Here is a 57,671-nt window from a genome sequence, read left to right as displayed (position 1 = left end):
CCGCCTTTTCCAATAAGGACAAGGAAAATGAGAATGGCACCCAAAATCAATGGCCATCTTTCCGTATAGGTACTGATAAAGTTTTGTAGGAAGATGAAAACACCTGCTCCAATGGCAGGTCCAAGCAATGTACCAACGCCTCCAACGATAACCATGATCATTACTTGACCAGAGAACAGCCAAGCAGATAACTCTGGAGAGACGAAAACGTTATAGAAGGAATAAAGTGAACCAGCAAACCCTGCTAATGCTCCGGAAAGGGTAAAGGCTAATAGTTTATAAACACGAACGTCATAGCCAAGTGCAGCCATACGACCTTCATTTTCCATGACGCCTTTCGTAATTTTTCCTGCTGGAGATTCCACGAATAATCTTAGTAAAATAAAGACAGCGACAAAAATAATTCCCATCACATAATACATGGTTTGCGGATCAAATATGTCTCCAAATCCAAGATTCATAATGGCGGAAACAGACATCCCATCAGCTCCACCTGTCAAATCCTTCATTTGCCATAATAGAGTAAATATCAATTGGCTAAAGGCAAGCGTAATCATAAGAAAGTAGAATTTAGAAGTACGGATAAATACTGCTCCAGTAATGAATGCAATCAATCCAGCGATCGCAACCGCTATAATAATGATTAAATACGTATTAGTCACAAACTTCCCGATTAATGCAACAGAATAGGCACCGATTCCAAAAAAGGCAGCATGCCCTAGCGAATCTAAACCAGCATAGCCCATAATTAAGCCCAAACTCATGGCGAACATGGCCATGATAAAAATTTCAGTTGTTAAATTCGTTCCGAAATCAGAAAGTATTTGCGGTACAGCGAAAACGACGAGGAGAAGTAAAACAGTATAAAGAATATTTTTTTTCAATTATGCCACCTCTCTTCCAAATAGACCTTGGGGGCGAATGATTAAAATAACCATCATGATTAAGAATACAATGAGCATGGATAAGGATGGGAACCACACTTTTCCAAATATTTCAAGCACTCCAATAATTAAAGCGCCAATAAACGATCCCTTCCATGAACCTAAACCACCTATTACAACAACTATTAAGGATGTGACAAGGATTTCAGAGTCCATTCCTGTATACATCCCTAAGAGTGGCCCACCTAATACTCCACTTAATCCAGCTAAAGCTGCTCCAAAGATAAATACGCCTGTAAACACAGCTCCTACATTAATACCAAGAGAACCAACCATTGCACGATCATCTACCCCTGCACGAATGATTGCCCCTATACGTGTCTTTGCTTCTAAATACCATAGTAAAACTGCTAATAAACAACCAACAAATACCACAAATAAGCGAAATACTGGGAATGTCATATCCCCAATTGGGATGGACATATCAAGCATTGCAGGTGCTGGAATCGTTTGCATTTCTGTTCCCCAAATCCATTTGACAGAGTCAGCAATAACCAGCATTAAACCAAACGTCAGCAACACTTGTTCTAGCACTTTTCCATAAACACGTTTGATTAATACTTTTTCAAGGATAATACCAAATATCCCTACTGAAATAGCGGATAATAGAAGTGCAAACCAAAAGTTAATCCCATTGCTAATAAAGGTAAAGGCCAAATAGGAACCTAGCATGAACAGTGCTCCATGAGATAGATTAACAACATTCATAACTCCTAAAATAATCGTAAGACCTGCTGCAATCATAAAGTACAGCATTCCATATGCAATGCCTGTTATAAGTTGAACTAGAATTATATCCAAGGTTTCTCGCCTCTCTTCCTTTTTAAAATGTAGTATTAGAAACAGCCTTAATTAATAAATGGGGTTGTCTCTTGGGACAGCCCCATTTATTTAGTTAATCAGAAATTTTTAGTAACCATTATTTATTCAAATGGGGATTTTTCTGGCATTGTTACTTTTGATTTTGTTTCAACGATTTCAGGTACAAGTTTGCCGTCCTTCATAACGTTTTTGGTGATATAGAAGTTTTGAATTGGATTATGTGTTTTTTCATCAATCGTAATTGGCCCACGTGGACTATCATAGGAAATTCCTTGTAATTCTTTGATTACTTTTTCGGCTTCCACGCCACCGGCTGCAGTTAGAGCTTTGTCAAGAACTGTTGCTGAGTCATATCCATTAACAGAGAACGTATTTGGAAGCTTTCCGTATTTCTTTTCATAGCCTTCAACAAATTTTTTGTTTAAATCATTCTCCAACCAAGGTGAGTATATAGTTCCAGCAAGAAATCCTTCCGAACCATCTCCAGTGGGCTCTGTCATTAGTAAATCACCAAACTCTAATGTTCCAGACATTGGAATTTTATCTTTTAAACCAAATTCCTTGTATTGTTGAATATAACGAATACCGTCACTACCAGCAAAGAAGGAATAGATTACATCTGGCTTTAAGCTGGATGCATCTTGTAAATAAGTAGAAAAGTCATTTGTTCCTAATTTCGGATAAAGTTCTTTTAATACTTTACCGCCTGCTGCTTCATAGGCAGCCTTAAAGGATCTTAACACTTCGATACCAGCTGGGAAATCAGAACCCATAATAACTGCATTTTTACCAATATTTTTCGCTACATACTCTGCAAGAGGATGTCCATTTTGCCAGTTAGACCAAGAAACACGGTATACATAATCACTCTTTTTACTCCAATTAAGATCGTCTGCTGCTGCGTTTGGTACAATCATAGGAATTTTATCTTTATTCACTTCATCGCGTAATGCAAGAGCGATAGAAGAGTTAGTAGGACCAACTAGAAGATCTACTTTTTCACTGTGAACTAATTGACGATATTTTCTTAGCCCTACTTGAGGATTACCTTCGTCATCTTCAAATTTAAGCTCTACATTTTTACCGCCTAATTTCCCATCATGTTCTTCTAAATAAAGTTCGAATCCTTGCTTAATACCTTCAGATAATGGAGCCAATGGACCTGTAAAGGATAGGACAAAACCTATTTTAATCGTTTCTCCTTCTGCTGATTGAGGTTTTTCCTTAGTTGTGGTAGATTGTTGTTTTGCTCCTTGGCACCCTGCAACAAAAATCATCATTGTTAAAAGAAGCAGGAACATTAATTTCCATTTTGATTTCGTTTTCATAGTCTCCATATTTTATTTCCCCCTATTGTAATTACAGATTGCCAACTATTTCAAAACTACCCTTTATTAAGCGCTTCCATTTTCGTTCAATGTAATATTACAATTCCCTCCTTTTTCGACACGTTTTCGATATTTATTCAAAATGTTCGGAGTTTTCCGTCTGACTAGATGTTAATATGAATTTGTTCCTACTACAACACCTTTGTTCTGCTATACGCAACGAATTAAATTTTTTTAATAAAAATATTAAAAACTATCTGTTCAAATATTTTTTCTTATATCTATTAACGAATCCCCAATAGAGAGGAAGATCCCTTAGAGAGAGAACTTTAATGGATCTTTTATTACTCTATTAAACCAAGAAGAGAATTAGTGAGTTTGATCAATAGGAACATACAAAAAATGTTCTTTATAAAGAAGTAAGTAGGTATTTGTCGAAGAATTAATAAAGGATATAAAAAGTTTTTACTTAATATATAGTGTAAAAGATTTGCAACTAAAGTACTAAATTTGGGTAATTTTTATTGGAGATAATTTCCATTAATAAGGTTAAAAAGGAAGGACGATCATCTAAATTTAGATGTTCGAATTCGATAATACTCGCTAGCTATTCCTTACTGGTCAATTACACGAATGTTGTAATTGATCTTTTTTTTGGTGAATTGGGCTTTCCAGATTTTCTTAATAGGTAACGATATCAAAAAACAATCGTCTAATCTATAAAGGGATCTGAAAGGGATTGAAGCCATGTTTTTCTTCATATTGTTTCTTATTGGGCTGGTCATTCCATTTTTATTAATAAAGATAAATCCAAACTGGATTGTTTGGATTCCATCGCTAATCTTATTTATAGCTGCTATCGTAATGTATGGAAAAGCAGAGTTTTTTCCAGGTGAGGGAATGGCTGATTTGGCGGAAAGACTTTACTTTATGATGTTTGGAATAGCAGCCATTGGCTCCATTTTCGGCGGAGTCATCATCCATTTTATCCGAAATAAATAATTTCGCGGCTAGGTCCTATATTCACAGGGATTCTGGCTTTTTTTTGCATGTAACCCAGAGTATGGTCATATGGTGTAGGGAGGGGGTATCAGATGATTAGTTTAAATGGCCGCATTGTTAAGCTGGAAGATTTAAGTAAAGAAATAACGAATAGCGAGCAAAGGACTATTCTCAAACAAATGGCAAGTTACTCTGTAATCTATTACTATGAATCATTGCAGCAGTTAAAATTTGAATTATTATTTAGAGAAAATACGATAAAAGCAGCAAACGCTTTAGATAAAAGCGGTGTAAAGTTTACAACTTTTACTTATTCTTTTCCCAATAGAAAGTATTGGTACCGACTGCCAAACGGTGGTTTTCTTTTGCGCGAAGGGATTAATCCTTCGGAAGGAATCGAAGATATAGTGAAAAATGGAAAGCTGTATGCCTTTGAATGCTCTACAGGCATTGCCATCGTCTTATATATTGCTGCCCTCTATACGATAGGTCCGAGGGCATTTAATACGTACTTTAGCCGGTTGTATTTAATGGATTGGCAGTTTGATGAAGATCTACCCGTTTACAACAAAGATGGTGAGGATTTTATCATCGGCGATGTCTTACATTTTAATAATCCAGAATTTGATCCGAAACAGCCGTGGTGGAGGGCAGAAAATGTTATCTTTCTTGGAGATGACAAGTTCTATGGACATGGTATTGGAATACGAGATTCAAAGACTATCATTAACTTTTTAAATGGTAAGCGAAAAGAGAACCCGGATGAATCTGCCTATCTCATGAGGATGATCACAAGGCCTAATTACAAAACAATCTCATTATTACGATAAAGAGTGCGTAGCTTCCTAGATTAGGAGCTCCGCTTACAATAATCACTTAAACCAGCAAAAGAAAGCCCATTGCATTAGAAGCAATGAGCTTTCTTGTTATGGAAAAACAAATGAACACCTTTTAATTCATCGATTTATCTAACATGAAATCGGCTTTTGGCAGCGTAATAATCTTTCCGCCAATTTGTACGTGTATGGTATCTTTGAAAATGGCTTTTACAATTCCCTTTAGTGACACGCTTGAGTTGATTGAAATATCTTTTTTATCAGATTGATTTGCCATAATAATCAACACCTTCCAAAGTTAATTATAGAATATTATATATGATTAAAAGCATAAAAAGCGAATAAAAAGTACTGAAAAAAGTAAAATAAATAATTTGTTCATGCTATTAAAAAAACAATGCCAAGGGGTGTCAACATTGATTGAAATAACATGAACGATAGTTCAAGTATTACATGTTAGAGCAGGTCTGTCAATGGAAACATGAACTAGGGTTCAATATTTTTGATGTATGGTATAATGGTAATGAGGTGAGATAATTGTCAGACCGAAAAGACCATCTGGTTGGCGAGTTCCCGCTACTTCCTAAGCAGGAACGAGCTCAACAAAAAAGAAAATCGTTACTTAAAAGTGGACATGCATTGTTTATTATGAAGGGATATGAGTATACAACTGCAAAAGAGATTGCTGCTCATGCAGGGGTAGCAACTGGTACCTTCTATCGGTACTTTTCGGATAAACGACAGCTATTGATGTCATTGTTAGAGGATCAGATCGAGATGTTAATGCCACCTGAACCAAAATGGGGTGTTCGAGACCCTGAAAGCACGTTAGCAGCACTTTTAGAAGCACATGATCGACGTATAAAAGAGATGGGACTACAGCGTTTGCTCCCTGAGTTGCTAGCCAAGGATTCGGAGTTTGCGGAGGTTTTGGCAGCAGCCAAGAGAAAAATATATGATAGAATTCTTTCAGGTGTTAAAAAGGCTTATGAGCATAATCTTGTTTGGAAAGATTTAGATTTAAATACAGTAACATGGGCAATGATGATTTTAGCTGAGAATGCACCGGAAAAAATGAAACAATACGGGAAACAAGCAGATTACCGTGAAGTAGCAAAGGTGATTTGCCGAATGATTTTTCCTCCAGATGTGATCATCCGATTACAAACTGAAGCAGAATGTAAAGTAGATGAGATCGAATAACGGTTTCGAGATGAAAGGATGTAATAGCTAGGAATGAAAAAAACTTTTGATATGAAAAATTTAAAAACGATAAAAATAGAACTAACTCGCTTTATGATGGCGTATAAATTTGCTATAGATGAAATGACGACAAAAATTAATATCCTTAGAGATGAATTTAATTATATTCATGATTATAACCCAATAGAACACGTAAATTCCCGTTTAAAATCTCCCGAGAGTATCTTTAAAAAGGTCCAAAGAAAAGGGATTGATTTTACATTAGACAGCATTAAGGAAAATATAAAAGACATTGCTGGAATGAGAATTACTTGTTCTTTTCTTTCCGATATTTATGAATTAAGCCGGATGATTGCATACCAAAAAGACATTCGCATCCTAGAATATAAGGATTATATTAAAAATCCAAAGCCTAATGGTTATCAAAGCTTGCATATGATTGTGGAAATCCCGATTTTCATGTCCGACCGGGAGGAATTAACGCTGGTTGAAGTTCAAATCCGAACGATTGCCATGGACTTTTGGGCTAGCTTAGAGCATAAAATCTATTATAAATACAACAAGGAAATCCCTCAAAAAATGCTCGATGAATTAAAATCAACTGCAGAAATGGCATCGCTTTTGGACCGGAAAATGGAGAATCTTCATAGAGATATGGATAAAATGAAGAAAGAAGATGAAGCGGGTGAGCTCCTTCTGCCATTTGGAGTCGGAAACAACAAGCTTAAATTCTTAGAGTCCTTTATTGAAGAAAAACTGGGGATTAAATAAGAAGGAAAAGCCTATTACTATTTTAGGTAAGGGGATTCGTTATTGATTGCCCAAGGAATCATCGCGTTACGATACGGGGGTATGATATAATGACAGAAAATGAGGTGATCAAATGGCTTTAGACCATGTGAATGAGGACGAATTGGTTATTGAAATAAATGATGAATCTTGCTGCGGAACACATGAGGGCAGCCACCGGAAAAGCCACCACTCGGATAAGGTCAAGAATAATCTTGTAACAAGGCTTAATCGAATTGAAGGGCAAATTCGTGGAATTAAAGGGATGATTGAAAAAGATACTTATTGTGATGATGTCATCACGCAAATATCAGCAACTCAATCTGCAATAAATAGTGTTGCAAAGATTTTGTTAGAAGGTCATTTGAAAACATGTGTGATTGAAAGGATTCAAGAAGGTGACCATGAAGTTCTAGATGAGGTTTTAGTTACTATCCATAAGTTAATGAAGAAATAAATATCGGCTTCAAATCGTACAATGGTTAAAATAGTGCTCCGGCTTTTGCTGGAGCACTATTTTTTACGATTGTAATAATGAGTGAGTAGACCATTGTTTTTTCTTTTTTAAACATTAAGTGCCCCTGGGGAATTGTGTAGACATAAGGAATGGGGAGTAAGCTAATTAATTGTAGAAATATTGCCAATATTTTTTCGAAATAATAGTGATTGCTGCATTATAATTAGAATAAGACAACAAAAGGTCGAACTGGACTAAATTCGAGATCTGGTAAAAAATTTTTCCATGGAGGGTAGGATGATTTATGAAGACATTGATTGTTTATTGCTCATCACATGGTACAACAGAAAAAGCTGTCCAACTACTAAGTGAGTGGATGGAAGGTGAAGTCTTAGCTGTAGATCTTAAAAGAGATAAAATTACTTTTGATGTAAGGAATTTTGATTTCGTAATCATCGGGGGATCCATCCATGCGGGGAGTATTCAAGGTAAAATAAAACATTTTATCGCTAAACATTATAATGAACTAGTAACTAAAAAACTGGGTCTTTTTCTCTGCTGCTGGCATGATGGACAAACAGCGATTGAACAATTTGATACTGCCTTTCCAGAAGAGTTGAGGAGGTTATCCATTGCGAATGGGATTTTTGGCGGTGAATTCCTCGTAAGTAAAATGAACTTCATTGAAAGGCAAATTGTGAAAAAAGTAAGTGATGTTACTGTGGATTCTTCAAATCTAGATACAACAGCCATCATGACGTTTGTGATGAAAATTAATTCAACATTTGCTCATGCATAAAAATGCCTGACCCACCGTGGGTCAGGCATTTCACTTTTTCAGCAGATCTTTTGAATCAAATCAATGGAATTATTTTTAGGTGAATTAACCAGGGGGCTGACTTCATATACTTCCATTAGATCATGCTCCAGTGGTTTAAGTAAATGGTTAAGTTTTGATGTATCTTTGATGGAAGGATCGAGCCAATATTTTTCATCCTCTGGTTTTAAGATTACAGGCATACGATCGTGAATATCTTGAACAAGCTCGTTTGGATTGGTAGTAATTACTGAGCACGAATAAATCGACTTTCCTTCGGGGGATTTCCAATGTTCCCAAAGCCCTGCCATGGCAAATAATGCATTCGATTTAAGTTTGATCCGCATCGGAATCTTGTTATTACTATCGATACGTTTCCATTCATAAAAACTATCAGCAATAATCAAACATCGTTTTTTCTGAAAGGCATTACGAAAGCTCGGTTTTTCCGATAATGTCTCAGCACGGGCATTAATCAACTTATACCCAATCGACATATCCTTCGCCCAAGGAGGAATTAATCCCCAACGTAAAAATCCCATCCGATTTTGGTGTCCATTATTTATTATAGCTAACACCGATTGTGAAGGAGCCACATTATAATTTGGGAAGTACTCCTCCTCCTGAAGAAAAAACTCAATATCAAACCGGTCAATAAGCTGATCAACCGTCGCCGTTAACGTAAAACGTCCGCACATACCCAACACCTCTTTATTGTTATTATACCATGTGGTGCCTGTCACCATTTATACATTCTAATACTATTTATGCAAAGAAAAATGTATAAAACTGAAATTATAGGCGAATAATATTTAAGGTTTTGAATTTGGTGTTTCAGCGAGAAGGAGGTTGCGTATGAGGATTTGGTTTAATAGGTGGTTTACGACGGTTTCGCATTTTATTGAGTTGATTCGTGCAAATGATGAGGGGCGGCAGTTTGAGATTTTTGGAACTCACTCAAATAAGGATGCTCTCTATTTACAATATTGTGATTATGCTTTTACGGAACCCACCGTTTCAGGAGAGGATTATATTGAGTTTTGTCTGGATTTTTGTCAGAAGCATAAAATAGACATTTTCATTCCAAGAAAAGAAAATGTGCGAATCTCGAAAAGGCTGGCTGATTTTGAAGCTATTGGTGTAAAAGTGTTGGTATGCTCAGATTCTGATTTAATGGAGACACTGGATAATAAGGCTGCTGCTTACCATTCGATTATGCAAAAGGAAGAGGCAGGGGCAGACCTGGTTCCTATTCCAGATTTCTTCGTGGTCAATAATATAAATGATTTCAAATTAGCATACCAAACGTTGCGAGATAAAGGACATACGGCTTGTTTTAAACCGGTAATAGGGGAAGGTGCCACCGGTTTTCGGGTAATTGAAGATAAGATAGAAAGCATTGACCAGTTGTTTAGAAGGGCCAGCAGTCGCAGGCTTCCGTTCCATCACGCATGTGAAATTCTTAGCCAGCAAGAGGTATTCCCTGATTTAATGGTTTTAGAATATTTAGAGGGTCCGGAATATAGCATTGACTGTGTTGCATCTAATCAAACGTTATATGCTGCGATACCAAGAATGAAAGGGGAAGGAAGAATAAGAGAAATTGTCAATCATCAAGAGCTCATTCAACTTGCCCATCGATTTCATCAGCATTATCAGCTGCCGTACATCTTTAATATTCAGGTTAAATATAATGATGGGGTCCCTAAGTTGCTTGAAGTTAATCCGCGCATGAGCGGTGGAATGCATTTTAGCTGTTTAACGGGTCTTAACCTTCCTTACTTGGCAATTAAAGTATTATTAGGTGAAGAAATCGGCCAGTTGAAACCTAGATTCGGAATTCGAGCAAGTCATCTCGAGAAAGAAATGATACTTGATAAGGATCACTTTGCTTAAAAAAGAAATGCCTTTGGTGCTGAGCCCAAGGCATACCTTTTTTAGATATTTACTTGTTTATTTGGATTTTTTCATTGGTTTCGGGGACCCGCAGTAAAATGGCTCCGCCAATGATAAATAAAATAACTAAACTAAAAACACCTGCGTTAGTATTGCCAGAAATTTGTGCCGTAAAACCGACTAAGGCTGGACCTAAAATCGAGGCGAATTTATAAAATATATTATAGAATCCAAAGAATTCATTTGCATTTTCCTTAGGTACCAGTTTCGCAAAGTAAGAGCGACTCAATGCCTGAATTCCACCTTGAGAGGAACCTACAAGCATAGCTAAAATCCAGAAATCCAAGGTTGTTTTCATGAAATAAGCATAGATACAAATAATAATATAGATAAAAATACCAACTAATAACATTCTTTTTCCTGAAAATTTATCTGCGAGTTTACCATATACAAGTGCAAATGGAGCGGCGATTATCTGCGTTGCGAATAAAATAATTAACAGGTTGTTCGATGAGATTCCAAGGTCAGTTCCATAGGCAGTAGACATGGTAATAATCGTATGAACCCCATCAATATAAAAGAAATAGGCAATAAGGAAAAGAAACAATGGTTTATAGGCTTTTATTCGTTTAAGGGTTTGAAACACTTTTTTAAAGCTAGTCGAAATGGGTTTTGCAACTCGATCGACGGAATAGACCTGTTCTACATTTTTTAACATCGGTATGGTGAAGATTCCCCACCAAATGGCTGTAATCGCAAAGGCGATTTGTGTGGCCACTGTAACAGACAAGGGTAAAATCTCTTGTTGAGATAATAGAATAAGAGCAATGCCAATGATGAAAGGGATGGTACTTCCGATATAGCCCATCGCAAATCCGCGTGAGGATATCTTATTCATTCGCTCTTCCGTTGTAACATCAACTAGAAAAGCATCGTAGAAGATATTGGCTCCCCCAAATCCTACTACGGTAACAATATAACAGATTAAGAGGATAAGCCATTGGTTACTTGGGACAACTGCCAGCAGTGCGGTAAAGGCAATACCAAGAATGACGAAAAAGGTAAATAACCGCTTTTTTAAACCCCTAAAATCACCTATAGTACCTAGGATGGGTGCAGAAATGGAAACAAGGAGTGTTCCAAAGGAATTCGCATACCCCAAATAGGCAGTGGAGGTAGATCCTGCAAGACCAGCGCCATTTGCTGCAGCTTTAAAATATAAGGGAAAGATGGCAGTTGTAATCAAAATCGAGTAAGCAGAATTTGCCCAATCGTAAAAAACCCAGCTTTTTTCTTGCTTCGTCAATCGACTCATAGCGATTTCCTCCAGTTTAGTGTCATCTACAAAGTTAAAAGTTCCTCGATAATTTTTCCATCTGTATTTCCTAAATCTAGACCTAAAAGCCGTGCCAATGTTGGCCCTTCATCAATAAGACGTGCAAAAGGAACGATTGTCTTTTGACGAATCCCTTTACCCGCCGCCATGAAAATTGTGGAATAATCAGATTTTTCAGGAGAATAACCATGGCAGGCTAGGGTGTATTTATGATCTGCTAGAACATCTTCACGGGTAATCCTTTTTACATACTCCCCCTGAAAATCTTCTAAAAAGTAATACCCTTTCTTTGCTTCTACCATAAATGTACAGGAACCGTCTGCCCCCATTAAGGCAGCTTCTTCAGCTGTTAGGATTTTTTCAATACCAGCTTCGGGATCTGCCATCAATGAATCTAATAATATTTTTACTTTAAGGCTAGTTTCAAAATCATTGTTGTCTTTTAGATAAATATATGCTGATCCATCACAACTTTTACAGTAGGCTTTCCAATTATTTATCTTTCCTTTGGCATTGGTGGTTATTAGCTTTTCTTTTTGAAAAAGCACATTAAGGCTTAACGCTTTGTTCTCATCTAGGGCACTATGGTCACCTAAGGCAACAATCGTAGAATTTTCATAGATACCGCTCTCTTTTAATGCAGAAAGAATCCGTCCTAACCGGTCATTATGGCGATGAATGGCTGCAATGGCCTCATTAGCTGAAAATCCAAAGACATGACGCTTCGTGTCCAGGTCAGTAAAATGTACCAGCAGTAAATTGGGCTTTTTGGTTTTAATGGTATGCACGGTAGATTCTAAGACAAAGTCATCCAACTCTGGTTGATTTAATCCGTTACGGAGGTGACCAAAGCGTTGATTTAGGTCCCATTGAAAACGGGGACTACCGCTTCTAAGCGAGACCATAATTTGATTTTGCCACGGCCGATTTGGAAAAATCTCTGGTAAATTGTAATCAATATTCGCCCTGCCTGTCACTGGCCACAGCAAAGCTGCAGTCGTTAAATTTGCCTTTTTCGCTTCATCATATAACGTAGTCCCTTTAATTAAGTTTCTAAACCAGTTCCAGTCAGGTGAACTCCTTCCCGGCTGGAGAAGGGTGTTATTAATGATTCCATGTCGATTAGGGTTATTCCCCGTTACAATGGTCGTATGACAAGGGTAGGTCACGGATGGATAAATGGTTTCTACCTTCTCAACATAAGATCCTTTTTCAATGATTGTCCTAAAGTGTGGTAATGTTTGCAAAAGCGGAAAATCTAATGCTGAAAGACAATCAAATGAAATGACGATTAAATGATTTGTAAGTCGGGCCATGATTGCCTCCTTGAAAGAGTGTAATTACCATCTCAATTGTACAATAAACCATCAGGGTTAATTGTTAATTTTTCAATAATTTTAACTTTATTGGGAAATAATGTACAAATAATTCGGTGACAGGCACCGCAAAAAGACAGTGTCCACCCCAGGTGGACACTGTGAACAGAAATAAAGCCGGTTTCATAAGAAACCGGCTTTTAATTTACTCTCGCCTATTTGCGATAAAATGTTTTTCTTGCTCATTTTTAAAGAGCCTTCTTCAACGCAGGGATTAATTCATTTTCTAGATTCAGGTACTCATCTAAAAGCAGGGCTGCACCCTGGTAGAATTCAAATGAGGTAGATTTGCTCAATAGTTCACAAAAAGCAGAGCACCATCTAAGAAGATGATTGGTTAAAAAGGAGTGCTGGTCTTCTAACAGCTTTTTCTTTGTTTCAACATCGTCACTTTCGATTGTCTTTTGGATAAGAAAGCTAAGAAACTCTAATTCAATAACAAGGTGATCGTCAGGCTCGTTCCCTTCGCGGATAAAAGATAAACCGTACTGTCGGTAACATTCTCTTACCTCCAAGGTTACTTCTTCAAACAGCAAGTGCTCTTTACCTAAATAGACCGATTCCCAAGGAGGAGCTGGCAGCGCATTAGGTCCGACAAACAGCCGCTTATATTCCTCCTGTAATAATTGGAGGGTTTCATTATCCTCTGCCTGAATTGAATGGGTTGCTTTTTCAATGAGACGGCATCCTTCACTAATTTCACAAAGTGAAACAAACTGGGGATCTTTCAAAATCGCCAAATTTTCTTTAGTAAGAGGCATGTCAAAAATTAACCGAATTAACTGGTTAAGATAGTACCTACTATGTAAAAGGTGAGATTCATTCATTTTCGTTTGCTCTTTTGTAAACATATAATCTCCTTTCATAAAACCAGATAAATTAATAGTATCTGAAGATAGTGTGATAAGAGGGGAATTTTAAAAATGTTAAATAAGTTTCACTTTTATTTTAACAATATGTGGATTTTGATAATCATTATCATCGTATATAGAGAGTAAGGACACGAGGGCTGGTTTCTTAATACATTTTTCTTATTATGGTCGGTAGCCTGTACGTTTTTCGAATTTTTGAATTTACTATAGTAGGCAGTGAAATATGAATAATTATTGTTGACAAACAAGTTCGAAAAGCTACTGCCAAGTTATGAAATAACCTAGCTGTCATCTTGTAAAGGAAGGAGGGAATTTATGTATAATCAAAAGAATTTAGAACAATGGATGAGAAAAATAAAAGTAACAAATTTAGTGAATGCTGACGTGGACGTGGTAAACAATACTCCATTAGTGATGATGGGAAAAGGGCGCCAAGGTGCTGTTTTCCAATTAACTGATGACATCTGTGTAAAGGTGTTTGGTAACACAGAGGATTGTGACCGCGAATATTATGCGCTGTCCCTTGGGCAGAACACTTCTCTAATGCCAAAGCTCTACGGAAAAGGTTCGCTATATATTGTAATGGAAATCATCAGGGGAGTTGAATTACGCGAGTATTTACAATCCCAGCCATTAACAACCGCACTTTCTGCAAAATTAATTATCATGTTAGTTACCTTTAAGAAAATTGGCTATGAGCGAATTGACCATCATAAGCGGCAAATATATTTGCAGCCAGACGGCAGTCTGAAGGTAATTGACGTAGCGAGAACGATTTGGCGTGATCGAGTCTATCCTTATCCACGAAAATTATTGACTTCTTTAGGAGAAGAAAATAAAGCAATCTTTATGGCGCATGTACAAGAAATGGCCCCAGAATTATATTCGGAGTGGCTCCACTATATCCGTATGGAGGAAATCTCCCGACAAATTACAGCGTTACTTCTTCCGGAGGAACCGGATAAAAAGACTATTAAAAATCTAAGTAATAGCCTGTTAACAACCGAGGATGAGAAAAATTATGTAAACTTGCTGCAAGGCCTCGTTCATAAGGTTTTCAAAGAAGAATGGATCAAAACCATGCTTGCAAGAGGTGCTGACACTGAAGCTGTTATGGCCAAAATTGATGAGCATTGGGACAAACTCGAAATGGGGTTTGAGGAAAGGCACCCAGAGGGTGAAAGAACCTCCAAAGGCGATCGTGGCTATAAAGGAGAGCCACAAAGAGGAAAACATTTTGAAGGGGAGAGAGGCCGTCACAGCAAAGGTGCAAAAGGCGGAAAACACTTCTCTGGTGAAAAATACAATGATCGCGACCGACATGATCATAAACGAGACAAGCATAAAAATAAAGGCAAGGGGAAAAGGTAACAGCGGTAATTAACATTTTTACTCCTAAAAAGGGTTGGTAAAGATACCCAGTATTTACCTGAGGATGGATCCTAATAAAAACGAGGAGAAAAGATGATGAAAGTTTTAGTAATCTGGCGTCTGCTGACAGTTGGCGGGGTGAATGCCGGCTGGCGCAATCGCTCGATTTATTTTAAAAAGCAAGGAATTGACACAGAGTTTTTGTATACGACAGACCATGGCGGGCTCCACATAATGGAGGACGTTGCTCCTGTTTATTTAACCAAGGATGAGCAAGAAATTATTAAAATTATTCGAGATAATCACTATGATGCTATTATTGTTGTTGACACTGGTGCTGCCTTTAAATGGATTAGAAAAGCAAAATATAAGGGTCCAGTTTTGGTAGAGGCTCGCACACCGGAGCTGATAAAGTTAGGTCCCCAACTAAAATCGTTTAGAGGAATTAAGCCAGAAACAATCATTGTTCCTTCGCACTATCAAAAACGTTTAGTTTCGATTCTAACAGATGGGATTCCGATTCAAGTTATCTACAATGGGATTGATACCTCTTTTTACAGAGCTTTATCCACTGAAGAAATTCATATTAATCATGAACCGATCCTTCCAAACGGCAAAAAAATTATCGGCTGGATTGGCAGATTGGACAAACGGAAAAACTGGCAAATGCTCATGGAAGTGGCCAAGCTTATCAAAAGTCAGCGGGATGATATAGAATTTTGGGTTATTGGCGGGGCTCAAAGTGTCCAGCGGGATGAGTTTGTAGCCAAGCGGCAGGAAGAGCAGCTCACCGACATTGTTAAATGGTTTCCGGTCATACCTTATCATCAAATGCCGCATGTGTATGCAAAAATTCGTCAATCAGGAGGATGTACGCTGGCAACAACAAAAACAGAATCGTTTGGGAATACCTTTATTGAGTCAATGGTGTGTGGTGTCCCAGTGGTTGCTTCAAACATGATGCCTGTCACAGAATTGGTTGTCCATGAAGAGCATGGGTTACTCTTTCGAGGTCAAAATGTTGAGGATGCGGCTAAACAGATTACTAGTATAGTAGATAATCCAGCTCTTCATCAACAACTGTCAAAGGCTGCCATTGCCCGGGTTCGTGAAAAGTTTGCTATTGAGATTGTCGCAAATCAATATGTTCATTTATTGAAGAAAATAGCAGGAATCGACTCGATTGATAGCAGTGAGGTGAGTAAAGGTTGATACAACCAGTTGCCTATAAAAAAACATTAACAGGAAAATCGAATGCTCATTTGATTACATTTAATGATGGCCGTGACTATGCGGTGAAATATTACCAGACTGGATTCGAAAAAACACTTGCGAATGAGTGGGTCGCCTATTGCCTAGCACGTTACCTCGGTCTGCCAATCCCCTTTGCACAACTAGTAGAAATTCCACCAGAGTTTTCTTCGACAATTCCTGAACTTGCACAAATGACCCAAACAAAGTCTCAATTTGCTAGTCTTTATGTACCCGATTGTTTCGATGGCCATCAAGTGACAGCTGTTCCTAGTATTTCTAACCGGAAGAATCTTGCTGGTATTATCTTATTCGATTACTGGATGTGTAATCGTGATCGAACTAGGAAAAACATCATCTTATGTGATGATGGAGCAAATTCCTACCATTTGTGGATCATTGATCATGCAGAGGTGTTTTCCTCTTACAATTGGGAATTTAAGGATTTAGAGTACCTTCCAATCACGATATTAAAAAGTGCGACACACCAAATCATGGCATGTTTTATCGAGAATGAACAGGATTTTCATGATCAATTAGAGATTATTCAAACGCTGCCTATTAATTTAATAGAAGAAATTGTCTCACTCATTCCAGATGATTGGCAGGTTACAAGTGAAGAGCGAAAAGCAATTGTCAGTACACTGGTTACACGACGTAAAAGAATTCTTAGAAAGTTGATGGAGAAATTTATTAAAAGAGTTTATCTGCCAATACATGAAAAACATGAATGACTCCCTTGTCTATTTTTTGTAGAGGGAGTTTTATTTTTTCGAAAATGTACGCCTTAACTCCGGAATAAGTGATATTACTAGGTTACTAACGTGACCGGTGGCTATCCATTCGCATATAAAGGATAAAGGAGATAAGGGAAGGAGGCAGCATATGAAAATCCGAAAGGCCATTATTCCAGCAGCTGGCCTCGGAACACGATTTTTGCCAGCAACGAAAGCACAGCCAAAAGAAATGCTGCCGATTGTTGATAAACCAACCATTCAATATATTGTTGAAGAAGCAGTCGCTTCTGGAATTGAGGAAATTATCATCATTATCGGCAGAGGAAAAAGATCGATTGAGGATCACTTTGATAAATCGTATGAGCTTGAAGATACTCTTTTTAGAAAAAACAAACTTGAAATTTTAGCAGAAGTTCAAAATATATCAAACTTGGCAAATATTGTTTATGTCCGCCAAAAAGAACCGTTAGGGCTGGGACATGCCATTCTTTGTGCGAAAAGTGTTATCGGCGATGAACCATTTGCAGTTTTACTAGGTGATGATATCGTAATGTCGGAAACCCCGTGCTTAAAGCAGATCATTGATGTGTTCGAATATTATAATAGTTCAGTCGTTGCCGTTCAAACGGTAGCTGACCATGATATTAGCAAATATGGAATTATAAAACCTAAGGGGACGATGATTGAATCGGACATTTTCCATATTGATTCGTTAGTAGAAAAGCCTAGTGTTGAAGAGGCTCCTTCTAGATATGCGATTATGGGACGTTATGTATTGAATCCGGAGATTTTTGAAATTCTAGAGCGGACTCCAATGGGACGAGGAGATGAATTACAGCTGACAGATGCCATCAATGAGCTGAATAAACAACAGGCAGTTTTTGCCTATAACTTTACAGGCAGCCGCTATGATGTAGGCGATAAAATTGGTTTTATTAAGGCGACAATCGATTTTGCATTAAGCCGGGAAGATATCAGGGAATCTGTATGGGATTATTTACAAGATTTGCATAACCAAGAAAACATACAAAATAGTAAGAGAGAGATTGATTGATATGAAGATTGCTGTTTTAGGTACAGGCTATGTAGGGTTATCAACAGGTGTTTGTTTGTCTCAAATCGGTCACTATGTCACATGCTTAGATATCAATGAACAAAAGATTACCCAATTACGTCAAGGAATCTCCCCAATCTATGAACCAGGGCTCGAAGAATTACTACTCTCCAATATGGCCTTAGGCAGATTACAATTTACTACCTCTCAACCAGATACATTGACTGATGCAGAAATCATCATTATTGCAGTGGGAACGCCACAAGGTGATGATGGAGCAGCAGATCTTTCGTATCTTGTACAAGCCGCAAAAGATATTTCTTCCTATTTAAACCAAGATAAAGTTATTGTCATTAAAAGTACGGTGCCAGTTGGAACGAATGATGTAATAAAAAAATTAATTGAAGACCGTATTGGTGCAACGGTGAAAATAGTTTCCAATCCAGAATTCCTGAGACAAGGATCTGCGATAGTTGATACGATGAAGGCTGATCGAATTATTATCGGTTCTGAAAATGAAGAAGCTGCGAGGAAAATTGAAGAGATGTACAGGCCATTGAATGTGCCGGTGATTGTAACGAGTACTAGAAGCGCTGAAATGATAAAATATGCAGCGAATGCCTTTTTAGCAACGAAGATTAGTTATATTAATGAAATGGCCAATTTATGTGAGGCGGTCGGAGCAGATGTTGCTGATGTTGCTAAAGGAATGGGTATGGATAGACGGATAGGTGAAGCGTTTTTGAATGCCGGTATCGGCTATGGCGGCTCTTGTTTTCCAAAGGATGTGAAAGCGCTTCTGCATACGGCAGGGGCAAATGGAATAGAATTTCCGCTATTAAAAGAGACGATTGCGATAAATGAGTACCAACGCGAATTGTTAGTTGTGAAAGCTTTAAAACGGTTTGGACACTTAAAGGGAAAGAAAATTGCCATGCTTGGTTTAGCCTTTAAACCAGAAACAGACGATATGAGGGAAGCACCATCGATCCCAATTTCTGCAGCTTTGTCAAAATGGGGTGCCGAAGTAATTGCCTATGACCCGGTGGCCACTGAAAACGCAAGAAAAGTGATAGGAGATACGATTAAATATGCGGGTTCAATTGGTGAAGCTGTTTACGAGGCAGACGCCGTGTTAATCGTGACAGAGTGGAACGAGGTAAAAAATCTAGATTTGGCGGAGATGGTTAAGAACATGAAAGAACCGATCATCTTTGACGGGAGAAACTGCTTTTCCGAAGAAAAAATTAGAGCATGTGGAGCCGTAGAATACTATCCAATCGGAAAACCTGCGATCATCATATAAGGTAGAGGCATGATCTTTTGCAACAAGATGTACGGCAAAAATCATGCCTAAGCTTTTTTAATTAACAGCAAACTTTGATACAATAAAAAAGTTAGCTACTGAAAATACATAAAGAATTAATCAAGGGAATTAAGTGTCCACTGGAGACGGACATTTGTACATTAGTGGTGCCTGTCACCGTAAAAAAAGGAAGTGGAAAGATGGTTATTGAACATGAACAATTGGAGCGGAGTAGTTTGACTCGTTATGTATCTCCTAAGGGGGATTTTGAGGGGTTTCGTGATGATGAGCATTATCGTGAGAAGTTGAAGGAGTGGGGGCTTTCGTCTGCGAAGGAGGCGAAGAGGGAGTTTTTGTTTAAGGAACGGAATTACCAGCGTGTTGTGACGATTAAAGGGTATGAAACGTATGGGAAGTCAGAGGAATATAATACGCTTGTGATTGAGTTTCAGGATGGGAATCTGTGCTGTATTCACCCCGCTTTTCTAAAGGAAATGCAGGCTTCCAGTTTCGGCAAGGAAAGTATGCTGCAATTGGAGGAGAAGGATTTCAGTACACCAGAACAAGTTACTGTGACAGAAGTGAAGGAAGAAAAAAAGGAATTAAAATCTGAATCAAATCCCGAGCCCAAAAAAGCGAAAGCAGCAAAGCCGAAAAAAGAGAAAGAACCACAAATTGAGCTTCCAGTAGATAAAGTGCATTTTACCGCATCAGTAAAACAGTTTGCGCTTACCTATAATCCTTTTAATGAAGAAAACGACGAAGTGGTCGTTCTCGAAAATGTCCAGATCATACAAGAGCCAGCAATTGAACTTGGACTTGCTTGGTGCAGCCATAGTAAAACACTAAAAAAATTCGAATTGGCACCAGGAGATCAGCTTGAATTTGACGGAAAAGTAGCGAAAAAGAAATTAGCAAAGGGTAAGGACGTAGAAGAAGAGTTCATCGTCGATACACCGGTCTTATATAAAGTCAACAACCCATCAAAAATCGTAAAAAGTAAATAGGTAGAGATTCTCCTCAACAAGAATGTTGAGGAGTTTCCATTTTTTGGACTAAACAATTTTCATAACCTTTCCAAACGGTGCTTTAGGAACAAATTCGGTCGGTACTAGCCAGTACACCTCATAAGGAACTTCCATGTCTTCCGGGAAAAAACCTGTTAAATCGGTGATATAAAAAACCGTTTCAATTTTCTCTTCTTCGGCCCATTCAAGTGCCAAGGTATAGGAGGCTTTGCCGTGCGTGTGATATTTTATTTCTGTACCTTCCGTAATTGGCTCTGTAGTCCGTATTTTAAAATCAGCTTGAACGAGTGTAGTTTCGGGAGTTAGCTCTTTGAAAAAAGTTACGATATTTGCGATGAGGTCCATTTTTGTTTCATTTGTAGAAGTATCCACGATTAATGCCAGTTTTTTACCCTGACGATCCTGGATAATTTTAAGCAGATTTTTGTGCCATTTCATCCCTTTATTTTCCCCTCTCTTAATAGTCACAAAATTTATTATGCTCAAGTTGTATCGGGGAATTCTAATTAAATTATTGCAATTCATGCATAGAAAAATGAAACTAAAAATACTTGTAGATTTTAGCCTTGAAGGTATACTTTTAGTATATGACTTGCATTTTTTTAGATTGCAATTTCCAAGACTTCATCGGTCAATTTGAAAGAGAGACAGCTTAAATAAAGGAGTGAGTGAAATGGAAGCAAAGACAGCAAAATCAAGGGTAATTAAAAATTATAAAGGAACAGAATTACATGCAAAAGGATGGATTCAAGAGGCTGCGCTAAGGATGCTGATGAACAATCTTGACCAAGAGGTTGCAGAGCGCCCAGAGGACTTGGTGGTATATGGCGGGATTGGTAAGGCGGCGCGCAACTGGGAATCCTACGACGCGATTGTCAAATCGTTGCTGGAATTAGAAAATGATGAAACACTGTTAATTCAATCAGGTAAACCCGTAGCTGTGTTCAAATCACACAAGGATGCTCCGCGTGTATTACTAGCAAACTCTAATCTAGTTCCAGCATGGGCGAACTGGGAGCATTTCCATGAGCTTGATAAAAAGGGATTAATGATGTACGGCCAAATGACAGCTGGCAGCTGGATTTATATCGGAACACAAGGGATTGTCCAAGGAACCTATGAAACGTTCGCAGAGCTTGCACGACAAGATTTCAGCGGATCATTAAAGCATACAATTACATTAACTGCAGGGCTTGGTGGCATGGGTGGAGCACAGCCATTAGCGGTAACGATGAATGATGGTGTCTGCCTAGCGATTGATGTCGATGAGACAAGAGTTGATCGCCGGATTGAAACCGCTTACCTTGACGTGAAAACTAGTGATTTAGAAGAGGCTATTAATCTCGCAAAGGAGGCAAAGAGAGCTGGAAAGGCACTTTCGATTGGCTTAATCGGTAACGCGGCGGAGATTTTACCGATTATGATTAAAAAAGGGTTCAACCCTGATGTGTTAACAGACCAAACGTCTGCTCATGACCCTTTAAATGGTTACATCCCAGTTGGATACAGCTTGGCAGAAGCAGCTGCACTTAGGAAAGAAGACCCTTCTAAATATATAAATCTAGCAAAACAAAGCATGGCGCTTCATGTAAAAGCGATGCTGACCATGCAGCAAAAAGGTACTATAACTTTTGACTATGGGAACAACATCCGTCAGGTAGCAAAGGACGAAGGAGTAGAAAACGCATTTGATTTTCCTGGCTTCGTTCCTGCTTATATCCGCCCGTTATTCTGTGAAGGAAAAGGACCTTTCCGCTGGGTAGCTTTGTCTGGAAATCCGGAAGATATTCGAAAAATTGATGAAGTACTCCTCCGTGAGTTTAAGGATGATGAGCACCTTTGTAAATGGGTGAGAATGGCACAGGAAAAAATCAGCTTCCAAGGCTTACCTGCACGTATTTGCTGGTTGGGTTACGGAGATCGTGCCCGTTTAGGAAAAATCATTAATGACCTAGTTGCTTCAGGAGAAGTGTCGGCACCGATTGTAATTGGACGGGATCACTTAGATGCAGGCTCTGTAGCCTCACCAAACCGGGAAACAGAAGGAATGAAGGACGGAAGTGACGCTGTATCTGACTGGCCAATCCTCAATGCGATGATTAATGCAGTCGGTGGTGCCAGCTGGGTTTCCCTGCACCATGGTGGCGGTGTAGGAATGGGTTATTCCCAGCATTCCGGAATGGTGATTGTTGCGGATGGTACAAAGGATGCGGAGGTTCGTTTACAACGAGTCTTAACCACTGACCCTGGAATGGGTGTTGTTCGTCATGCTGACGCAGGTTATGAACTTGCAATTAAAACAGCAAAGGAAAAAGGCATTAATATGCCAATGCTAAAACAAGACTAAAGAGGTGATCATGATGAGTAAGCCGATTTTTATAAGAAACGCTTCTCAGCTCGTGACATTACAGGGGAGTTCACATGCCCCCCTCGTAAAAGAAGCGATGTCAGAGCTTGGAATAATTGAGAATGGCAGTGTTTGGGTCGAGAACGGAGTTATTTTTGATGTAGGAAAAGATGATGAGCTTTTTGAAAAATATAAAGATCGTCTGGATGAAGCAGAGATGGTGGATGCGAGTGGAAGACTTGTAACACCAGGACTTGTCGATCCACATACCCATCTGGTTTTTGCTGGTAGCAGGGAAAATGAGTTTAATATGAGACTTCAAGGGGCTACCTACATGGAAATTATGAATAGTGGCGGGGGAATTCATGCCACGACAAGACGGACAAAGGGAGCCTCACATGAAGCGCTTTTTCAAGAAAGCTTTGAACGCTTAAATCAATTCCTCCTCCATGGAGTGACAACGGTCGAAGCGAAAAGCGGCTATGGAATGGAGTGGGAAACGGAGCTTAAACAGCTTGAAGTTGCAAATTTACTAAATGAAAAGCATGCCATCGATGTCGTTCCTACCTTTATGGGTGCTCACGCCGTCCCAAAAGAATATAAAGAGAACCCTGATGAATTTGTGGAATTACTTATAACTGAAATGATCCCAAAGGTGGCAAAATTGGGATTGGCAGAATTCAATGATGTTTTTTGTGAGCATGGTGTTTTTACCCCAGAGCAATCAAAGCGGATTTTGGAAGCAGGCAGAAATCACGGGCTGATGCCGAAAATTCATGCAGATGAAATCGAACCATATGAAGGGGCAGAACTTGCCGCCGAGATTGGAGCGATTTCTGCAGATCACTTATTAAGGGCATCTGAAAAAGGGATGAAAGCGATGGCGGAAAAAGGTGTGGTCGGCGTGCTGCTACCGGGGACAGCTTACTTTTTAATGGCGGAATCTGCAAATGGCAGGAAAATGATAGATTTAGGTGTGCCGATTGCATTGTCCACCGACTGTAATCCTGGCTCATCTCCAACTGTTTCCTTGCCATTTATTATGAATCTTGGCTGTTTGAAAATGGGAATGACACCTGCAGAGGTGATTACTGCTGCGACGATTAATGCCGCACATGCGATCAATCGCGGGCAAGAAATAGGCAGTTTAGAGGTTGGGAAAAAAGCTGACATTACGATGTTTAGTGTTGATAATTATATGAAGCTTCAATACTCTTACGGGGTGAATCACACACATACTGTTATGAAAGATGGAAGAGTGGTTGTCAGGGGAGGTCAATTAATTGAAGAGCTTTCTCTATCCAAAAATTAATCCTCCTAGCTTTACTTGGGTAAGACCTGAAAGTGATAAAGTGGATAAGGTCCATGAATGGATTCAGCCGATTACTGCTCTAACGGACCCTGAAAGAAGCAAGGACACCGAGGTTGTGATCCTCGGTGTTCCTTTGTCGCGTTCATCGATAAGCGCTTCAGGCGCGTCAGAATTTCCTGAATCATTCAGACGTTCTTGGAAGAACTTTGCCACCTATAATCTCGATGATGATGTCGACCTTTCAGAATTAACTGCACTAGATGCCGGGGACGTCCCGATGCATGTAACGAATATTCAAAAATGTCATCAAAACATTATCGATGCTGCAGCTGCTGTTCAACAGCATTTTTCGAATCCCACGGTGTGTGGGATCGGTGGAGACCACTCAATCACTGCCATGATGGTCAAAGGAATGCATTTAGAGAATCCTGATGAAAAAATTGGTATTTTGCAATTTGATACCCATTTTGATTTACGGGACATGTCAGATAATGGTCCATCCAATGGGACACCCATGCGTAATTTAATTGAGAGCGGTGTGGTAGAGGGCATCAATATGTACAACATCGGTCTGCATGGATTTTATAATACGAAGGATTTAAAACTATATGCAGATGAAAATGGAGTCAATTATTTCACACTCCGTGCTGCTAGAAAAAAGGGGATAGAAGAAACCGTTCAGCAATGCTTAGAGGAGTTATCTTCGAAGGTGGATATCATTTATTTAACTGTAGATATGGATGTGTTAGACATTGCTTTTGCTCCAGGGGTACCGGCTTCAACGCCGGGAGGCATGACAACAGAAGAATTGCTAGAAGGGGTACTAGCAGCAGGTCGACATCCAAAAGTAAAAGCAATGGACATCGTCTGCTTAGATCCACTAAGAGACACAAAAGACCAGCCAACAGTCAAACTCGGAACACACGTATTCCTAACCTTCCTAACAGGAGTCATGCTCCGATAAAGTGCTAGCAACTAGATAGCGAATTGATAGATATGGTGACAGGCACCACTAAAATACAAATGTCCACCTGGGGGTGGACATTTTCTTGTGCGAAGTATGAAAATCAGAGTAGAATGGATTTTTTTATATTTCTTGGGAAAGCGCAGGAACAGACATTTTCGGTGTTTTAATGTCAATATATGTTGTCGATTAATGTTAAAATAAATGATCTCTACACCGAATTTGAGTGTCTTTCTTAGGCTCAATAAAGAGTGAGAAAGAAGACAGAGGCAGTATTCTTTCAGAGTGTTCCCCATAAATGATAATATAACAGCAGAACTTATTTATTAATGAAGAGTAACAACAGACAAAAGGAGAGGGAAATAAATGGCTCAAGGTGTCATCGTCTATACCACAAACGACTGTATTGAGTGCACAATGGTTAAAAAAGTCCTTACTGAGGAAGGGATAGCTTTTGAGGTGAGAAATATTTCAACCAACGCAGACTATCAAACAGAAGTCGAGAAGTACGGCTTTCTAGGCGTCCCGGTAACGGTGTTAGGAAATAAAGCTGTAAAAGGTTTTACAAATGAACTAAAGGAAATAATGGAAATAGCAAAAAGGAGCTAATATTGGTTAGCTCTTTTCGTATTTTTAAAAACCTGCCAATTTTTTTGCATAAAGCATATTGGTTTTTAGAATTTCATAGTAAAGATCGGGATCGCCTGCTATTAATGCAATTTCGTGTGTTGGATGGCGGTGGTCAATTTCAGAAATCCAGATATCACCTAATTCTCCAATCGTCATATCTACGGCCGCATTGGCAAAATGTACCCCCATGCTCTCGATTTCTTTGAGAGTGTCAATGGCAATATGGATTAATTCCTGATAGGTCAAGGAAGCAAGCAAATGACTTTGCTGCAAAAATTCTTTTACCATTTCTTTTTGAAATTTGACCAAAGGCTGCAATGTACCGGAATTGTTTCCAGATTGTTCACCCCTTGTAAACAACCCCATAGCCTGCCACTGTCCAAGATGGTCCTTAACCGTAATAATTCGTATCGTAATGGTTCGGTAACCAGTTACTTCAATGGTTTCCTGAATCAAGTGTTCTCCCTCTTTAAAATAATTACTAAAGATAGAATAGACTTGATCTCTATTATTAAATTTATAATGATTGGTTTCCATTGTCCTTAGATTTGTGGTAACCAGAGAGTTGGAGTCATTTAAGATTACATTTATTGCTGACCGATGGGCACTGTTTAGTGGTTTAACTGTTAAATTTTGGAATTTTTTTAAAAAGTAATACAGATCTTGAGGTGAACCATAGAGACTGGTTTCAGGCAGGTAACACTTTACCCCAATAGAACTACTTAACTTCTTGTTGATAGACCATCTATTGAGAAAGAAGTCGTTAAAAACTACATTGCCTATAACTTTTTTGAAATGTTGAATCCAAGCTGAGCTTACAGTAGAAGTCATCACAAAGATAGAAGATGGATATGGGTAGGTTCCTTCTTCCCATTGTTTAGATCGAGGATTATAAAGAAATCCTTTTACTGTATGATTGATTTTATCAACATGATCAAGAGAAAAAACAAGGATAGCCCCCTTTATCTCCCGGTAATGAATGATATAATCCCGAAGTTGATCAAGATTTTTCTTGATTGAGCTGAGATAATAACCAGCTAATAAACCAATGAAGGGACCAATTTGTAATTCGTTGCCATTCTGCTTGATTTCAAGCTGACAGTGCTGAGGAATATTCAGCATGTCCAAAATATCTAGAGATAGGCTTGCCCCATTTGCTGGCAGTTCATTGGAAATGTCTATAGTGGTTTGAAAGGTTTTTGCTCCAAATCTGATAAGCCTGCTAGTTGTGTGTGTAATTCCAATTGATTCTGCTAGTTTGGGATGTAGTGTCATTCTTCCTTTGGAACTGGTGTTACTCAATAGCAGAATAACATTTTCCATTTTAATTCCCCCTAACCATTAATGCTGGATATGTTATTATATGTAGCAGTAATCAATGTTGTTTGAAAAATGGGGGGGATTCTTACAAATTGGACAAGTGAACTATTATTATCCTGAAAAATGAATTAACTAAATCATTTCTCTTTTTCATCATTCATATTATCTTCATTTTTTTCCTCGGGAACCCCATTTAATTGATTGATTTCCTTCGCCAATTCATCTAAAAAAACATTAGATATCAAAGGTCTTTTCTTTTTAGACATTAATTTCTCCAATCTTTTATTACTATAAATTTTTGATTTACATTTGAGAAACACAGGAGTATGATAATCACAGTTTCATATTTCTAAATCGCTGAGACCAATTGGTGCGGGGGAACCATTCATATGGATAGTATATCCAAGGGGTGAATCCTTTAATTAGGTAGGGCTACTCAATGGCCCGAATCCGACAGCTAACCTCGTAAGCGTTAATGAGAAGGAAGGTGGAGCTTGTTGACAGCGCATATATGTCTACAGGTCTATTAAACTTTGACTTGTAGGCATTTTTTTGTGCATTTAAACGCAAGTTAGTAATGAAAATTAGTTAACATTCATAGTTACTTGGGAGTGGGAAAAGTGGTTTCTTCAGTCAAAAGATTTTTAATTGGCAGACCCTTAAAGTCAACTGAATTAGGCGAACAAAAACTAAATAAAACAAAAGCCTTGGCGATTCTTTCTTCTGACGCTCTATCATCCGTCGCGTATGGCCCGGAGCAAATCTTGATCGTATTAATGACGGTTGGAGCGGCTGCATTTTGGTATTCTGTGCCAATTGCTATCGGAGTTTTAATCTTGTTAATGGCGTTAATATTATCGTATCGACAAATTATCTTTGCTTATCCTCATGGGGGTGGAGCTTATGTAGTTTCGAAGGAAAATTTGGGTATGAATTATGGGCTTATATCAGGCGGCTCCTTACTCGTAGACTATATCTTAACTGTAGCGGTAAGTGTTTCAGCCGGAACCGATGCGTTAACATCAGCGTTTCCAGCGCTACATGAACATAATGTGGTGATAGCCATTATTTTTGTCTTATTAATCACAACCTTAAACTTAAGAGGAGTTACAGAGTCTGCTTCTATTTTAGCATATCCTGTTTATTTATTCGTCCTTGCTCTATTCATCTTAATCGGCGTAGGAATTTTCAACATCTTGACCGGGCAGGTTCCTAACGATTTGCATACACCTGTAGGTACACCTATCGCAGGGATATCACTTTTTCTTCTTTTACGGGCATTTGCATCTGGAAGTTCAGCGCTAACAGGAATAGAAGCAATTTCCAATGCCATTCCTAATTTTAAAAACCCTGCCCCAAATAACGCTGCTAAAACATTAGGTGCAATGGGGGGGTTACTAGCAATATTATTTTCTGGAATTGTCCTATTAGCTTATTATTATGGGATTGCCCCAAATGAAAAGGTAACGGTCGTTTCACAAATAGCAGAGCATACATTCGGGCGGAATTTTATGTACTTCTTTATCCAAGGTACTACCGCATTAATTTTAATTCTCGCTGCTAATACGGGGTATACTGCGTTTCCTTTACTGGCAGTAAATCTCGCTAACGATAAATTTATCCCGAGAATGTTTAAGATTAGAGGAGATCGGCTTGGATATTCTAATGGAATCATTACGCTTGGATTGTCTTCGATTCTGTTAATTGTATTTTTTAATGGTCAAACGGAGCATTTAATCCCGCTATATGCTGTGGGTGTATTTATTCCCTTTACCTTGTCACAGACAGGGATGATGGTAAAGTGGCTTCGCGAAAAGCCACAGGGCTGGATCTTAAAGCTATTCATCAATACCATGGGGGCAGTTATTTGTTTTTTGGTAACCAGCATGTTCTTTTTAACAAAGTTCGCCCAAGTGTGGCCAGTAATAATATTTTTACCAATCATTGTGTTTGCTTTTTACCGAATTCGAAAACATTATGATGCAGTGGGTGAGCAACTAAGATTAAATTCTGACGAAACTCCAGTTCCTATTGAAGGAAACATCATTATTGTTCCAGTAGCAGGGATGACGCATGTGGTAGAAAATACACTAAATTACGCTAAATCTCTTGGGGCAGATCAAATATTAGCTGTCTATGTTTCGTTTGAGCGCGATGATGTGAAGGCGTTTGAAGGAAAATGGAAACAATGGCAGCCGGAGATAAGACTAGTTACCCTCTATTCCAATTATCGAAGTATCATCCAGCCTTTAACTAAATTTGTGGATACGATTCAGCATAAAGCGAGTGAAGCGAATTATAGGGTTACGGTAATTATCCCGCAATTTATTCCTAAAAAGGGGTGGCATAACATCCTTCATAATCAATCCAGTTTGTTAATAAAAGCGTACTTGTTATATAAAAGAGACGTAATTATCACTACCGTTCCCTATCATTTGAAGAAATAATAAATGAGCAGCTCCATAAGGGAGCTGCTCAATTTTGATTGTTATCAAAATTCCTAAATATACAGCCTGGTACTTCAAACGTCCGACCATTTGCACGTAAAGAAATCGAGCAGATTGCATCACCGATTATGGTCCCTTGGAGAAAATGAATGTTTGAAAGAGTGACAATGTCATTAAAGATAACACCTGATGCTTCACCTTGTGCAGATACAATCAATCCGATCCCGCCACCTGAAACAGGTTCATAGATTGGTATCCCGGGAACAACGGATCTAAAAACAAAACTATTGCTTGGATTCGCATGATCACCATAGAGAATAGAAATAGAACAGTTTTTGGCAGAACATTGATTTTCACAAATACGTGCGGACACAGTAATCATACCGCTGGATGGAAACCGGTCAATTAAGGTATCGACTGGTATAGCAGCAGCGGATACAACAGCACGACAATTACAACTTCGCATAAAGCACCTCTCAAGAAGAATTAATAATTATATATATGAAAGAGATTGTCTCGTGGATTGGACAAGCGAGAAATAATTAGTCTAGTTTTTTATAAGTTTGAATAGTTTGAATTAAAGATTCTAAACATGGGAAAATAGAGGCTAGAGGTGATGAATGAATGAATAATTTAAAGTTTCAATTTGATTTACATACACATCATGATCGGTGCGGGCACGCAAGGGGAAGTATACGGGATTATATTGAAGCAGCTATTGGAAAAGGTTTATCAATCATCGGAATTTCGGACCATACTCCTTACTTTTCAAATAGAGAAGATCATCCTTATCCACATCTAGCGATGGCGACAGGCAAGTTTCCTGAATATATAGCAGAAGTCCTGCAGTTAAAACAAGAGTATTCTGGAAAAATCGAAGTTCTTTTAGGAATTGAGGCGGATTTCTTTCCAGAGGATGTAAAAAAATATCGCCGACAATTTGATCAATATCCCTTCGATTATATTATTGGCTCCGTTCATCACGTGGATGGGGTTAGTATTTTTAATAAAACACGTTGGGATGGACTTAGCTCCGAGGAAAAGGTTCGAACAAAAGAATTGTATTATTCATTAATTGAACAATCCGCTCGTAGCGGTTTATTTCAAATATTAGGGCATATAGATGCAATGAAGGGCTACTATCCAGAATTTTCAGCTATCCAAACTCAAATAGTTGAGCAGACCTTAAAGGTCATAGCGCAATGCGATAGTGTCATCGAAATTAACACCTCTGGTAAAACGAAATATGTAGGGGGCTGGTATCCAGCTGATGACATCTTAGAAAAAGCACTCTTTCATGGAGTTAAAGTAACCTACGGCTCTGATGCACATGACCCACACCGAGTAGGAGATGAATTCGAAATAGTCCAAAACCGTCTCAAAGAAATAGGCTTCAAAAAATGGTATTACTTTAAAGCGAAAAAGAGATATGCAGTCAATTTATGAATTAATGCATAAATGGTGACAGGCACCGAAAAAGGCACAAAAAAATGTAATGGAGAGTTCTCCATTACATTTTTTTGTTAAATGCCAAACTACTTGAAAAAACTACTAGTTTCGTAGTAAAAGTGGTTTTCTATTTTGTTTAGTTTTAAAATACATGAGTAGGAAAATAAATGCACTTCCTATTCTCATGAGAGAGTTTAGTTCCATTGAATTTTGAATACCCAGTCCTTCCAACATCAGGATGCCAATCTGCGGTGCAATGAAGGCAACAAATGATAGCAGGACATTATAAGTCGTGATACAATACGTTCTCGTTTCGGTTGGTGATTGCTCCAATAAAAGGTTGAACAATAAAAGTACAACGCCGGAAACAAAAAATCCAGATAGTCCATTTATGATTGTTAAATAGTAAAGATTGGTAGATAGTACCGTTAGGAATGGTACAAGTGCCATTCCAAGGGCAGCCCAAACAAGCATTAGCGTATTTGATTTTTGCTCTGCCCACTTTTTCCACAATGGGAATGTGAAAATTTGCACCAACTGATTAGCCACCGAAAAAATACTAATCCAAAGAATGGTTGCTTCCACAATTCTGACATTATAAATATTGAATATTCCCCATGTCATCTGCCATGTGAAATTAAAACATAAAGCAGCAATTAAAAACCATTTGTACTTATGATCTTGAAAAATCGACCAGTTCATCGACGATTTTTTCATACTAGAGCTAGCTTGGGTTTTCTCTTTATGTTTCATTAAGAAAAACACTTCTCCTAAACCAAAAAGGAAGGCTGTAAAAAATAACCACTGGTAGGCACTTGCATTGGTTGTTTGGTTTTTCATAATAATCCCGATGACAAGAGTTGAAATCATTCCGGCAATGGTCAATAACCGGTTTCGATCACTAAAAAAAGCACCCCTTCGGTCGTCACGAATCATTCCGCTAATCAGTGTTTGCCAGCCTATGTTTGAAACAGTTGCCGGTACATTCATAAGTGCGATGATGATTAAAAATGCCCATGCTTGATAAGGTGTGGATAGGTAGACAACACCTATCAGCAGCAAAAATAACAGGCGAGCTCCTACAACAGCCATTGCGACTGTTATTTTCTGTGTCTCTAACCGATTTAACAAAATTGCAGCAGGGATTGTCATTAACAGCGCAATTAAAGGGGGAAGCGAAGTGATCAAGCCAACTTGATAATTGGTCGCCCCAAGAATTGAGATCGCAAAGATGGGATAAAAATTCCCTGCTAGGTTGATAGCAATGGTCGAAACCATGCCGTGATAAATACTTATTTTTTCATTATATGAGCGCACAAATTTTCACCAGTTTCTCTTGTAATCAATGACGATACTATTATACTACGGTTTCCGAAATTTCTATATAATCCTTTTTAATATTATTTGAACAACTGATTCGGTTCTCGAAATATTTTTCTATATATTTAAGCTAAAATAAAGTATAATAAGGTTTTGTCTTTATATGTCGGTTTTCAAGGAGAAATGTATGAATCAGACTTTTACAGTGAAAGAAAAGACAAAACAAATTTTTGTCATGTTAATTCCTATCTTAATTACGCAGCTCGGAATGTTTTCAATGGTGTTTTTTAATACGATTATGTCCGGTAAATACAATTCCTCGGATCTTGCCGCAGTGGCAATTGGTTCTTCAATCTGGAACCCGATATTTACAGGGATTAGCGGAATACTGCTTGCAGTTTCACCTATTGCAGCTCAACGCTTTGGGGAGAAGCGGGGCAGTGAGGTAGCATCCGTTGTTCGGCATGGACTTTATCTTTCCTTTATACTTGTTTTAGTGGTGATTGTTTTAGGAATTTTCTTACTAGATCCAATCTTAGATAAGATGAATCTCCCGAAAGATGTTCACAAAACAGCTTTTGACTATTTGGTTGGTTTAAGCTTTGGGATTCTTCCACTTTTTATTTTTAACGTGTTAAGATCGTTCGTCTATGCATTAGGAAAGACGCGTGTCGTGATGTATATCCTGCTTCTGTCTTTACCAATAAATTTATTTTTGAACTTTGTGTTGATCTTTGGCCGCTGGGGTTTCCCGGAGCTGGGCGGGGCAGGTGCTGGTTACGCCACTTCTGTCACTTATTGGGTGATTACGGGAATGACAATATTCCTTGTTAAAACGCAAGAACCTTTTTCTGTTTTTTTTGTTTTTGAGAACCTGAAAGCTTTCTCATTGGCAGAATGTAAGGAAATTTTGAAAATTGGTGTACCAATGGGACTTTCATCCTTTTTTGAAACAAGTATGTTTGCAGTTGTGACAATCCTCTTAAGTAAATTTAGTGTAACAACGATTGCTGCCTATCAGTCAGCATTAAACATTGTTTCATTTCTATATATGATACCGATTAGCATATCCATGGCACTGACGGTTCTGGTTGGTTATGAAGTAGGAGCTCGCAGGTACCAGGATGCCAAAAGCTATAGCTGGCTGGGAATCTATCTGGCTATTCTGACCGCCAGCATCACTGGAGTGTTAGTAGTTCTTTTTCGTTACCAAGTGGCTGGAGTTTACTCGAATGAAGTGGAAGTCATCAACTTAATCGCACACTTTTTAATCTTTGCGTTATTCTTCCAAATTAGCGATGCCATTCAAGTCACAGCACAGGCAGCATTAAGAGGCTATAAAGATGTAAATCTTGCATTTGTCATGACCTTAATTGCGTACTGGTTCATTTGTCTGCCAGTAGGATATGGGCTGGCAAACTATACGAGCCTGGGTGCAACAGGGTATTGGCTCGGACTTACCGCTGGTTTATTAGCAGCTGGAATTGCTCTATCGTGGAGACTCATCTACATCCAAAAACGAAAATTCATAGACACACAAAAATTAGCGGTTTAAAATGAAATAACAATCCACTGTCCACTCCAGGTGGACAGTGTCCACGAGCGGTGACAGGCACCAAAAAAAGGCACCGAAAAATGTAAATATGAATTTTTTGTGCATAAATGGAATTTTCAGTTAAAATGGAGAAATGATGTTTGAAAAGGGAAATGGTTTGCTAAATTGAGTAGATTTAGATGGGTTTTGAGGAAAAAATAAATGTCGAAGCATGTATTCATAGGGAAATAGGATTGATGTTGGAAAATAATCATTTATTATACGTTCGAAATAATGCTCTGTCAATATAGGCTGCCAATTACTAATTAGTAAGAAAATAAAAGAAAAAATTATTTAAGGATAATAGATTTACATTATATCTTCTAGTAAAATATACTGTTTTTAAGGAGGGATATTGTGGAAAAAAAGAGGATATATGGATAAAAAGTATTACCCTCGGGTAATGATCTTGGCGGAAAGATACCCAAGGGCAAGGCAAGTTGAGTATATCAACTTTATGTTAGTATACTCTTATTCTTAGAAAAATCAATAACTTATAGTAGAAAAGAGGTAATTGATTAATGGAAGTAAGAGGTCAGTATTTAATTAACGAAAAGACTGTCATGATGACTAATGAGTACAGTAATAGGGAAGAAGTATGGACGAAAGTAATCGAAGGAGAAGAAACCTTCCTTGTCAAAAAAGCTCCAACGGATGTAATCGTGGAATCCTTATTGCATGTAGGTTCAAACTTTCTAGGAGCAACACGCAGTTTAAAATACCTGTATTCTCCAATGAGAATTCGCCCAATTAGTGTGGACCCGCAAAAGGGGATATTACTTTTTCCAACAAAGAATGTGAAACGTCTTAGCTGTATTTGGTTCTCGCTTATTCACGTAAAAAATACCAAACCAGTTGGGGGAAGTAAAACAGAAGTATCAACGAGTTTTGGTCATACAATATTATTAGATATGAATGAAAGTTGCTTTATTACTAGATGGAATAAAGCCTTAGAGCTTAAAGCAAGAATTTCCAAACATTTAAAATGCCCAATACATTTCTATGTTGAGCCAATCCAGGACTTTTATATTAGTAAAAGTTCAAACGGGAATAACTACACACTTTAAAAAACGTCATAAATGTAGATACATATATTTATTTAATCAGCGTCTGGACGGAATAACGTCCGTGGCGCTTTTTTTATTTGTCGGGAAACAATATAAATTAATTAATTTTTCGAAATTTTTATATTTTATATTTACATAAAACCTATTGGTATGGTAGGATTAATTCCAACCATTACAAATTACTTTTCAAATGTGGCTGTAGGTCTGATCCAATGAAAGCCTGGCAACCTGCATTGCAAGGTGCAAATTTCAGCAAGATGATCATCATTTTGGAAAAAAGGCGTTAAACGGTCTTGGAATGCCTTTCCAACATGGGAAGGTTTTTTTATAAATATTAGGGGGATTTTGTCATGACTATACCGATAACTTATGAAAATTGGAGTCAAATATCCGATGCTTTCCCGATTGAGGATAAAACAAAAGGAGCACAATCAGTGTTGGAGTGGGCTTATCGCACATATTCAGAAAACCAAATCGTGTATGCATCCAGTTTTGGAGCTGAAGCAATTGTGTTAATTGACCTCATCCAGCAGGTAAAGCCAGATGCGCATATCGTTTTCTTAGATACAGGCTTACACTTTTCGGAAACTTATGAGGTAATTAACAAAATCGAAGCACGCTTTCCTACGTTAAAAATTGAGAGAAAGTTGCCCAAATTGACCCTTGACGAACAGCGTGAACAGTATGGATCAGCACTTTGGAAAAGAGAGCCTAATCAATGCTGCAATATCCGAAAAGTAATTCCACTTAGGGAAACGTTAACTTCTAAACAAGCATGGATTTCAGGGCTTCGACGAGAGCAATCACCGACAAGAGCAAACACGGAATTCCTTAATAAAGATGATAAATTCCAAAATATTAAAATCTGTCCACTTATTCATTGGACGTGGGACGAAATTTGGGGCTATATCAAAGAAAAAAATCTCCCGTATAATACCTTACACGATCAAAATTACCCAAGTATAGGCTGTTTTCCTTGTACACAGCCGGTAGATGGGAATGGTGATTCACGATCAGGAAGATGGACTGGAAGTGGTAAAACTGAATGTGGCTTGCACACATCCTAAAAGGGGGCTAATCGGTTGCTCACAGTCATAGCAATTGGTATAGGATTATTTTTTGCCATCAATATTGGTGCGAGTGGTGCGGCAGCGTCAATGGGGATTTCTTATGGAGCAGGAGTGGTCAAAAAAAGGCTGGCATTATTACTATGCAGTGTTGCAGTGTTTTTTGGTGCATGGCTTGGCGGCGGTGAAGTCGTGAAAACAATCGGCAGCGGAATTGTTCCGAACAGCACCTTTACCGTACCGATTGCACTTATTGTTTTAGCTTCTGCTGCACTATCTTTATTCTTAGCCAATATATTTGGGATACCACTATCCACTAGTGAAGTAGCCGTCGGCTCTGTGGTAGGTGCAGGAATTGTTTATCAATCCGTTTTTGTCACTAATTTGGCATGGATTATGCTATTTTGGCTGCTTACCCCTTTTGCAGCGTTTGTGATTGCCATCTTTGCTGCTAAATTTTTAAAAAATAAAAAGATTAAATGCTTGATGGAGGCTCCGAAAGCAGTACCTTTCCTTTCCGTTCTTGTCGTTTTTATGGGACTGTTTGAGGCTTTTTCAGCAGGGATGAACAATGTGGCCAATGCAGTTGGGCCGCTTGTAGGAGCCGATATCCTCTCTACGGGTGACGGTATCTTCTGGGGCGGACTATGTGTGGCATTAGGAGCGCTTGTGTTAGGGCATCGTGTTCTTGAAACAAACGGAAAGAAAATAACAGCTCTTCGTTTAGAAGAGGGCTGTGTTATCTCTGGAACAGGAGCGGCTATTGTCACGGTAGCTTCGATATTTGGAATTCCTGTACCACTGACACAAATTACAACGTCATCCATTATTGGTATTGGTTTTGCCAAGCACGGCAAGTCGGTTTTAAAGAAAGGGATTGTCGTGCAACTGCTAACCGTCTGGATTGTGTCACCAGTCCTGTCGATGGTGCTATCCTATACACTTATCCAATTATTGATTGAGCATAATTTCTATCCGATCGTCGCGATGGCAGGTGTCTTGATTTCTGTATTCGGTGTGATGTCATTGATGAAAAAATCAAATCAACCGGTAGTAGAGGCTGTAAAAAAATAGAAATTACTTTACGCAGGCTGCAAGCTGTAATTGAAAAGAAAAATGATTTTTGAACATAAAAAGAAAATTACATGAAGAAAGGTTTGATTCTGTTGTCATTTTTACCAACACCTCATGGAGGTAAACTAATCCAAGCATTTGATCCAAACTATGATGTTACAGCTATCGTAAAAGAAATTGAAATCGACGCAATTGCCTTGAGTGACCTAGAGCTAATCGGGGTTGGGTTATTTAGTCCGCTAACTGGTTTCCTTGGAAAAGATGATTATGAGAATGTAGTAGAGAATATGCGTCTTATAGACAATACCATATGGTCGATCCCTGTAACCCTTCCTGTTTCCCATGAAACAGCAGCAACTCTTGCAGTTGGCGAAAAAATGAAGCTTGTTTTTAACAATGATGTATATGGGGTTATTAAAGTTTCGGAATGGTATGAACCAAATTTAGACAAAGAAGCGGTGGAGGTCTATAAAACGCTTGAAACGGCACATCCAGGAGTTAAGCGTCTGTATGAAAGAGGTCCTGTCTATGTTGCGGGAGATGTAATACTCGTTCAAAAACCAGAAAAGGGAGTCTTCAGCGATGTGTGGTTCGAGCCGAAGGAAACACGTGCATTGTTCGAAGAGAAGGGCTGGAAGACAGTAGTAGGCTTCCAAACGAGAAATCCCATTCACCGTGCCCATGAGTATATTCAAAAAGCTGCACTTGAAACTGTAGATGGATTGTTCGTCAATCCGCTTGTTGGCGAAACAAAGTCTGATGACATTCCAGCGGACGTCCGTTTAAAAAGCTATCGTGTTTTGTTAGAAAACTACTATCCTACTGAACGTGTACAGCTTGGCGTCTATCCTGCAGCTATGCGTTATGCCGGTCCAAGAGAAGCGATTTTTCATGCGATTGCCCGTAAAAACTTTGGATGCACTCATTTCATTGTTGGTCGTGACCATGCCGGTGTAGGTAATTATTACGGTACGTATGACGCCCAATTGATTTTCAGTGAATTCCCTGAAGGGGAGCTTGGCATTAAACCATTATTCTTTGAACATAGCTTCTATTGCACGAAATGTGAAGGCATGGCATCTGATAAAACATGCCCACATAGCAATGAAGATCGAGTGATTCTATCTGGAACAAAAGTAAGAGAACTACTGCGTGCAGGTCAGCTACCACCATCGACATTCAGCCGTAAAGAGGTTGTCGAAGTGCTGATTGAAGGAATGAAAGAAGAAAAGGCAACGGTCTAAGGAGGAGAAACTTTTGACGAAAGCAACGAATATCACATGGCATGCTAGTACTGTTACAAAATCAGACCGTCATCGTCAAAATGGTCATGGAAGCTGTGTACTTTGGTTTACCGGCCTTTCAGGTTCTGGAAAATCGACGATTGCGAATGCTGTATCAAGCGAATTGTACCGTCAGGGCATCAATGAATATGTCTTAGACGGCGATAATATCCGTCATGGACTAAATCGCGATCTTGGTTTTTCTGACCATGATCGGACCGAAAATATTCGGAGAATAGGTGAAGTAGCAAAATTGTTTGTCGATAGCGGCGCAGTCGTGACCACTGCTTTCATTTCTCCATTTCGGTCTGATCGAGGCCAAGTCCGGGCGATTTTTGAAGAGGGAGAGTTTATTGAAGTTTTTGTGGACTGTCCAATTGAAGAGTGTGAAAAGCGAGATCCAAAGCAGCTTTATGCCAAGGCACGCCGTGGGGAAATAAAGGACTTTACTGGGATTGATTCCCCGTATGAAGCACCAGAAAGTCCAGAAATTATAGTCCGTTCTGATTTGTTAACCGTGGAAGAAGCGGTGAATCAAATTTTTAGTTACCTTCGTGAAAAGAACATTCTCTAACTTGAATCGGTAAGAAAGGATGGTTGATCAATGGTTGGCAAGGTTTATTTAGTAGGTGCGGGTCCTGGAGATCCAGATTTAATTACGGTAAAAGGATTGCGCTGCCTGCAGCAAGCTGATGTCATCCTCTATGATCGGCTGGTAAATCCTGAACTTTTGGAGAATGCGAAAGAGGGAGCGCAACTTGTCTATTGCGGCAAGCTTCCACATTATCATACAATGAAGCAGGAGACGATTAACCATTTCTTAGTGAAATATGCAAAAAAGGGTTATCAAGTAGTCCGTTTAAAAGGTGGAGATCCCTTTGTTTTCGGACGTGGAGGTGAAGAGGCAGAGGAATGTGGAAGGCATAATGTCCCGTTTGAAATCGTTCCAGGCATCACCGCTGGAATAGCCGCGGCTGCTTATGCTGGAATTCCCGTAACCCATCGGTCACTAAGTAAAAGCTTCGCATTTATCACCGGACATCAGGCCGGTGATGTTGAAGCGGAACATCAATGGTCCCATTTGGCAAACGGGGTTGATACAATTTGTGTTTACATGGGAGTATCACATCTATCTACGATTACGAAGCACTTAATCCTTAATGGGAAATCTCCACAGACACCAATCGCTCTAATTCATTGGGGAACATTAAGTGATCAGAGGACAGTAATAGGAACACTTGAAAATATTGATGATGTTGTGAAAAAAGAACAGATAACGAATCCAAGTATGATTGTCATTGGTGAGGTAGTCAGGTTACACGAAAGATTAAATTGGTTTCAAGAAGAAATTGTACCAAATATACCAGTCGCCAACCGGTAATTTCAGAAGGGAGCACATTGGATGAAAGCAATTCTTTATATCGGCCATGGTACTCGCTCTAGAAAAGGAGCGGTCGAGATAGGAGCCTTTATCGATAGGGTAAAGACGCGTATGGATGTACCGATTCAGGAACTTTGTTTCCTTGAATTGACAGAGCCGCTGATTGAAGAAGGATTTGATAGGTGTGTTGAACAAGGAGCAACTGAGATTGATGTTGTTCCACTGTTTCTCTTGGCAGCAGGACACATAAAACGGGATATCCCCGAGGCATTATCCCCCTTGATGGCCAAATATCCTACTATTCCAGTTAAAATAAAGAATCCATTTGGTGTCCAGGAAGTCATATTGGATGCCGTGGCAGAATTAATTAGGGATTCTGCAGGTGAAGTATTCCCCGATGATCGGTTATTGATTGTTGGTGTAGGAAGCAGCGACCCAGATATTCATGTGCATTTCGGAAGAATTGCAAGTGGAATTGGTGAGCGGCTAGAAGTGGAAATGGTATCTGTCTGTTATTTTGCTGCAACAGAACCAAGGCTAAGTGAGGGGCTTGAAACGATAGCTGAAGGAGCAGTCGGCAGGGTAATCGTCGTTCCTTATATGCTATTTTCTGGACTGCTATTAGCACAATTAAACAAAATTGTTCGCTCCCGCCAAAAAGAGGGGCAAAAAATCCTCTGTACTTCCCAATTAAGCATTCATCCTGTTATTGAGGATATCGTCATTGAACGGGCAATTGGTGAGTAGTGTTTTAATAGACTGGAGTGACCGAAATCCGAAATGAAATGGATTTTGGGTCAAAGCAGGGGTGCCCGAGAGCCAGCTAAAAAAATCATCTAGGTAACTATAAAGAGGCCACAATTTACTAGGATTCATTAATAAATAGAACATCCTCTAAAAAATACTTGTTTCATAGGTTTATATTCCATAGCGAGGTGGATAATGTTGCAACTTCAGGTAATAAACAGTCCGTTTAATCAGGAGCAGGCGGAACTCCTAAATCGTCTTTTACCTACTTTTACAGAATCACAAAAAGTATGGTTAAGTGGGTATCTTGCTGGTGCTGCTTCGCCATTAGCTTCCGTTCTAGGAACTCCTAGCCAGCAGGCAGCACCGAAAGGAACGACATCAAAAGAAGTAACCATTCTTTACGGTTCACAGACCGGAAATGCTCAGGGGCTTGCAAAAAAGGCGAGCAAGACGCTTGAAGGAAAAGGGTTCCAAGTAACTGTTTCTTCCATGAATGATTTTAAACCAAATAATCTAAAAAAAGTTAATAATCTACTTATTTTAGTAAGTACACACGGAGAAGGCGATCCACCGGATAATGCTCTTACATTTCATGAATTTGTGCACAGTAAACGTGCTCCAAAGCTTAATGAACTTAACTTTTCTGTCCTCTCACTTGGAGATAGCTCCTATGAGTTTTTCTGTCAAACGGGAAAAGAATTTGATGCTCGCTTCGAGGAACTTGGGGGTACACGATTGTATCCACGTTTTGACTGTGACCTAGATTATGATGAACCGGCAGCGGAATGGCTCGCAGGTGTAATTAGCAGCCTAGGTGAAGCAAAGGCTGGTGATTCAGCACTAACTCAGGTAGCTAACACTCAAATAGTTGAGACTACGTATTCTAGAACCAATCCGTTCAAAGCAGAAGTTCTTGAAAATATGAACTTGAATGGCCGAGGCTCGAATAAAGAAACGAGACATCTAGAATTGTCGCTAGAAGGGTCTGGACTTAGCTTTCAGCCAGGTGACAGCCTTGGAATCTATCCTGAAAATGATCATACACTCGTTGATTTGCTTCTTGAGGAATTGGAATGGAATCCAAAAGAAAGCGTGACGATTAATAAACAGGGTGAGGTTCGTGTGCTAAGAGACGCGCTTATCACGTACTATGAAATTACCACTTTATCAAAACCGCTACTAGAAAAAATATCTAATCTGTCAGAAAATGATGGACTAAAAGAACTTATAAATAATGGTGAGAAATTAAAGTCATATCTTGAGGGCCGGGATTTACTCGATGTAGTTCGTGAATTTGGACCATGGAATAGCTCTCCACAAGAGTTTGTTTCGTTACTTAGAAAAATACCAGCACGTTTATACTCGATTGCCAGCAGCTTAACGGCGAATCCAGATGAAGTCCATTTAACAATTGGTGCTGTTCGGTACCATGCACATGGTCGTGACCGAAAAGGTGTCTGCTCTATTTTTGCTGCAGATCATTTACAATCTGGCGACAGCGTACCCATTTACATCCAACATAACGAAAACTTTAAGCTCCCAGCTAACCCTGAAACACCTATCATCATGGTTGGTCCAGGAACTGGAGTAGCGCCATTTCGCTCGTTTATGCAAGAGCGTGAGGAACAGGGTGCCGAAGGAAAATCATGGATGTTCTTTGGAGACCAGCACTTTGTGACTGATTTCTTGTACCAAACAGAATGGCAAAAATGGCTTAAAAACGGTGTGTTAACAAAAATGGATGTTGCATTTTCCCGTGACACTGCTGAAAAAGTCTATGTACAGCACCGCATGCTTGAACAGAGCAAGGAATTATTTGCGTGGCTAGAAGAAGGTGCTCACCTTTACATTTGCGGTGATGAGAAACATATGGCACATGACGTTCATCAAACACTTATTCAAATTATTGAAACAGAAGGCAGCATGAGCCGTGAAGACGCAGAAGCTTACCTTACAGACATGCTGCAGCAAAAACGATACCAACGCGACGTATATTGATACTGTTGATACAGTAGTGGAAGGAGTTTTTTCATAAATGGTGAAGCAAAAACTAACGGCACCTGAAGGTGCGCCAAGCGATGTCGAGCGTATAAAAAGAGAAAGTGATTTTTTACGCGGAACACTTAAAGAAGTCATGCTCGATCCAATCAGTGCAGGAATTCCAGACGATGATAACCGTCTAATGAAACACCATGGCAGCTATTTGCAGGACGATCGTGATCTTCGCAATGAACGTCAAAAGCAAAAACTAGAGCCAGCCTATCAGTTTATGCTTCGTATTCGTTTGCCTGGGGGGGTTGCAACACCGTCCCAATGGCTTGTGATGGATGAGCTTGCTGATAAAAACGGTAACGGCACACTAAAACTGACTACACGTCAAACTTTTCAAATGCATGGAATCTTAAAATGGAATATGAAAAATACCATTCAGGAAATCCATGCAACACTTTTAGATACGATTGCAGCATGTGGTGATGTGAATCGGAACGTCTTGTGTACTTCTAATCCTTATCAGTCAGAGGTTCATTTAGAAGTATACGAATGGGCAAAACAGTTGAGTAATTATTTATTGCCGCGCTCAAGAGCCTATCATGAAATTTGGCTTGATGAAGAAAAAGTGGCTGGCTCTCCAGAAGTGGAAGAAGTTGAACCAATGTATGGTCCGCTTTATTTGCCACGGAAATTTAAAATTGGAATAGCTGTTCCACCATCGAATGATATCGACGTCTTTTCACAGGATCTCGGGTTAATAGCTATAATAGAAGAAGGAAAGCTTATCGGTTTTAACGTAGCAATTGGCGGCGGTATGGGTAGTTCACATGGTGATAAGGAAACATACCCGCAGCTCGCTAAGGTAATTGGGTTCTGTACACCAGATCAAGTTCAAGATGTAGCAGAAAAAGTTATTACCATTCAGCGGGACTATGGTAACCGTTCTGAACGAAAAAATGCTCGCTTCAAGTACACAGTTGACCGCTTAGGATTGGAAACAGTGAAGGCCGAATTGGAAGAACGTCTTGGCTTTTGCCTTGGAGAAGCAAAGCCTTATTGTTTTGATGATAACGGCGACCGATATGGATGGGTGAAGGGTGTACAAGGCAAATGGCATTATACATTGTTTATCCAAAACGGCCGTGTTGCAGATACAGATGATTATAAATTGAAAACAGCTTTAAGGGAAATTGCAAAAATCCATAATGGTGATTTCCGTATAACGGCAAATCAAAATCTAATCATTGCCAGTGTAACAAGTCAAAAAAAGAAAAAAATAAGTGAACTAATTGAACAATTTGGGCTGACTGATGGCAGTCATTATTCTGCACTCCGACGCAGTTCAATGGCATGTGTGGCACTGCCAACGTGTGGCTTGGCGATGGCAGAGGCAGAGCGTTATTTGCCGAAGTTAATTGATAAAATTGATGATATTTTAGATGAGAACGGTCTACGAGACAAAGAAATTACCATTCGTATGACAGGCTGTCCTAACGGATGTGCACGCCCTGGGCTAGGTGAATTAGCTTTTATGGGTAAAGGAGTCGGAAAATATAATATGTATCTTGGTGCGGCTTTTGACGGCAGCCGGCTAAACAAAATGTACCGTGAAAATATCGGCGAAGAAGAAATTTTACGTGAACTAAAGGATATTTTCTCCCGTTATGCAAAAGAACGAGACGAAGACGAGCACTTTGGTGATTTCGTTATCCGTGCAGGAATTATCCAAGCTACGACAGATGGCACAAATTTTCATGCTTAAATTAAAAAGCGTAAGTGCCCTGGTCAGCGGCGTATGGCCTGGAGCGCTCCAATCAAGATAAAGGAAACACGAAGAGCCGTAGGCGATTCGATGTTGACTTATCGAAGTGCGGAGAGCGAAGGACACTAGCCGTTAGGGCGCTGGAGCTAGACAGTAACCTAAGTTCTAAAAACTATACTATCTTATCGGTTAAAAAAGAGACAGAAATCCTGTCTCTTTTTTTACTATAAAAATATCTGAATTTTTAAAAATCGTCTAGTTTTGTCACATTTTAACTTGTTTTATCGAAACGATTTAATAGATTTAAATTAATGCTATAATTCATTTCATGAAACTACTAGATTAAAGCAGCAGGATAATTAATATTGGTAGAGGTGTTTTTCTGCGATGACGAAAGTAGATTTAGAAGAGGCAATCAATGAGAAAAGAGACGAGATGATAAAAATTGGGATGACAAAAGGGCTTTGTTGTGAAGAAACAGTACTATGCAGTCAAGAACTAGATAAACTGCTTAATGACTATAGAAGGTTAACTTCAAACAAGAGGATGTCAAATTCAACTTTTTTGCTAAATGATCTTGTGACATTGATTCAGAATTTACTAAGATTTTTTTCGAGACCGTACAAGTTTTTACCGTAAAAAAGTGATAGATTCAATTAAGTTTCTGTTCTTTAAAAGCTAGACCCACCCATTTGGACGATGGGTCTTTTTTTTGCTTAAAATCATGTACGTTGAATGGTAGAGGTAGAAAAGCTTTTAACCATCTTCTGTAAGTTTCTATGTGCTTCTCTTAATTTAATCGTTTCTTCGATGATTTTTTGGAATCCTTCTATGTCTCTATCAGATGCATATAATAGCGTCTTAGGTACACCTTCTGCAATTTGTTGTAGGGTAATATCCTGGCTCATGGCAATGACCACCTTTCAACTTATTCATTTAGACTACTATTTCGTCTACTCTAATAGTTTTAGAGAGGAGCTGGTTATTCCTGCTAGTACCTTAGAAAACTTATCTACATGAATCAGCAGATTCTTTAATAAATTGTAGCATTTTTGCAAATAACGACGGGAAACCATAGGTACTGGTTATCCTATGTAGAAAAATTTTTAAAGAAGAGTGAAATTTAAAATAAATAGAAAAAAGGGAATTTTATTTTTAGATTACTAGAAAAATTGTTGACTTACGGTTATATTGTAATATAATAAAACCAATAGATTTACTTGGAATTAAAAAAGAGGTGAGCTTTGATGTACTTAACAATAGATGGGATCGAGAAAAGTTTTATTAATGATAGAAAAGAAAACGTGAAAGTTCTCGACAACATCAATTTAAATGTTAAAAAAGGCAGCTTTGTTTCCATTGTTGGGCCATCTGGGTGTGGTAAATCAACATTACTTTACCTTGTTGCTGGCTTGGATAAAGCAGATAAAGGAGATATCCGAGTCGATGGGAATACAGTGACAAAACCTGGCCCTGAAAGGGTAGTTGTTTTTCAAGAAGCAGGATTGTTTCCATGGTTGACTGTCTTAGAAAATGTTACCTACGGACTGAATCTAAAAAAGATGCCTAAAGAAGAGGCAAGAGCTAAGGCGCTTGATGTATTAAAAATGGTCCACCTCAGCCGATACGTGAATTCCTATCCACACGAGCTATCAGGGGGAATGAAGCAGAGGGTTTCTATCGCAAGAGCGTTAGTAATGGAGCCAGACATACTGTTAATGGATGAGCCTTTTTCAGCGCTTGATGAACAAACGAGAATGGTGCTGCATAAAGAGCTGCTTGAAATTTGGCGGAAAACAAAAGTAACGATCTTCTTTATCACCCACAATATTAGGGAAGCGGTACTGCTCTCCGAAGAAGTAGTCGTTTTTGCAACCCGGCCTGGACGAATTAAAGAAATCATTCCAGTGCCAACCATGAAGGATGGGATTACACCGGATAGTGTTACCGTGAATACGGAACAAAGAATATTATCGATTTTACAGGAAGAGATTGAAAAAGTATTGAAGGAGGAAATGGGTGATGACTACAGCTTTAAGACGGATCATCTTCATCGCGGCGATAGCGGTGATATGGGAAGTCACATCTAGATTTTCCAGCCTTCCAGATTTTATGTTTCCCACCCTTTCGCAAGTATTAGAAACCCTGTTTAACGGTATCGTTAACGGTCAAATTACGCTTGCGATTGGAAAGAGTATGGGGCGTATCCTTCTTGGATTTACTATCGCCATTATTGTGGGATTGATATTAGGCTATTTCATCTGGCGGTATAAACTTGTCGAGGATACACTTGGTTTTGTCGTTACCGCCCTTCAATCGATACCAAGTATTGTCTGGTTCCCATTAGCCATTATCTGGTTTGGATTAAATGATTTTTCGATTCTTTTTATCGTGACAATTGGGGCAACATGGACCATGACTGTAAATTCCACGAGCGGCTTTAAAAATGTTCCACAGCTCTACCAACGTGTTGCCAAAGTATATGGTTCAAGCGGCTTACATTTTCTACGGACCGTTATCCTGCCTGCTTCGGTTCCACAAATCATTTCTGGTCTAAGGATTGCTTGGGCATTCTCATGGCGAGCTTTGATGGCAGGGGAATTACTTGGCGGCGGTGGCGGACTAGGTCAGTTGCTTGAAATGGGCCGTTCACTTGGTCAAATGGATTTAGTTATTTCTGTCATGATCATCATTGCGATTATCGGTACCATCGTCGATAATGTTGTCTTTTCAAGACTCGAACGCAGTGTGGAAGTTAAATGGGGTATTAGAGGACGTGCTTAGTAAAAATAATAATAATATAGCCGGGAGAGAAGAAAATGTTGAAAAAATCAATGCTTTATTTGTTGATCACACTATTGTTTGTTGGGTTGTTAAGCGGATGTGCCCAATCGTCAAAAGAAGCCGATAGCGGAGAAGCGAAAACCGTAAAAATTGGTTATTTTCCAAACTTAACTCATATTGCTACGATTGTGGCACTTGAACAAGGTTATTTTGAAGAAGCTTTCGGTAAAGATGTAAAGATTGAAACCAAAACCGTAGCAAATGGCGGACTGTTTATGGAAGCAATGGCTACAAAAGCAATTGATGTTGGTACGGTTGGTCCAGGTCCATTGCTTAACTTTTATGTGAAAAATAAGGAATATCACCTTATTTCTGGCGCTGTGAATGGTGGAGCTGTCTTAATTGCTGCTGAACAAAGCGGAGTGGAAAAGCTTGAAGATTTAGATGGCAAAAAAGTAGCAATACCGGTTATTGGCAGCACGCAAGATGTTATGCTGCGAAAAGCGCTAAAAGAGGCTAACTTAAAGGCAAAAACTAGTGGTGGTACAGTAGATTTATTTGCTGCAGCACCTGCTGATACAGCTTCATTATTTGTGCAAAAGCAAGTAGACGCAGCGGCAACACAAGAACCTTGGGGATATGTTCTTGAAAATCAAGCGAATGGTAAACTGCTTCTTGACTGGGATGAGTTTGCCTGGGGCAAAGAGTCTACGAATACTGTAGTTGCTGCAAGAGCTGACTTTTTAAAAAATAAAGATTTATCAAAGAAGTATTTAGATGCACACAAGAAATCAGTTAAATTTATCCAGGATAACCCTGAAGAGAGTAAAGAAATTGTGATTAAACATTTAAAAGATCTTACAGGTAAAGCATTAAATAAAGACGAAGTGGACGCAGCGTTCTCACGTCTTGCTGTAACAACGGATGTTAATGAAAAAGTGATTCAAGAAATGGCAGATATTAGTAAAGAAGCAGGATATATACCTACTAGTGATATTAAAGGGTTGATTGATTTGTCATTCCTTAAGTAAGATTAAAAAGGTTTTGGACTTGTTTATGAGTTCAAAACCTTTTTTTAAGGTAAAATAAGGGAGAAATACATAGAGGAAGGATTGGTACTTATGAAATCAACGATTAAATGGCAAGGGGACATGGCCTTTTCTGGAACTACACCGTCTGGACATGAATTAAGAATGGATGCTGCACCAGATATTGGTGGAAAAAATAGTGGACCAAGGCCAACAGAGCTGCTCCTGTATTCTTTAGCGGGCTGCACAGGTATCGATATTGTCATGATTTTGAAAAAAATGCGTTTAGAGTTAACTGGTTTTGAAATGGAAATTGAGGGAACTCGCGCCGACACAGAACCAAAGAAATTTACTGATTTTCATATTCACTATTCAGTAGAAGGGGACCTGCCGGAAGAAAAAGTGATCCGTGCCATCCAATTATCAAAAGACAAATACTGCTCCGTTTCTCACTCATTAAGTGCTAACATTGTAGCAAGTTATTCGATTAATGGGACAAAGGGAGATCAAACATTGTAAGAAAAAAGGATTCAGTTTTTTGCTGGATCCTTTAACTGTGTGTAATGGTCATAAAACACTTTAAAAAGTCTTTCGTCACCGCCTCGATCGGGATGAAGGGCTTTTAGTATTTTCTTGTATTCCTTCTTAATTGATTCCGTATCTTCCTTTGGATCTAAGCCTACTAGTGTGCCTAAAGTAAGCGATGATGAATCGGTTAGAGCATACTCTGCTTTTAGCATTCTTTTTAATGATCGGTTTTTGGCATGTTCAATACGAATTGAAGTTTTTAGTTGTTCAATTTCCTCTTTGAATTTTTGATTTTCATGAAATGTGTTTTCCCAATCATGAAAGTCCACTCCGAACTGCTTCGTTTTGTTTTCAATCTTTTTTTCTAAAATAAATGAAGCTAAATCGACAGGATTAATCGAGAATTCAAGGTTTAGATGCATGGTTCTTCTAGCCTTAATTTTCCCATCGAGAATCCAACGAATGACAACTTGTTCACTATCAGTTATTCCTTCAGCTCTTAGCTGCTCCGTCACTTCTTTTACATTTAACATAGGATCAACTCATTCTTAATTTCGTCTGGTAAACTCCTTTTTCAATGTATCATATGGTTAAATTAAAAGGTTTACAGGACTATGTAATTTTGATTAAAGAATCTTTTCAAAAAATATCCCCTTGGTGCACTGCATCCAAGGGGGGAATAATTAGCGATTATCTACTTTTTCAGGATAAAGGTCATGATTCATCAAACGGAAATGAGCCATTTCTTCATATTTAGTACCTGGCTTGCCATAGTTACACCATGGATCAATTGAAATCCCGCCGCGTGGAGTGAATTTTCCCCAAACCTCAATATAGCGAGGGTCAAGCAATTTAATTAAATCATTCATGATAATGTTGACACAATCCTCGTGGAAATCACCATGATTTCTGAAACTGAATAAATAAAGCTTGAGAGATTTACTTTCAACAATCTTTTTATTAGGGATGTACGAAATATACATCGTTGCAAAATCGGGCTGATGGGTAAGTGGACATAAACTAGTAAACTCCGGACAATTAAATTTTACAAAATAATCTCGGTCTGGGTGAAGATTATCGACTGCCTCCAAAACCTCCGGTGCATATTCAAATGAGTATTTTGTATTTTGATTTCCTAATAGTGTTAAATCTTTTAAGCCTTCTTCGTGGCTGCGTCCTGACATGTTATAAACCTCCAGTAAAATGGTTCCCAACTCTTTTTGGGGAGAGCATTGAACAGCCATGCTACGTTAAAAACTAGTAGTAGGATTCTCAAACAAAAAGCCATGTCCGATATGGACATGGCATAGTGTCATGAATCCATAGTTTTTTATAGAGGGTGTCAGCTATGAACCTCTCCCGATGAGTACGGGTGTAATATCTTCTCCATATATTATCGAATACTTTTTAAAACGTCAATGAAAAAACATTGTCAGTTTAGATACGATTGTTCATTATCTAAAATAAGCTTTTCTTTCATCATATCAAATATTAGATTTGTTCACATCTCTGTAGTGTCCATTAAAAGTAATACATTTATTTTTCTTTTATTAAGTATAGGTGAAATTTGGATTAAGAGTAGGTAATTTTGCTAACATTCGACAAACACAGAAGAAGAAGTGGTTTAAAATCAGATGTGGAGTTAGAAGCAAAATTAATTGGAGGTGCCCATGTATGGAAAATATTCTTCGTAATGCAGTCCAACAAAGAAGGCAAATTCTTATAGATAAACTTATTAAAATCGGTGTGTTTAAAAAAGATGATCGACATCTGTATGAATGGACGTTGAGTGATTTAGAGGAAGAGTACAATTTTATCGAGGCAAATCATTTAGCTTCAACAAAAGAGCAGGATCATAATAATCAACATATACCATAATGAATCTTTCATATCCAGGTACTTAATAGCAAATAGAAAAAAGCCGGTGTGTGACGCTGGCTTTTTGCGTTAATTGTTTTGCACTTCTTTACCTTCTAAAAGTAAGACTTATTTCTTATTGACTTAATTGATATTCGTTTTAAAATTAAGCAATATGTAAATGTATATTTTAGAAGGTAGGGTATAGACGTGGGACGAATAGAAAGACGACAGCAAAGAAAAGCGTCTAAATGGGATTGGACACAGTTTTTTTCTAAGGGTTTAGTGAAGAAATTGATAATGGCAGGAATCGTTGCTGCAATAGCTAGTTTCCTCATTGTAAATATCTTAATTTGGACAACCGATGTCAGTATATTGAAAAAGCCGGCACCACAGCCGACGATTATTTATGATCAAAATGGAGAGATTGCTAGTAAGATTTCCAATTCTAAGATTGAAGGAGTTGGGATAAAACAGATTCCTAAGGAAGTTATACATGCTGTAGTCGCAACGGAAGACCAACGTTTTTATAAACATAATGGCATCAATTATTTTGCGATTATGAAGGCCTTTTTCAAAAATATGATCTCGGGTGATATCGTAGCAGGTGGTAGTACGGTTACACAGCAGTTGGCAAAGAATGCCTTTTTGACACATGAACGGACGTATACACGTAAACTTAAAGAGCTAATTATTACAAAAAAAATTGAACGTACCTATTCTAAAGACGAGATAATGGAGAAGTATTTAAATCAGATTTATTTTGGTGAGGGAGCATGGGGGATTCAAACTGCAGCTAAAACTTACTTTGGTAAAGAAGCAAGCGAATTAACCTTAAGTGAGTCTGCTACACTTGCAGGGTTAATTAAAGCTCCTTCGAACCTCTCTCCATTTAAGAATATGGAAAAGGCAGTCAAACGGCGAAATCTTGTTCTATTCTTGATGGAACAGGAAGGATATATTAGTCAAAATGATGTGGAAAAAGCGAAACAACAGCAAATTGTATTGCAAGAAGAAAAGATGGATAAAGATTATAATGGTAAATATCCATATTATGTAGATCACATTATTGAAGAAGCGATGAAGGAATATAACCTTACAAAGAATGAAATTCTATCTGGTGGACTTCATATTTTTACGGAACTAAATCCTGCAATCCAAAATGCGACCGAAGAAGTATATCAAAATGATAATCTTTTCCCAGCGAGTCAACCAGACCAGCTGCTACAAAGTGGAGCTATTTTTATTAATCCTGAAAATGGCGGGATTCAAGCACTTGTTGGCGGTAGAGGGGAACATACTTTTTTAGGCTTTAACCGCGCAACCCAATTAATCAGACAGCCAGGTTCAACGATGAAGCCTTTGGCCGTTTATACGCCTGCATTGGAACAAGGCTATGAAGTATTTGATATGTTAGAGGATAAACCTCTTGATATAGGAGGCTATCAGCCAAAGAACTATGATAAGCAATACCGAGGACAAGTGACGATGTATTCTGCTGTAATTAATTCGTATAATGTTCCGCCGGTTTGGTTATTGAATCAAATGGGTTTGGAAAAAGGAACGAAATCAGTAGAACGTTTTGGGATCCCAATACAGGAAGAAGACCATTCACTTGGAATTGCTCTTGGCGGCATGTATGAGGGAACATCCCCATTATTAATGGCACAAGCCTACACAACATTCGCGAATAATGGAGAAATGGCAGATGCACACGCAATCCAGAAAATAGAAGATGTAGAGGGTAAGGCTTTAGCTGGATGGCAGGGTAAAGCGACTAAAGTGACAGATCCAGAAGTTGCACAGAAAATTACCTTCATGCTAAAAGGTGTAATTGATGAAGGAACGGGAAAGAAAGCATACTTAGATGGCTTTGATGTCGCTGGTAAAACTGGATCCACCCAGCTGCCATTTGCGAATGAAGCCGGAACAAAGGATCATTGGTTTGTCGGCTATACCCCGAACATTGTCGGTGCTGTTTGGCTAGGCTATGATCAAACAGATGAAAACCATTATTTATCAACATCAAGCGGTGGAACCGCTCCAGTCATTTTTAAAGAAATATTAACTAAGTCGAAATCCGAGCTAACCGATGAAAAATTTGCTTTGTCGAGCGTTGAGAAAAAATATAACAGCGAACTTAAGAAAATCAAAGAAAAAGAGGAAAAAGCAAGGCAGGAAATAGAAAAGGAGAACAAAAATAAAGGAAAGGAGAAAAAAGAAAAAAATAAAGGAAAGGAGAAAAAAGAAAAAAATAAAGGAAAGGAGAAAAAAGAAAAAAATAAAGGCGAGGGGAAAAAAGAAAAAAATAAAGGCAAAAAGGACAAAGACAAAGACAAAGATGATAATGATGATGATTAACAAAGCGCTAGTATCTGCCAATAGATACTAGCGCTTTTTAACTAATAAAATGAAAACCAACCTTATTTTTAGGAGTACACAGGGTTCAAAGTAATGAGGGGAAGATTTGGCAAAAGGTAAATCTTAGGAATGATTTTTCATACTTACAAATAGTTTATCAAGAGGACCTTCAAAAATGGAGGGGATAGTTTGAAAATTGAATATCAACACGTAATTGGTTTACCAAGGAAAATTGTCTGGAAATACATTAAGGATGAAAAGGTTCTTGGGAACGCCATCCCAAACTGCAAGACCCTTATCCAAAGCTCAAAGGGTTTATTTGAAGCACAGATTAATGTACAATTGGGCCCAATTAAAGATGTTTTTGCCCTTGAGGTAACAGTTGAAAAAGAAAAGGTGCCTTCCTTTTATCAGCTGCTCTTGAAAGGAAAAGGAAATCTAGGTGAGTTCACTGGAAGAGCGGATATTTTATTGAATGATCATCAAGGGGGTACTAAGCTCCAAATAATTGCTGATGCAGAGGTGACTGGTGCACTGACGGGGGCTGCAAAGCGACTCGTAAACGGAGGAGCAAACAAGGGAATCGAAAAATTTTTTCTAAATTTAGAGCTAGAAATTAAACGGACTCTTTATCTTATTCGAAAAGGGAGAAAAGTTTAAAATGAATGAGTAAAAGCAGCGTTTTTGAACGCTGCTTTTACTCATTCTGCTCGGGATAATTGGCTAATTCCTTTATTCCTAAAATCCAATCCTTAAAAGTATCGTACTTATTGGAGTCGAAACCAAATTGGTCCTTTATGAAGCGAATAGACTCTTTTTCTTTATCATGAACAATTCCGTCAGAGTATACTAGACGAAGAATTTCTATTAAGACAATATTTTTTGAGGAATCATTTTTGAATACCTTCAGAATTTCGTCAATTCCTATACCCTTAATTGAATAATCCTCAAGATCCATTTCCTTTTGATATTTCGCAATCACTGGATTTTCATATACTGAAATATTACCATCAACTTTTGCAATCAAAAATGCTAACTCTAGAAATGCCCGTTTCTCTTCTTTTTGAAGCTTTGCTAAGAACATCTGTCATAGCTCCTTTACGTCTATATATTCCTTGTTTATTAGTCATAGTATCAATAATGAATATCATTTGTCTATTCTTAATAAAACAAAAAGGAAAAGTCTGTTTATAAAGCGAATAACATAGGAAATTGATGAAAAAAGGTGGTAAGATTTCAATAGGTATATTCCTTTATTGTTTTGTTACAAACGCAACGAAGTTTAAGAAAACAGCCTTAATGAAAGCAGATAAATAAGACAGGAGTGTTACATGTGATTGAAACCTTACATATTTTAAATGGACAAGCCATGTATGATTATTATAAAAAGACACATTATCTCGAGCGCGAGATAACAATTCCTTTTAACGAAGCAATGTGTTTTGGAAACATTTCGGGTGACCTATTTTCACAAGAGTTCGTCGAAAATCGGGCGAAGGTTCATCATGTTACCCCGGAACAATATACTGTAAACACTCTAAAACCATTAGAGCCGCTCATCAATGGGGATTTTTCTGATATAGTGTTATGGTTTGACGCGGATATGTTCTGTCAGATCAATGTGCTCACCATCCTTGCTTGGCTTGATAAAATAGGTCACATCAATCCCGTTATTCTGTTTACCGTCGGTGATGAGTTTGAACTTATAGGATGGGACATACTTAAACCAGCAGGATTTGAAGAACTATACAAACAGGTTATCATTCATAAAAATATCCCTCATTCTTTTGATCCATATCCTTTAAAGAAAGGGATAGAACGATATCTTCATTATCTAAAGGAAGATAGTGAGCTTATCAACTATATTCAAGAGCACCAAAATATCCCGGAAGAAGAGCTTGTGACTGCATTAATCAACCATTTTACAGAATATGGGTTAGGAGATGTGCAGTACCTCGAAATCATTAAAGCAGTGCGCGGAAAATAACTAATAGGAGTGTCTCAAATGTTAACAAATAAGGAATTAAATGATATAAAAGCGCTTCAGGAAATTTGTGAGAACGAGGGAGGTCTTCAATTAAAACTTAATTTTGATATGCTGGAGAGCAGGTCTGAAAATCGCAAAGAAGATTTTTTTTATTATGAGGAAGGCAAGCTGGTTGGTTTTCTTGGAAACTATTATTTTGGAAATAAAGTAGAGATTTGCGGTATGGTTCACCCGGAATACCGTAGAAGGGGGATATTTACTAATCTGCTAGAGTTAGCACTAGAAGAGGCGAAGCAACGAGGTGCTAGAACCATTTTATTAAATGCACCTACAGAATCCCAATCAGCCAAGGAGTTTTTAAAGAATATTCCTTGTAGCTTAGCGATGGTAGAGTATCAAATGAAATGGAAGGAAATGGAGTTGTTAGACGATTCTACGATAACGATAAGACCATCTATTTCTGAAAGAGATTGGGAAGCAGAAATTCAATTGGATGTTCAGTGCTTTAGATTAGATGAAAAGGAAGCACGACAGTATAAGCAAGAAACCCAAGATTTTAATACGGATCGAAGACTGATAATTGAGGTAGACGGGAAGATTGCTGGGAAAATGCGGCTGTCGGAAATGAATGGTGACTCGTGGATATATGGTTTCTGCGTTTTTCCAGAATCTCAAGGAAAAGGGATAGGAAGAAAAGCATTATCAAAAGTGGTAAAAATGGAGAATGAAAAAGGATTATCTATTTTTCTAGAGGTCGAGGCTAAAAATGCGCATGCCTTGAGACTCTATGAGTCATGTGGTTTTAGAAGCTATCATTCCCAGGATTACTATAAAGTGTCATGTTGATGAGAGGGGAGTGGGAACCCCTTATTTTTTTATCTTTCTTTCAGTAAATAATATTTTCCAATAAAATTTTAAAGACATTTGTAATCGTTTACATTATAATAATAGTAAGAACTAGGAGAGGGGAAACAAACATGGAACTTTTAATTAAACAATGTGAACATAACCAGTCAGAAGAACCTTGTGAAGAGTGTGCCCCAAATAATGATCATGATGATTTAGATCTCTATGAATATGACTACAATAAGAGAATTTGGTTTTAAAACAGCTATTATATTAAGAAAGAATAGACTATAAACTTTGCTTTAGATTGAATAAGAAGGAGCTGTCTACCAAGATGGCTTCTCTTTGTTTATCTGTGGAGGTACTTCATACTTGTTATCAGATTTTAAATAACTTATAATTATCAGATAATAAGATTTTTAATCCACACATAGGGTAAATATACTACGATTTGGTTATAACTGTGACAGAAAAGGTGTGACTTTGTGAAATCTTCACCTTTTTTGCTAAATTTCAGGGGAAAAGGTTGATAAAAATGAGCAACATGGAAACTAATACAGATGTTATTTTAATTGGGGCTGGAATCATGAGTGCCACTTTAGGGACAATCTTGAAAGAATTAAATCCGGAATGGAAAATTACAGTTTTTGAGAAGCTCTCCAACGCCGGTGAAGAAAGCTCTAACGAGTGGAATAATGCGGGAACAGGGCATGCCGCACTGTGTGAGCTTAACTATACGGTCGAGAAACCAGATGGGTCAATCGATATTAGTAAAGCTATAAAAATTAATGAACAGTTTCAGCTTTCAATGCAATTTTGGTCTTATCTTGTAAAAAGCAAGCGGATTCATAATCCACAGGACTTTATTAGACAATTGCCACATATGAGTCTAGTTTTTGGTGAGGAAAATGTAGCTTTTTTACAAAAACGTTTTGAAGCGCTATCAAACAATCCTCTTTTCAAAGGGATGGAATTTTCGGATGATCCGAAAACACTGATGGAATGGATTCCGCTTATTATGCAAGACCGTTCGTGGAATGAACCTATTGCGGCAACCAAAAGCGACTTTGGAACGGATGTCAACTTTGGTGCATTAACCCGCATGCTGTTTGAATACTTAGAGAATAAAGATGTAAAAATTAACTATAATCATAGTGTAAATGATATTAAACGGACAAATGACGGCCTGTGGGAATTAAAAGTGCAGAATCAATTTAGCGGAACCGTTAAGCGCCACACGGCAAAATTCGTCTTTATCGGTGGCGGGGGTGGAAGTCTCCATTTATTGCAAAAATCAGGTATACCTGAAGGAAAACATATTGGGGGGTTCCCAGTAAGTGGTATTTTTATGGTGTGCAATAATCCGGATGTAGTGGAGTTACATCATGCAAAGGTATACGGAAAAGCTAAGGTAGGGGCTCCGCCAATGTCTGTTCCACATCTAGACACAAGGTATATCGACAATAAAAAATCATTATTATTTGGGCCATTTGCTGGCTTCTCACCCAAATTTTTAAAAACAGGTTCCATGTTTGACTTGGTCACTTCTGTAAAACCGAATAATGTCTTAACGATGTTAGCGGCAGGTGCAAAAGAGTTACCATTGACAAAATACCTAATTCAGCAAGTATCATTATCAAAAGAGCAGCGAATGGAAGAGTTACGTGAGTTTATCCCGGATGCTAAAACCGAGGATTGGGATTTAGTAGTAGCAGGACAACGTGTACAAGTAATCAAAGATACGGAAGCTGGAAAAGGAACGCTACAATTTGGTACGGAAGTGATTACTGCCGCCGATGGATCGATTGCAGCGCTACTTGGAGCTTCGCCGGGTGCTTCTACGGCTGTCCATGTTATGCTTGAAGTAATTAAAAAATGCTTCCCGCAACATTTGAAAGCGTGGGAACCAAAAATAAAAGAAATGATTACTTCTTATGGTGTGTCATTAATGGAAAACCCAGAGCTTTTACATGAAATGCATGCTTTAACAACTCAAACGCTTGGTTTAGTCGAAAAAGAGCTGGTTTTTAATTAATATGAATTTAACTAAAAATCTTTAATCCATACTTTGGATTGAAGGTTTTTTTTAGTTAAAT

Annotated in this window: 58 protein-coding genes and 1 riboswitch (1 of these 59 only partly in view); of the genes, 41 read left to right on the top strand and 17 right to left on the bottom strand. The window is 38.5% G+C overall.

The window, feature by feature from the left end:
* The 3 genes from BLR86_RS06865 to BLR86_RS06855 all read right to left on the bottom strand — a co-directional run.
* Positions 1 to 884: the 5' portion of a branched-chain amino acid ABC transporter permease gene (locus BLR86_RS06865; protein WP_090759668.1), read on the bottom strand. It extends 109 nt beyond the left edge of the window; the window shows 884 of its 993 coding nt (coding positions 1-884); it begins with the start codon at positions 882 to 884; its stop codon lies off the left edge, out of view.
* Entirely contained in the window at positions 885 to 1,745 is an 861-nt protein-coding gene (locus BLR86_RS06860) for a branched-chain amino acid ABC transporter permease (RefSeq protein WP_090759666.1), read from the bottom strand. It abuts the gene before it with no gap.
* A 122-nt stretch (positions 1,746 to 1,867) separates the two neighbouring features.
* Positions 1,868 to 3,103, bottom strand: coding sequence for an ABC transporter substrate-binding protein (locus BLR86_RS06855; RefSeq protein ID WP_090759664.1), 1,236 nt, complete (start codon positions 3,101 to 3,103; stop codon positions 1,868 to 1,870).
* Positions 3,104 to 3,856: 753 nt separating this feature from the next.
* Between BLR86_RS06855 and BLR86_RS06850 the strand changes: the two genes are divergently transcribed.
* Complete coding sequence (locus tag BLR86_RS06850; protein ID WP_139185579.1) at positions 3,857 to 4,096, top strand: hypothetical protein; 240 nt, start codon at positions 3,857 to 3,859, stop codon at positions 4,094 to 4,096.
* 92 nt (positions 4,097 to 4,188) lie between these two features.
* Complete coding sequence (locus BLR86_RS06845; protein ID WP_090759659.1) at positions 4,189 to 4,926, top strand: protein-glutamine gamma-glutamyltransferase; 738 nt, start codon at positions 4,189 to 4,191, stop codon at positions 4,924 to 4,926.
* 121 nt (positions 4,927 to 5,047) lie between these two features.
* On the opposite strand, the gene BLR86_RS25940 is transcribed toward BLR86_RS06845, so the two are convergent.
* The gene (locus tag BLR86_RS25940) at positions 5,048 to 5,209 is read right to left on the bottom strand and encodes a hypothetical protein (RefSeq protein WP_175492812.1); all 162 of its coding nucleotides are present in this window, start codon (positions 5,207 to 5,209) and stop codon (positions 5,048 to 5,050) included.
* 260 nt (positions 5,210 to 5,469) lie between these two features.
* Between BLR86_RS25940 and BLR86_RS06840 the strand changes: the two genes are divergently transcribed.
* The 4 genes from BLR86_RS06840 to BLR86_RS06825 all read left to right on the top strand — a co-directional run bounded on the left by BLR86_RS06840 (position 5,470) and on the right by BLR86_RS06825 (position 8,180).
* Positions 5,470 to 6,135 (top strand): TetR/AcrR family transcriptional regulator, encoded by a 666-nt coding sequence (locus tag BLR86_RS06840; RefSeq protein ID WP_090759657.1) that lies wholly within the window; start codon positions 5,470 to 5,472, stop codon positions 6,133 to 6,135.
* Positions 6,136 to 6,168: 33 nt separating this feature from the next.
* On the top strand, positions 6,169 to 6,906 hold the full coding sequence (locus BLR86_RS06835; protein WP_090759655.1) for a GTP pyrophosphokinase: 738 nt from the start codon (positions 6,169 to 6,171) through the stop codon (positions 6,904 to 6,906).
* 112 nt (positions 6,907 to 7,018) lie between these two features.
* Positions 7,019 to 7,381, top strand: coding sequence for a metal-sensitive transcriptional regulator (locus BLR86_RS06830; RefSeq protein ID WP_090759653.1), 363 nt, complete (start codon positions 7,019 to 7,021; stop codon positions 7,379 to 7,381).
* 304 nt (positions 7,382 to 7,685) lie between these two features.
* Positions 7,686 to 8,180, top strand: a complete 495-nt coding sequence (locus tag BLR86_RS06825; protein ID WP_090759651.1) for a flavodoxin domain-containing protein — start codon at positions 7,686 to 7,688, stop codon at positions 8,178 to 8,180.
* A gap of 38 nt (positions 8,181 to 8,218) precedes the next feature.
* Here BLR86_RS06825 and BLR86_RS06820 read toward each other — a convergent pair whose 3' ends face one another.
* Positions 8,219 to 8,896: an SOS response-associated peptidase gene (locus BLR86_RS06820; RefSeq protein WP_090759649.1), complete on the bottom strand. Its 678-nt coding sequence runs from the start codon at positions 8,894 to 8,896 to the stop codon at positions 8,219 to 8,221.
* A gap of 157 nt (positions 8,897 to 9,053) precedes the next feature.
* On the opposite strand from BLR86_RS06820, the gene BLR86_RS06815 reads away from it, so the two are divergent.
* Complete coding sequence (locus BLR86_RS06815) at positions 9,054 to 10,094, top strand: ATP-grasp domain-containing protein (protein ID WP_090759648.1); 1,041 nt, start codon at positions 9,054 to 9,056, stop codon at positions 10,092 to 10,094.
* Between the two features lie 49 nt (positions 10,095 to 10,143).
* Here the strand turns inward: BLR86_RS06815 and BLR86_RS06810 are convergent, their stop codons facing one another.
* The 3 genes from BLR86_RS06810 to BLR86_RS06800 form a co-directional block, all read right to left on the bottom strand.
* Positions 10,144 to 11,409, bottom strand: coding sequence for an MFS transporter (locus BLR86_RS06810; RefSeq protein WP_090759647.1), 1,266 nt, complete (start codon positions 11,407 to 11,409; stop codon positions 10,144 to 10,146).
* Positions 11,410 to 11,435: 26 nt separating this feature from the next.
* A complete protein-coding gene (locus BLR86_RS06805; RefSeq protein WP_090759645.1) occupies positions 11,436 to 12,749 on the bottom strand; it encodes an alkaline phosphatase family protein in 1,314 nt (437 codons plus the stop codon).
* A gap of 245 nt (positions 12,750 to 12,994) precedes the next feature.
* On the bottom strand, positions 12,995 to 13,657 hold the full coding sequence (locus BLR86_RS06800; protein ID WP_175492811.1) for a TorD/DmsD family molecular chaperone: 663 nt from the start codon (positions 13,655 to 13,657) through the stop codon (positions 12,995 to 12,997).
* 336 nt (positions 13,658 to 13,993) lie between these two features.
* Here BLR86_RS06800 and BLR86_RS06795 point away from each other — a divergent pair, with 336 nt between their 5' ends.
* From BLR86_RS06795 to BLR86_RS06770, 6 genes are all read left to right on the top strand, one after another.
* The gene (locus BLR86_RS06795; RefSeq protein ID WP_090759641.1) at positions 13,994 to 15,049 is read left to right on the top strand and encodes a hypothetical protein; all 1,056 of its coding nucleotides are present in this window, start codon (positions 13,994 to 13,996) and stop codon (positions 15,047 to 15,049) included.
* A 93-nt stretch (positions 15,050 to 15,142) separates the two neighbouring features.
* On the top strand, positions 15,143 to 16,261 hold the full coding sequence (locus BLR86_RS06790; protein ID WP_368086759.1) for a glycosyltransferase family 4 protein: 1,119 nt from the start codon (positions 15,143 to 15,145) through the stop codon (positions 16,259 to 16,261).
* On the top strand, positions 16,258 to 17,034 hold the full coding sequence (locus BLR86_RS06785; RefSeq protein ID WP_090759637.1) for a HipA family kinase: 777 nt from the start codon (positions 16,258 to 16,260) through the stop codon (positions 17,032 to 17,034). Before BLR86_RS06790 ends, BLR86_RS06785 begins: the two co-directional genes overlap by 4 nt.
* A 151-nt stretch (positions 17,035 to 17,185) precedes the next feature.
* On the top strand, positions 17,186 to 18,091 hold the full coding sequence (gene galU / locus BLR86_RS06780; RefSeq protein ID WP_090759635.1) for a UTP--glucose-1-phosphate uridylyltransferase GalU: 906 nt from the start codon (positions 17,186 to 17,188) through the stop codon (positions 18,089 to 18,091).
* Position 18,092: 1 nt separating this feature from the next.
* A complete protein-coding gene (locus tag BLR86_RS06775) occupies positions 18,093 to 19,397 on the top strand; it encodes a UDP-glucose dehydrogenase family protein (protein WP_090760340.1) in 1,305 nt (434 codons plus the stop codon).
* A gap of 200 nt (positions 19,398 to 19,597) precedes the next feature.
* Positions 19,598 to 20,404 (top strand): hypothetical protein, encoded by an 807-nt coding sequence (locus tag BLR86_RS06770; protein ID WP_090759633.1) that lies wholly within the window; start codon positions 19,598 to 19,600, stop codon positions 20,402 to 20,404.
* Between the two features lie 48 nt (positions 20,405 to 20,452).
* Here the strand turns inward: BLR86_RS06770 and BLR86_RS06765 are convergent, their stop codons facing one another.
* Positions 20,453 to 20,863 carry a VWA-like domain-containing protein gene (locus tag BLR86_RS06765; protein ID WP_090759631.1) on the bottom strand — a complete coding sequence of 137 codons (411 nt, stop codon included), beginning with the start codon at positions 20,861 to 20,863 and terminating at the stop codon, positions 20,453 to 20,455.
* A gap of 235 nt (positions 20,864 to 21,098) precedes the next feature.
* Here BLR86_RS06765 and hutU point away from each other — a divergent pair, with 235 nt between their 5' ends.
* From hutU to BLR86_RS06745, 4 genes are all read left to right on the top strand, one after another.
* On the top strand, positions 21,099 to 22,772 hold the full coding sequence (hutU, locus tag BLR86_RS06760; RefSeq protein WP_090759629.1) for a urocanate hydratase: 1,674 nt from the start codon (positions 21,099 to 21,101) through the stop codon (positions 22,770 to 22,772).
* Between the two features lie 13 nt (positions 22,773 to 22,785).
* Positions 22,786 to 24,084 (top strand): imidazolonepropionase, encoded by a 1,299-nt coding sequence (hutI, locus tag BLR86_RS06755; RefSeq protein WP_090759627.1) that lies wholly within the window; start codon positions 22,786 to 22,788, stop codon positions 24,082 to 24,084.
* Complete coding sequence (locus tag BLR86_RS06750) at positions 24,056 to 25,048, top strand: agmatinase family protein (RefSeq protein WP_090759625.1); 993 nt, start codon at positions 24,056 to 24,058, stop codon at positions 25,046 to 25,048. The genes hutI and BLR86_RS06750 overlap by 29 nt, the downstream gene beginning before the upstream one ends.
* 366 nt (positions 25,049 to 25,414) lie before the next feature.
* Positions 25,415 to 25,657 carry a glutaredoxin family protein gene (locus tag BLR86_RS06745; protein ID WP_090759623.1) on the top strand — a complete coding sequence of 81 codons (243 nt, stop codon included), beginning with the start codon at positions 25,415 to 25,417 and terminating at the stop codon, positions 25,655 to 25,657.
* Positions 25,658 to 25,681: 24 nt separating this feature from the next.
* On the opposite strand, the gene BLR86_RS06740 is transcribed toward BLR86_RS06745, so the two are convergent.
* Together BLR86_RS06740 and BLR86_RS25620 are read right to left on the bottom strand one after the other, a co-directional pair.
* Positions 25,682 to 27,001 carry a YheC/YheD family protein gene (locus BLR86_RS06740; RefSeq protein WP_090759621.1) on the bottom strand — a complete coding sequence of 440 codons (1,320 nt, stop codon included), beginning with the start codon at positions 26,999 to 27,001 and terminating at the stop codon, positions 25,682 to 25,684.
* Positions 27,002 to 27,135: 134 nt separating this feature from the next.
* Entirely contained in the window at positions 27,136 to 27,264 is a 129-nt protein-coding gene (locus tag BLR86_RS25620; RefSeq protein WP_139185578.1) for a hypothetical protein, read from the bottom strand.
* A gap of 79 nt (positions 27,265 to 27,343) precedes the next feature.
* Positions 27,344 to 27,485: riboswitch (cyclic di-AMP (ydaO/yuaA leader) on the top strand.
* A gap of 133 nt (positions 27,486 to 27,618) precedes the next feature.
* Here BLR86_RS25620 and BLR86_RS06735 point away from each other — a divergent pair.
* On the top strand, positions 27,619 to 29,445 hold the full coding sequence (locus tag BLR86_RS06735; protein ID WP_090759618.1) for an APC family permease: 1,827 nt from the start codon (positions 27,619 to 27,621) through the stop codon (positions 29,443 to 29,445).
* Positions 29,446 to 29,473: 28 nt separating this feature from the next.
* Here BLR86_RS06735 and BLR86_RS06730 read toward each other — a convergent pair whose 3' ends face one another.
* Positions 29,474 to 29,911: a hypothetical protein gene (locus BLR86_RS06730; RefSeq protein WP_090759616.1), complete on the bottom strand. Its 438-nt coding sequence runs from the start codon at positions 29,909 to 29,911 to the stop codon at positions 29,474 to 29,476.
* Between the two features lie 158 nt (positions 29,912 to 30,069).
* Between BLR86_RS06730 and BLR86_RS06725 the strand changes: the two genes are divergently transcribed.
* Positions 30,070 to 30,891, top strand: coding sequence for a histidinol-phosphatase (locus BLR86_RS06725; protein ID WP_090759615.1), 822 nt, complete (start codon positions 30,070 to 30,072; stop codon positions 30,889 to 30,891).
* Positions 30,892 to 30,996: 105 nt separating this feature from the next.
* On the opposite strand, the gene BLR86_RS06720 is transcribed toward BLR86_RS06725, so the two are convergent.
* Positions 30,997 to 32,211: an MFS transporter gene (locus tag BLR86_RS06720; RefSeq protein ID WP_090759614.1), complete on the bottom strand. Its 1,215-nt coding sequence runs from the start codon at positions 32,209 to 32,211 to the stop codon at positions 30,997 to 30,999.
* 190 nt (positions 32,212 to 32,401) lie between these two features.
* Here BLR86_RS06720 and BLR86_RS06715 point away from each other — a divergent pair, with 190 nt between their 5' ends.
* From BLR86_RS06715 to BLR86_RS06665, 11 genes are all read left to right on the top strand, one after another.
* Positions 32,402 to 33,769, top strand: coding sequence for an MATE family efflux transporter (locus tag BLR86_RS06715; RefSeq protein WP_090759612.1), 1,368 nt, complete (start codon positions 32,402 to 32,404; stop codon positions 33,767 to 33,769).
* A gap of 560 nt (positions 33,770 to 34,329) precedes the next feature.
* Positions 34,330 to 34,875 (top strand): competence protein ComK, encoded by a 546-nt coding sequence (locus BLR86_RS06710; RefSeq protein ID WP_090759610.1) that lies wholly within the window; start codon positions 34,330 to 34,332, stop codon positions 34,873 to 34,875.
* 350 nt (positions 34,876 to 35,225) lie between these two features.
* Complete coding sequence (locus BLR86_RS06705) at positions 35,226 to 35,942, top strand: phosphoadenylyl-sulfate reductase (RefSeq protein ID WP_090759609.1); 717 nt, start codon at positions 35,226 to 35,228, stop codon at positions 35,940 to 35,942.
* A 15-nt stretch (positions 35,943 to 35,957) separates the two neighbouring features.
* Positions 35,958 to 37,016 carry an inorganic phosphate transporter gene (locus BLR86_RS06700; RefSeq protein ID WP_090759607.1) on the top strand — a complete coding sequence of 353 codons (1,059 nt, stop codon included), beginning with the start codon at positions 35,958 to 35,960 and terminating at the stop codon, positions 37,014 to 37,016.
* 71 nt (positions 37,017 to 37,087) lie between these two features.
* Complete coding sequence (gene sat / locus BLR86_RS06695; protein WP_090759605.1) at positions 37,088 to 38,260, top strand: sulfate adenylyltransferase; 1,173 nt, start codon at positions 37,088 to 37,090, stop codon at positions 38,258 to 38,260.
* Between the two features lie 13 nt (positions 38,261 to 38,273).
* Positions 38,274 to 38,873, top strand: a complete 600-nt coding sequence (gene cysC / locus BLR86_RS06690; protein ID WP_090759603.1) for an adenylyl-sulfate kinase — start codon at positions 38,274 to 38,276, stop codon at positions 38,871 to 38,873.
* Between the two features lie 30 nt (positions 38,874 to 38,903).
* Positions 38,904 to 39,680 (top strand): uroporphyrinogen-III C-methyltransferase, encoded by a 777-nt coding sequence (gene cobA / locus BLR86_RS06685; protein WP_090759602.1) that lies wholly within the window; start codon positions 38,904 to 38,906, stop codon positions 39,678 to 39,680.
* 21 nt (positions 39,681 to 39,701) lie between these two features.
* Entirely contained in the window at positions 39,702 to 40,427 is a 726-nt protein-coding gene (locus BLR86_RS06680) for a sirohydrochlorin chelatase (protein WP_090759600.1), read from the top strand.
* Positions 40,428 to 40,625: 198 nt separating this feature from the next.
* Positions 40,626 to 42,428: an assimilatory sulfite reductase (NADPH) flavoprotein subunit gene (locus BLR86_RS06675; RefSeq protein ID WP_090759598.1), complete on the top strand. Its 1,803-nt coding sequence runs from the start codon at positions 40,626 to 40,628 to the stop codon at positions 42,426 to 42,428.
* Positions 42,429 to 42,465: 37 nt separating this feature from the next.
* Positions 42,466 to 44,184 carry an assimilatory sulfite reductase (NADPH) hemoprotein subunit gene (gene cysI, locus BLR86_RS06670; protein ID WP_090759597.1) on the top strand — a complete coding sequence of 573 codons (1,719 nt, stop codon included), beginning with the start codon at positions 42,466 to 42,468 and terminating at the stop codon, positions 44,182 to 44,184.
* A 387-nt stretch (positions 44,185 to 44,571) separates the two neighbouring features.
* Positions 44,572 to 44,823, top strand: a complete 252-nt coding sequence (locus BLR86_RS06665; RefSeq protein ID WP_090759595.1) for an aspartyl-phosphate phosphatase Spo0E family protein — start codon at positions 44,572 to 44,574, stop codon at positions 44,821 to 44,823.
* A gap of 83 nt (positions 44,824 to 44,906) precedes the next feature.
* Here BLR86_RS06665 and BLR86_RS06660 read toward each other — a convergent pair whose 3' ends face one another.
* On the bottom strand, positions 44,907 to 45,092 hold the full coding sequence (locus tag BLR86_RS06660) for a hypothetical protein (protein WP_090759593.1): 186 nt from the start codon (positions 45,090 to 45,092) through the stop codon (positions 44,907 to 44,909).
* 339 nt (positions 45,093 to 45,431) lie between these two features.
* On the opposite strand from BLR86_RS06660, the gene BLR86_RS06655 reads away from it, so the two are divergent.
* The 4 genes from BLR86_RS06655 to BLR86_RS06640 all read left to right on the top strand — a co-directional run bounded on the left by BLR86_RS06655 (position 45,432) and on the right by BLR86_RS06640 (position 48,515).
* Positions 45,432 to 46,274, top strand: a complete 843-nt coding sequence (locus tag BLR86_RS06655) for an ABC transporter ATP-binding protein (RefSeq protein ID WP_090759591.1) — start codon at positions 45,432 to 45,434, stop codon at positions 46,272 to 46,274.
* Positions 46,207 to 46,968 (top strand): ABC transporter permease, encoded by a 762-nt coding sequence (locus BLR86_RS06650; protein ID WP_090759589.1) that lies wholly within the window; start codon positions 46,207 to 46,209, stop codon positions 46,966 to 46,968. The genes BLR86_RS06655 and BLR86_RS06650 overlap by 68 nt, the downstream gene beginning before the upstream one ends.
* A 35-nt stretch (positions 46,969 to 47,003) precedes the next feature.
* On the top strand, positions 47,004 to 47,999 hold the full coding sequence (locus tag BLR86_RS06645; RefSeq protein WP_090759587.1) for an aliphatic sulfonate ABC transporter substrate-binding protein: 996 nt from the start codon (positions 47,004 to 47,006) through the stop codon (positions 47,997 to 47,999).
* Between the two features lie 90 nt (positions 48,000 to 48,089).
* Positions 48,090 to 48,515, top strand: coding sequence for an OsmC family protein (locus BLR86_RS06640; protein ID WP_090759585.1), 426 nt, complete (start codon positions 48,090 to 48,092; stop codon positions 48,513 to 48,515).
* Positions 48,516 to 48,526: 11 nt separating this feature from the next.
* Here BLR86_RS06640 and BLR86_RS06635 read toward each other — a convergent pair whose 3' ends face one another.
* A complete protein-coding gene (locus BLR86_RS06635; RefSeq protein WP_090759584.1) occupies positions 48,527 to 49,057 on the bottom strand; it encodes a J domain-containing protein in 531 nt (176 codons plus the stop codon).
* Positions 49,058 to 49,207: 150 nt separating this feature from the next.
* Positions 49,208 to 49,708 (bottom strand): preQ(1) synthase, encoded by a 501-nt coding sequence (queF, locus tag BLR86_RS06630; RefSeq protein WP_090759583.1) that lies wholly within the window; start codon positions 49,706 to 49,708, stop codon positions 49,208 to 49,210.
* A gap of 490 nt (positions 49,709 to 50,198) precedes the next feature.
* Here queF and BLR86_RS06625 point away from each other — a divergent pair, with 490 nt between their 5' ends.
* The 3 genes from BLR86_RS06625 to BLR86_RS06615 all read left to right on the top strand — a co-directional run bounded on the left by BLR86_RS06625 (position 50,199) and on the right by BLR86_RS06615 (position 53,402).
* Entirely contained in the window at positions 50,199 to 50,402 is a 204-nt protein-coding gene (locus BLR86_RS06625) for a Fur-regulated basic protein FbpA (protein ID WP_090759582.1), read from the top strand.
* 264 nt (positions 50,403 to 50,666) lie between these two features.
* Positions 50,667 to 52,742: a transglycosylase domain-containing protein gene (locus BLR86_RS06620; protein ID WP_254782251.1), complete on the top strand. Its 2,076-nt coding sequence runs from the start codon at positions 50,667 to 50,669 to the stop codon at positions 52,740 to 52,742.
* 189 nt (positions 52,743 to 52,931) lie between these two features.
* Positions 52,932 to 53,402, top strand: a complete 471-nt coding sequence (locus BLR86_RS06615; RefSeq protein WP_175492810.1) for an SRPBCC family protein — start codon at positions 52,932 to 52,934, stop codon at positions 53,400 to 53,402.
* Between the two features lie 37 nt (positions 53,403 to 53,439).
* On the opposite strand, the gene BLR86_RS06610 is transcribed toward BLR86_RS06615, so the two are convergent.
* Positions 53,440 to 53,826 carry a hypothetical protein gene (locus BLR86_RS06610; RefSeq protein WP_090759576.1) on the bottom strand — a complete coding sequence of 129 codons (387 nt, stop codon included), beginning with the start codon at positions 53,824 to 53,826 and terminating at the stop codon, positions 53,440 to 53,442.
* Positions 53,827 to 54,075: 249 nt separating this feature from the next.
* Between BLR86_RS06610 and BLR86_RS06605 the strand changes: the two genes are divergently transcribed.
* The 4 genes from BLR86_RS06605 (at position 54,076) to BLR86_RS06595 (ending at position 57,610) form a co-directional block, all read left to right on the top strand.
* Entirely contained in the window at positions 54,076 to 54,729 is a 654-nt protein-coding gene (locus tag BLR86_RS06605) for a hypothetical protein (protein WP_090759573.1), read from the top strand.
* Between the two features lie 18 nt (positions 54,730 to 54,747).
* The gene (locus tag BLR86_RS06600; RefSeq protein WP_090759571.1) at positions 54,748 to 55,575 is read left to right on the top strand and encodes a GNAT family N-acetyltransferase; all 828 of its coding nucleotides are present in this window, start codon (positions 54,748 to 54,750) and stop codon (positions 55,573 to 55,575) included.
* Between the two features lie 131 nt (positions 55,576 to 55,706).
* Entirely contained in the window at positions 55,707 to 55,835 is a 129-nt protein-coding gene (locus BLR86_RS26760; protein ID WP_302847208.1) for a hypothetical protein, read from the top strand.
* Between the two features lie 275 nt (positions 55,836 to 56,110).
* Positions 56,111 to 57,610, top strand: coding sequence for a malate:quinone oxidoreductase (locus tag BLR86_RS06595; RefSeq protein ID WP_090760338.1), 1,500 nt, complete (start codon positions 56,111 to 56,113; stop codon positions 57,608 to 57,610).
* Positions 57,611 to 57,671: the final 61 nt, after the last annotated feature.

The organism is Bacillus sp. OK048, assembly GCF_900103525.1.
GTDB lineage: Bacteria > Bacillota > Bacilli > Bacillales > Cytobacillaceae > Neobacillus.
The sequence above is the reverse complement of the archived record's forward strand: the minus strand, read 5'-3'. Positions and strand labels throughout refer to the sequence as shown.

What these genes read in the sequence shown, in the direction of transcription:
- BLR86_RS06825 (WP_090759651.1), top strand. Translation starts at nt 7,686, where the DNA reads ATGAAGACATTGATTGTTTATTGCTCATCACATGGTACAACAGAAAAA.
- BLR86_RS06730 (WP_090759616.1), bottom strand. Translation starts at nt 29,911, where the DNA reads ATGCGAAGTTGTAATTGTCGTGCTGTTGTATCCGCTGCTGCTATACCA.
- BLR86_RS06830 (WP_090759653.1), top strand. Translation starts at nt 7,019, where the DNA reads ATGGCTTTAGACCATGTGAATGAGGACGAATTGGTTATTGAAATAAAT.
- BLR86_RS06795 (WP_090759641.1), top strand. Translation starts at nt 13,994, where the DNA reads ATGTATAATCAAAAGAATTTAGAACAATGGATGAGAAAAATAAAAGTA.
- BLR86_RS06765 (WP_090759631.1), bottom strand. Translation starts at nt 20,863, where the DNA reads ATGAAATGGCACAAAAATCTGCTTAAAATTATCCAGGATCGTCAGGGT.
- BLR86_RS06775 (WP_090760340.1), top strand. Translation starts at nt 18,093, where the DNA reads ATGAAGATTGCTGTTTTAGGTACAGGCTATGTAGGGTTATCAACAGGT.
- BLR86_RS06835 (WP_090759655.1), top strand. Translation starts at nt 6,169, where the DNA reads ATGAAAAAAACTTTTGATATGAAAAATTTAAAAACGATAAAAATAGAA.
- BLR86_RS06595 (WP_090760338.1), top strand. Translation starts at nt 56,111, where the DNA reads ATGAGCAACATGGAAACTAATACAGATGTTATTTTAATTGGGGCTGGA.
- BLR86_RS06740 (WP_090759621.1), bottom strand. Translation starts at nt 27,001, where the DNA reads ATGGAAAATGTTATTCTGCTATTGAGTAACACCAGTTCCAAAGGAAGA.
- BLR86_RS06820 (WP_090759649.1), bottom strand. Translation starts at nt 8,896, where the DNA reads ATGTGCGGACGTTTTACGTTAACGGCGACGGTTGATCAGCTTATTGAC.
- galU (WP_090759635.1), top strand. Translation starts at nt 17,186, where the DNA reads ATGAAAATCCGAAAGGCCATTATTCCAGCAGCTGGCCTCGGAACACGA.
- BLR86_RS06600 (WP_090759571.1), top strand. Translation starts at nt 54,748, where the DNA reads ATGTTAACAAATAAGGAATTAAATGATATAAAAGCGCTTCAGGAAATT.
- BLR86_RS06650 (WP_090759589.1), top strand. Translation starts at nt 46,207, where the DNA reads ATGACTACAGCTTTAAGACGGATCATCTTCATCGCGGCGATAGCGGTG.
- cobA (WP_090759602.1), top strand. Translation starts at nt 38,904, where the DNA reads ATGGTTGGCAAGGTTTATTTAGTAGGTGCGGGTCCTGGAGATCCAGAT.
- BLR86_RS06635 (WP_090759584.1), bottom strand. Translation starts at nt 49,057, where the DNA reads ATGTTAAATGTAAAAGAAGTGACGGAGCAGCTAAGAGCTGAAGGAATA.
- BLR86_RS06660 (WP_090759593.1), bottom strand. Translation starts at nt 45,092, where the DNA reads ATGAGCCAGGATATTACCCTACAACAAATTGCAGAAGGTGTACCTAAG.
- BLR86_RS06625 (WP_090759582.1), top strand. Translation starts at nt 50,199, where the DNA reads ATGGAAAATATTCTTCGTAATGCAGTCCAACAAAGAAGGCAAATTCTT.
- BLR86_RS06655 (WP_090759591.1), top strand. Translation starts at nt 45,432, where the DNA reads ATGTACTTAACAATAGATGGGATCGAGAAAAGTTTTATTAATGATAGA.
- queF (WP_090759583.1), bottom strand. Translation starts at nt 49,708, where the DNA reads ATGTCAGGACGCAGCCACGAAGAAGGCTTAAAAGATTTAACACTATTA.
- BLR86_RS06790 (WP_368086759.1), top strand. Translation starts at nt 15,143, where the DNA reads ATGATGAAAGTTTTAGTAATCTGGCGTCTGCTGACAGTTGGCGGGGTG.
- BLR86_RS06725 (WP_090759615.1), top strand. Translation starts at nt 30,070, where the DNA reads ATGAATAATTTAAAGTTTCAATTTGATTTACATACACATCATGATCGG.
- BLR86_RS06705 (WP_090759609.1), top strand. Translation starts at nt 35,226, where the DNA reads ATGACTATACCGATAACTTATGAAAATTGGAGTCAAATATCCGATGCT.
- sat (WP_090759605.1), top strand. Translation starts at nt 37,088, where the DNA reads ATGAAGAAAGGTTTGATTCTGTTGTCATTTTTACCAACACCTCATGGA.
- BLR86_RS06845 (WP_090759659.1), top strand. Translation starts at nt 4,189, where the DNA reads ATGATTAGTTTAAATGGCCGCATTGTTAAGCTGGAAGATTTAAGTAAA.
- BLR86_RS26760 (WP_302847208.1), top strand. Translation starts at nt 55,707, where the DNA reads ATGGAACTTTTAATTAAACAATGTGAACATAACCAGTCAGAAGAACCT.
- BLR86_RS06815 (WP_090759648.1), top strand. Translation starts at nt 9,054, where the DNA reads ATGAGGATTTGGTTTAATAGGTGGTTTACGACGGTTTCGCATTTTATT.
- BLR86_RS25620 (WP_139185578.1), bottom strand. Translation starts at nt 27,264, where the DNA reads ATGTCTAAAAAGAAAAGACCTTTGATATCTAATGTTTTTTTAGATGAA.
- BLR86_RS25940 (WP_175492812.1), bottom strand. Translation starts at nt 5,209, where the DNA reads ATGGCAAATCAATCTGATAAAAAAGATATTTCAATCAACTCAAGCGTG.
- BLR86_RS06770 (WP_090759633.1), top strand. Translation starts at nt 19,598, where the DNA reads ATGGTTATTGAACATGAACAATTGGAGCGGAGTAGTTTGACTCGTTAT.
- hutI (WP_090759627.1), top strand. Translation starts at nt 22,786, where the DNA reads ATGAGTAAGCCGATTTTTATAAGAAACGCTTCTCAGCTCGTGACATTA.
- cysI (WP_090759597.1), top strand. Translation starts at nt 42,466, where the DNA reads ATGGTGAAGCAAAAACTAACGGCACCTGAAGGTGCGCCAAGCGATGTC.
- BLR86_RS06710 (WP_090759610.1), top strand. Translation starts at nt 34,330, where the DNA reads ATGGAAGTAAGAGGTCAGTATTTAATTAACGAAAAGACTGTCATGATG.
- BLR86_RS06855 (WP_090759664.1), bottom strand. Translation starts at nt 3,103, where the DNA reads ATGGAGACTATGAAAACGAAATCAAAATGGAAATTAATGTTCCTGCTT.
- BLR86_RS06645 (WP_090759587.1), top strand. Translation starts at nt 47,004, where the DNA reads ATGTTGAAAAAATCAATGCTTTATTTGTTGATCACACTATTGTTTGTT.
- hutU (WP_090759629.1), top strand. Translation starts at nt 21,099, where the DNA reads ATGGAAGCAAAGACAGCAAAATCAAGGGTAATTAAAAATTATAAAGGA.
- BLR86_RS06640 (WP_090759585.1), top strand. Translation starts at nt 48,090, where the DNA reads ATGAAATCAACGATTAAATGGCAAGGGGACATGGCCTTTTCTGGAACT.
- BLR86_RS06745 (WP_090759623.1), top strand. Translation starts at nt 25,415, where the DNA reads ATGGCTCAAGGTGTCATCGTCTATACCACAAACGACTGTATTGAGTGC.
- BLR86_RS06810 (WP_090759647.1), bottom strand. Translation starts at nt 11,409, where the DNA reads ATGAGTCGATTGACGAAGCAAGAAAAAAGCTGGGTTTTTTACGATTGG.
- BLR86_RS06680 (WP_090759600.1), top strand. Translation starts at nt 39,702, where the DNA reads ATGAAAGCAATTCTTTATATCGGCCATGGTACTCGCTCTAGAAAAGGA.
- BLR86_RS06800 (WP_175492811.1), bottom strand. Translation starts at nt 13,657, where the DNA reads ATGTTTACAAAAGAGCAAACGAAAATGAATGAATCTCACCTTTTACAT.
- BLR86_RS06665 (WP_090759595.1), top strand. Translation starts at nt 44,572, where the DNA reads ATGACGAAAGTAGATTTAGAAGAGGCAATCAATGAGAAAAGAGACGAG.
- BLR86_RS06715 (WP_090759612.1), top strand. Translation starts at nt 32,402, where the DNA reads ATGAATCAGACTTTTACAGTGAAAGAAAAGACAAAACAAATTTTTGTC.
- BLR86_RS06610 (WP_090759576.1), bottom strand. Translation starts at nt 53,826, where the DNA reads ATGTTCTTAGCAAAGCTTCAAAAAGAAGAGAAACGGGCATTTCTAGAG.